At 64.9% G+C, this 55,390-nt stretch carries 56 protein-coding genes (2 of these 56 cut by a window edge); 32 read left to right on the forward strand and 24 right to left on the reverse strand.

Annotation, left to right across the window (positions count from 1 at the left end):
- The 4 genes in view from CK228_RS02415 to CK228_RS02430 are tightly spaced (at most 52 nt apart) and all read right to left on the reverse strand, a layout consistent with a single transcriptional unit that may run on beyond the window.
- Positions 1-333 carry the start of a PIG-L family deacetylase gene (locus tag CK228_RS02415; RefSeq protein WP_095786742.1) on the reverse strand. It extends 408 nt beyond the left edge of the window, so the window shows 333 of its 741 coding nt (coding positions 1-333); it begins with the start codon at positions 331-333; its stop codon lies beyond the left edge, outside the window.
- Entirely contained in the window at positions 330-1,187 is an 858-nt protein-coding gene (locus CK228_RS02420; protein WP_095786743.1) for a carbohydrate ABC transporter permease, read from the reverse strand. The genes CK228_RS02415 and CK228_RS02420 overlap by 4 nt, the downstream gene beginning before the upstream one ends.
- Positions 1,184-2,116 carry a sugar ABC transporter permease gene (locus tag CK228_RS02425; RefSeq protein ID WP_095786744.1) on the reverse strand — a complete coding sequence of 311 codons (933 nt, stop codon included), beginning with the start codon at positions 2,114-2,116 and terminating at the stop codon, positions 1,184-1,186. Before CK228_RS02425 ends, CK228_RS02420 begins: the two co-directional genes overlap by 4 nt.
- 52 nt (positions 2,117-2,168) lie before the next feature.
- The gene (locus tag CK228_RS02430; protein ID WP_095771220.1) at positions 2,169-3,440 is read right to left on the reverse strand and encodes an extracellular solute-binding protein; all 1,272 of its coding nucleotides are present in this window, start codon (positions 3,438-3,440) and stop codon (positions 2,169-2,171) included.
- Between the two features lie 317 nt (positions 3,441-3,757).
- On the opposite strand from CK228_RS02430, the gene CK228_RS02435 reads away from it, so the two are divergent.
- Genes CK228_RS02435 through CK228_RS02445 form a run of 3 tightly spaced genes read left to right on the forward strand, consistent with a single transcriptional unit; the run spans position 3,758 to position 6,800 of the window.
- On the forward strand, positions 3,758-5,050 hold the full coding sequence (locus tag CK228_RS02435; protein WP_095786745.1) for an extracellular solute-binding protein: 1,293 nt from the start codon (positions 3,758-3,760) through the stop codon (positions 5,048-5,050).
- Positions 5,050-5,940, forward strand: a complete 891-nt coding sequence (locus CK228_RS02440) for a sugar ABC transporter permease (protein ID WP_095786746.1) — start codon at positions 5,050-5,052, stop codon at positions 5,938-5,940. Before CK228_RS02435 ends, CK228_RS02440 begins: the two co-directional genes overlap by 1 nt.
- Positions 5,937-6,800, forward strand: coding sequence for a carbohydrate ABC transporter permease (locus CK228_RS02445; RefSeq protein ID WP_095786747.1), 864 nt, complete (start codon positions 5,937-5,939; stop codon positions 6,798-6,800). Before CK228_RS02440 ends, CK228_RS02445 begins: the two co-directional genes overlap by 4 nt.
- A 59-nt stretch (positions 6,801-6,859) precedes the next feature.
- Here the strand turns inward: CK228_RS02445 and pobA are convergent, their stop codons facing one another.
- The 6 genes from pobA to pcaD are packed head-to-tail and all read right to left on the reverse strand — an operon-like array spanning position 6,860 to position 11,696.
- Positions 6,860-8,032, reverse strand: coding sequence for a 4-hydroxybenzoate 3-monooxygenase (pobA, locus tag CK228_RS02450; protein ID WP_095786748.1), 1,173 nt, complete (start codon positions 8,030-8,032; stop codon positions 6,860-6,862).
- Positions 8,032-9,084, reverse strand: a complete 1,053-nt coding sequence (locus tag CK228_RS02455; protein WP_095786749.1) for a 3-carboxy-cis,cis-muconate cycloisomerase — start codon at positions 9,082-9,084, stop codon at positions 8,032-8,034. Before CK228_RS02455 ends, pobA begins: the two co-directional genes overlap by 1 nt.
- A gap of 19 nt (positions 9,085-9,103) precedes the next feature.
- Positions 9,104-9,718: a protocatechuate 3,4-dioxygenase subunit alpha gene (pcaG, locus tag CK228_RS02460; protein WP_095786750.1), complete on the reverse strand. Its 615-nt coding sequence runs from the start codon at positions 9,716-9,718 to the stop codon at positions 9,104-9,106.
- Positions 9,718-10,473, reverse strand: coding sequence for a protocatechuate 3,4-dioxygenase subunit beta (gene pcaH, locus CK228_RS02465; protein WP_095786751.1), 756 nt, complete (start codon positions 10,471-10,473; stop codon positions 9,718-9,720). The genes pcaG and pcaH overlap by 1 nt, the downstream gene beginning before the upstream one ends.
- Positions 10,463-10,870: a 4-carboxymuconolactone decarboxylase gene (pcaC, locus tag CK228_RS02470; protein ID WP_095771228.1), complete on the reverse strand. Its 408-nt coding sequence runs from the start codon at positions 10,868-10,870 to the stop codon at positions 10,463-10,465. Before pcaC ends, pcaH begins: the two co-directional genes overlap by 11 nt.
- Positions 10,863-11,696, reverse strand: coding sequence for a 3-oxoadipate enol-lactonase (pcaD, locus tag CK228_RS02475; RefSeq protein ID WP_179295780.1), 834 nt, complete (start codon positions 11,694-11,696; stop codon positions 10,863-10,865). The genes pcaC and pcaD overlap by 8 nt, the downstream gene beginning before the upstream one ends.
- 69 nt (positions 11,697-11,765) lie before the next feature.
- On the opposite strand from pcaD, the gene pcaQ reads away from it, so the two are divergent.
- The 8 genes from pcaQ (at position 11,766) to CK228_RS02515 (ending at position 19,849) form a co-directional block, all read left to right on the forward strand.
- Entirely contained in the window at positions 11,766-12,683 is a 918-nt protein-coding gene (gene pcaQ, locus CK228_RS02480; protein WP_095786752.1) for a pca operon transcription factor PcaQ, read from the forward strand.
- 140 nt (positions 12,684-12,823) lie between these two features.
- The gene (locus CK228_RS02485; RefSeq protein WP_095786753.1) at positions 12,824-14,140 is read left to right on the forward strand and encodes an ABC transporter substrate-binding protein; all 1,317 of its coding nucleotides are present in this window, start codon (positions 12,824-12,826) and stop codon (positions 14,138-14,140) included.
- A 15-nt stretch (positions 14,141-14,155) separates the two neighbouring features.
- Positions 14,156-14,899, forward strand: a complete 744-nt coding sequence (locus CK228_RS02490) for an ABC transporter ATP-binding protein (RefSeq protein WP_095786754.1) — start codon at positions 14,156-14,158, stop codon at positions 14,897-14,899.
- Positions 14,896-15,624 carry an ABC transporter ATP-binding protein gene (locus tag CK228_RS02495; protein ID WP_095786755.1) on the forward strand — a complete coding sequence of 243 codons (729 nt, stop codon included), beginning with the start codon at positions 14,896-14,898 and terminating at the stop codon, positions 15,622-15,624. The genes CK228_RS02490 and CK228_RS02495 overlap by 4 nt, the downstream gene beginning before the upstream one ends.
- Positions 15,621-16,517 (forward strand): branched-chain amino acid ABC transporter permease, encoded by an 897-nt coding sequence (locus CK228_RS02500; protein WP_095771232.1) that lies wholly within the window; start codon positions 15,621-15,623, stop codon positions 16,515-16,517. Before CK228_RS02495 ends, CK228_RS02500 begins: the two co-directional genes overlap by 4 nt.
- Positions 16,514-17,581 (forward strand): branched-chain amino acid ABC transporter permease, encoded by a 1,068-nt coding sequence (locus CK228_RS02505; RefSeq protein ID WP_095771233.1) that lies wholly within the window; start codon positions 16,514-16,516, stop codon positions 17,579-17,581. The genes CK228_RS02500 and CK228_RS02505 overlap by 4 nt, the downstream gene beginning before the upstream one ends.
- Before the next feature lie 2 nt (positions 17,582-17,583).
- Positions 17,584-18,369 (forward strand): coniferyl-alcohol dehydrogenase, encoded by a 786-nt coding sequence (locus CK228_RS02510; protein ID WP_095771451.1) that lies wholly within the window; start codon positions 17,584-17,586, stop codon positions 18,367-18,369.
- Between the two features lie 34 nt (positions 18,370-18,403).
- Entirely contained in the window at positions 18,404-19,849 is a 1,446-nt protein-coding gene (locus CK228_RS02515; RefSeq protein ID WP_095786756.1) for an aldehyde dehydrogenase, read from the forward strand.
- On the opposite strand, the gene CK228_RS02520 is transcribed toward CK228_RS02515, so the two are convergent.
- Positions 19,794-20,807 carry an aldose 1-epimerase gene (locus CK228_RS02520; RefSeq protein WP_245437945.1) on the reverse strand — a complete coding sequence of 338 codons (1,014 nt, stop codon included), beginning with the start codon at positions 20,805-20,807 and terminating at the stop codon, positions 19,794-19,796. The two genes, CK228_RS02515 and CK228_RS02520, sit on opposite strands and share 56 nt — an antisense overlap.
- Before the next feature lie 109 nt (positions 20,808-20,916).
- Here CK228_RS02520 and CK228_RS02525 point away from each other — a divergent pair, with 109 nt between their 5' ends.
- The 8 genes from CK228_RS02525 to CK228_RS02560 all read left to right on the forward strand — a co-directional run bounded on the left by CK228_RS02525 (position 20,917) and on the right by CK228_RS02560 (position 29,128).
- Positions 20,917-21,660 carry a FadR/GntR family transcriptional regulator gene (locus CK228_RS02525; protein WP_095786757.1) on the forward strand — a complete coding sequence of 248 codons (744 nt, stop codon included), beginning with the start codon at positions 20,917-20,919 and terminating at the stop codon, positions 21,658-21,660.
- Positions 21,657-23,384: an IlvD/Edd family dehydratase gene (locus CK228_RS02530; RefSeq protein WP_095786758.1), complete on the forward strand. Its 1,728-nt coding sequence runs from the start codon at positions 21,657-21,659 to the stop codon at positions 23,382-23,384. Before CK228_RS02525 ends, CK228_RS02530 begins: the two co-directional genes overlap by 4 nt.
- Before the next feature lie 11 nt (positions 23,385-23,395).
- Entirely contained in the window at positions 23,396-24,172 is a 777-nt protein-coding gene (locus CK228_RS02535; protein ID WP_095786759.1) for an SDR family oxidoreductase, read from the forward strand.
- A gap of 32 nt (positions 24,173-24,204) precedes the next feature.
- Complete coding sequence (gene araD1, locus CK228_RS02540; RefSeq protein WP_095786760.1) at positions 24,205-25,203, forward strand: AraD1 family protein; 999 nt, start codon at positions 24,205-24,207, stop codon at positions 25,201-25,203.
- 52 nt (positions 25,204-25,255) lie between these two features.
- Positions 25,256-26,281 (forward strand): ABC transporter substrate-binding protein, encoded by a 1,026-nt coding sequence (locus CK228_RS02545; protein WP_095786761.1) that lies wholly within the window; start codon positions 25,256-25,258, stop codon positions 26,279-26,281.
- A gap of 77 nt (positions 26,282-26,358) precedes the next feature.
- Entirely contained in the window at positions 26,359-27,462 is a 1,104-nt protein-coding gene (locus CK228_RS02550; RefSeq protein ID WP_095786762.1) for an ABC transporter ATP-binding protein, read from the forward strand.
- Positions 27,459-28,331 (forward strand): ABC transporter permease, encoded by an 873-nt coding sequence (locus CK228_RS02555; RefSeq protein ID WP_095786763.1) that lies wholly within the window; start codon positions 27,459-27,461, stop codon positions 28,329-28,331. Before CK228_RS02550 ends, CK228_RS02555 begins: the two co-directional genes overlap by 4 nt.
- Positions 28,328-29,128 (forward strand): ABC transporter permease, encoded by an 801-nt coding sequence (locus CK228_RS02560; protein ID WP_095786764.1) that lies wholly within the window; start codon positions 28,328-28,330, stop codon positions 29,126-29,128. The genes CK228_RS02555 and CK228_RS02560 overlap by 4 nt, the downstream gene beginning before the upstream one ends.
- 25 nt (positions 29,129-29,153) lie before the next feature.
- On the opposite strand, the gene CK228_RS02565 is transcribed toward CK228_RS02560, so the two are convergent.
- The 7 genes from CK228_RS02565 to CK228_RS02595 form a co-directional block, all read right to left on the reverse strand.
- A complete protein-coding gene (locus tag CK228_RS02565; RefSeq protein WP_095786765.1) occupies positions 29,154-30,557 on the reverse strand; it encodes an FAD-binding oxidoreductase in 1,404 nt (467 codons plus the stop codon).
- Positions 30,558-30,770: 213 nt separating this feature from the next.
- Positions 30,771-32,030 carry an ABC transporter substrate-binding protein gene (locus tag CK228_RS02570; protein WP_095786766.1) on the reverse strand — a complete coding sequence of 420 codons (1,260 nt, stop codon included), beginning with the start codon at positions 32,028-32,030 and terminating at the stop codon, positions 30,771-30,773.
- Between the two features lie 48 nt (positions 32,031-32,078).
- Positions 32,079-32,510: a DUF4440 domain-containing protein gene (locus CK228_RS02575; RefSeq protein WP_095786767.1), complete on the reverse strand. Its 432-nt coding sequence runs from the start codon at positions 32,508-32,510 to the stop codon at positions 32,079-32,081.
- Entirely contained in the window at positions 32,507-33,562 is a 1,056-nt protein-coding gene (locus tag CK228_RS02580; RefSeq protein ID WP_095771245.1) for an aldo/keto reductase, read from the reverse strand. The genes CK228_RS02575 and CK228_RS02580 overlap by 4 nt, the downstream gene beginning before the upstream one ends.
- Positions 33,559-33,912, reverse strand: a complete 354-nt coding sequence (locus CK228_RS02585) for a TIGR04076 family protein (protein ID WP_095786768.1) — start codon at positions 33,910-33,912, stop codon at positions 33,559-33,561. The genes CK228_RS02580 and CK228_RS02585 overlap by 4 nt, the downstream gene beginning before the upstream one ends.
- 1 nt (position 33,913) lies before the next feature.
- The gene (locus tag CK228_RS02590) at positions 33,914-34,402 is read right to left on the reverse strand and encodes a DUF3830 family protein (protein WP_095786769.1); all 489 of its coding nucleotides are present in this window, start codon (positions 34,400-34,402) and stop codon (positions 33,914-33,916) included.
- Positions 34,399-35,133, reverse strand: a complete 735-nt coding sequence (locus tag CK228_RS02595; protein WP_095771452.1) for a GntR family transcriptional regulator — start codon at positions 35,131-35,133, stop codon at positions 34,399-34,401. Before CK228_RS02595 ends, CK228_RS02590 begins: the two co-directional genes overlap by 4 nt.
- A 124-nt stretch (positions 35,134-35,257) precedes the next feature.
- Here CK228_RS02595 and CK228_RS02600 point away from each other — a divergent pair, with 124 nt between their 5' ends.
- Genes CK228_RS02600 through CK228_RS02620 form a run of 5 tightly spaced genes read left to right on the forward strand, consistent with a single transcriptional unit; the run spans position 35,258 to position 39,990 of the window.
- The gene (locus CK228_RS02600) at positions 35,258-36,058 is read left to right on the forward strand and encodes an ABC transporter ATP-binding protein (protein WP_095786770.1); all 801 of its coding nucleotides are present in this window, start codon (positions 35,258-35,260) and stop codon (positions 36,056-36,058) included.
- Positions 36,055-36,804: an ABC transporter ATP-binding protein gene (locus CK228_RS02605; RefSeq protein ID WP_095771249.1), complete on the forward strand. Its 750-nt coding sequence runs from the start codon at positions 36,055-36,057 to the stop codon at positions 36,802-36,804. The genes CK228_RS02600 and CK228_RS02605 overlap by 4 nt, the downstream gene beginning before the upstream one ends.
- Positions 36,801-37,709, forward strand: a complete 909-nt coding sequence (locus CK228_RS02610; protein ID WP_095786771.1) for a branched-chain amino acid ABC transporter permease — start codon at positions 36,801-36,803, stop codon at positions 37,707-37,709. The genes CK228_RS02605 and CK228_RS02610 overlap by 4 nt, the downstream gene beginning before the upstream one ends.
- Positions 37,706-38,689, forward strand: coding sequence for a branched-chain amino acid ABC transporter permease (locus CK228_RS02615; RefSeq protein ID WP_179295782.1), 984 nt, complete (start codon positions 37,706-37,708; stop codon positions 38,687-38,689). The genes CK228_RS02610 and CK228_RS02615 overlap by 4 nt, the downstream gene beginning before the upstream one ends.
- Complete coding sequence (locus tag CK228_RS02620) at positions 38,686-39,990, forward strand: FAD-dependent oxidoreductase (protein ID WP_095786772.1); 1,305 nt, start codon at positions 38,686-38,688, stop codon at positions 39,988-39,990. Before CK228_RS02615 ends, CK228_RS02620 begins: the two co-directional genes overlap by 4 nt.
- Before the next feature lie 21 nt (positions 39,991-40,011).
- On the opposite strand, the gene CK228_RS02625 is transcribed toward CK228_RS02620, so the two are convergent.
- The 4 genes from CK228_RS02625 to CK228_RS02640 are packed head-to-tail and all read right to left on the reverse strand — an operon-like array spanning position 40,012 to position 44,354.
- The gene (locus CK228_RS02625) at positions 40,012-40,668 is read right to left on the reverse strand and encodes a GntR family transcriptional regulator (RefSeq protein ID WP_095786773.1); all 657 of its coding nucleotides are present in this window, start codon (positions 40,666-40,668) and stop codon (positions 40,012-40,014) included.
- Positions 40,669-40,680: 12 nt separating this feature from the next.
- Positions 40,681-41,997, reverse strand: a complete 1,317-nt coding sequence (locus CK228_RS02630) for an aspartate aminotransferase family protein (RefSeq protein WP_179295783.1) — start codon at positions 41,995-41,997, stop codon at positions 40,681-40,683.
- Positions 41,998-43,056: a phosphotransferase gene (locus CK228_RS02635; protein ID WP_095786774.1), complete on the reverse strand. Its 1,059-nt coding sequence runs from the start codon at positions 43,054-43,056 to the stop codon at positions 41,998-42,000.
- Positions 43,053-44,354 (reverse strand): ArgE/DapE family deacylase, encoded by a 1,302-nt coding sequence (locus CK228_RS02640; protein WP_179295784.1) that lies wholly within the window; start codon positions 44,352-44,354, stop codon positions 43,053-43,055. Before CK228_RS02640 ends, CK228_RS02635 begins: the two co-directional genes overlap by 4 nt.
- Before the next feature lie 177 nt (positions 44,355-44,531).
- Between CK228_RS02640 and CK228_RS02645 the strand changes: the two genes are divergently transcribed.
- The 8 genes from CK228_RS02645 (at position 44,532) to CK228_RS02680 (ending at position 53,584) form a co-directional block, all read left to right on the forward strand.
- Complete coding sequence (locus CK228_RS02645; RefSeq protein WP_095786775.1) at positions 44,532-45,179, forward strand: GNAT family N-acetyltransferase; 648 nt, start codon at positions 44,532-44,534, stop codon at positions 45,177-45,179.
- Positions 45,176-47,890: a LuxR C-terminal-related transcriptional regulator gene (locus CK228_RS02650; RefSeq protein ID WP_095786908.1), complete on the forward strand. Its 2,715-nt coding sequence runs from the start codon at positions 45,176-45,178 to the stop codon at positions 47,888-47,890. Before CK228_RS02645 ends, CK228_RS02650 begins: the two co-directional genes overlap by 4 nt.
- Positions 47,891-47,973: 83 nt before the next feature.
- A complete protein-coding gene (locus CK228_RS02655) occupies positions 47,974-49,095 on the forward strand; it encodes a class II histone deacetylase (protein ID WP_095786776.1) in 1,122 nt (373 codons plus the stop codon).
- Entirely contained in the window at positions 49,040-49,957 is a 918-nt protein-coding gene (gene urtB / locus CK228_RS02660) for an urea ABC transporter permease subunit UrtB (protein ID WP_245437946.1), read from the forward strand. The genes CK228_RS02655 and urtB overlap by 56 nt, the downstream gene beginning before the upstream one ends.
- Positions 49,954-50,940: a branched-chain amino acid ABC transporter permease gene (locus CK228_RS02665; RefSeq protein ID WP_095786777.1), complete on the forward strand. Its 987-nt coding sequence runs from the start codon at positions 49,954-49,956 to the stop codon at positions 50,938-50,940. The genes urtB and CK228_RS02665 overlap by 4 nt, the downstream gene beginning before the upstream one ends.
- A complete protein-coding gene (locus tag CK228_RS02670) occupies positions 50,937-51,641 on the forward strand; it encodes an ATP-binding cassette domain-containing protein (protein WP_095786778.1) in 705 nt (234 codons plus the stop codon). The genes CK228_RS02665 and CK228_RS02670 overlap by 4 nt, the downstream gene beginning before the upstream one ends.
- Positions 51,642-51,643: 2 nt before the next feature.
- A complete protein-coding gene (locus CK228_RS02675) occupies positions 51,644-52,345 on the forward strand; it encodes an ABC transporter ATP-binding protein (RefSeq protein ID WP_095786779.1) in 702 nt (233 codons plus the stop codon).
- 69 nt (positions 52,346-52,414) lie between these two features.
- Positions 52,415-53,584, forward strand: a complete 1,170-nt coding sequence (locus CK228_RS02680; RefSeq protein ID WP_095786780.1) for a substrate-binding protein — start codon at positions 52,415-52,417, stop codon at positions 53,582-53,584.
- A 44-nt stretch (positions 53,585-53,628) separates the two neighbouring features.
- Here the strand turns inward: CK228_RS02680 and CK228_RS02685 are convergent, their stop codons facing one another.
- Both CK228_RS02685 and CK228_RS02690 read right to left on the reverse strand, forming a co-directional pair.
- A complete protein-coding gene (locus CK228_RS02685; RefSeq protein ID WP_095786781.1) occupies positions 53,629-55,275 on the reverse strand; it encodes an acetolactate synthase large subunit in 1,647 nt (548 codons plus the stop codon).
- A gap of 89 nt (positions 55,276-55,364) precedes the next feature.
- Positions 55,365-55,390, reverse strand: the final stretch of a protein-coding gene (locus CK228_RS02690) for a LysR family transcriptional regulator (RefSeq protein ID WP_095771261.1). Its footprint extends 877 nt past the window's final position; the window shows 26 of its 903 coding nt (coding positions 878-903); the start codon falls outside the window, past its right edge; the stop codon is at positions 55,365-55,367.

The following is a 55,390-nucleotide window of genomic DNA, read 5'->3' on the forward strand; positions in this document are numbered from 1 at the left end:
GACGATTTCGGGCCTCAGCTCGCGAATGACGTCGCACACTCCTAGCGCCGTCTCGTCGTTGGAAGGCAGGAAGGCATCGCGCAGGCCAAGGCTACGCGAGGTGACGCCAAGACGCGCGGCCGCCCTGCCCGCTTCTTCTTCCTTCTGCACGCAATAATGCTCGGGGATAAGGCAGGGGTGCCCCTGTTCGCCCATGCTCAAGTGCAGGAAGGTTACCGCGGCCCCGCGCTTGACGGCGGCCGCCGCCAGCGGCCCGGCGATCACCTCGGCATCGAAGGCATGCGCGCCGATCACCAGGATGGAGTGTGCGGCGTAGATCCTGTCCTCGATCATTTCATCCCTCCCCCGGCGCCGACGCCTTCGCGAATCTGGCGGGCGAGCAGACAATACATGATCAGGATGGGCGCCATGGAGATCGCCAGCGAGGCGAACACCAGGCCCCAATCGGTGCGAAACTGGCCGACGAACACGTTGATCGCCAGCGGCACGGTCTTGTGGCGATCGTCGAAGATGAAGATCAGCGGGAAGAAGAAATCGTTCCACACGGCGATTGCCGTGAAGATGGCGACGATCGACACCGCCGGCTTCACCATCGGCAGGATGATCTGGAACAGGATGCGGACCTCGCCGGCGCCATCCATGCGCGCCGCCTCGTCGAGTTCGGAGGGTAAGACGCGCATGAAATTGGCGAAGATGAAGACGGCGAAGGGAATGCGGATCGCCGAATAGACCAGGATCAATCCGGTCAGCGAATCCAGGAGGCCGAGATTGCGCATGAGCGTGAACAGCTCGACCGAGGCCAGCCGGATCGGCAGCATGATGCCGGACAGGAACAGGCCGAGCATGACGGCGTTCCAGCCGAGCCGGTAGCGGCTCAGCGGATAGGCGGCCATGGCCGAGACGACGATGGTGAGCACGACCGCGCCGCCGGTGACGATCAGGCTGTTGATGAAATTATGGCCCAGATCGGCGCGCGTCCAGGCGTTGACGAAATTGTCGAGAGCCCAGCTCCGCGGCAGGCCAAGCCGGTTGCCGTAGATCTCGGCCGTGGTCTTGAAGCAGGAGACGACGAGAATGTAGAGCGGCAACAGCACGGCCGCCGTCCACACGGCCAGCACCGTCCAGCCCGGCAGCCGCTCCAGCTGCCGCGAGAGCGCCGGCCTGCCTGAAATCGCCAGCGCGTTCATAGCTGCACCGTGCGGCGGTCGAAGAAGCGCAGCATCATCAGCGTGCCGAGGCTGAGGATGAGGAACAGCATGGTGCCCAGCGCCAAAGCGAGCCCGATATCGGTGATGCCGACAGCCCCCTCCGCGCCGAAGGCGAGCCGGTAGAAATAGGTTACCAGCGTGTCGGTCGAATAGCTCGGATTGCCCTGCACGCCCTGCATGACATAGACGATGTCGAACTGGTTGAAGGTGTTGATGAAGGACAGCGTCGTCAGCGTGCCGAGCGCCGGCATCAACAGCGGCAGCGCGATCGAGAACAGCATGCGCGCATTGCCGGCGCCGTCGAGCTTCGCCGCCTCGAAAATCTGGCCGGAAATCTGCCGCAGACCCGCCGTGTAGATCAGCACCGGCAGGCCCATCCAGTTCCAGGCGTCGACGGCGATCAGCATGCCAAGCGCCGTATGGCTGTTGCCGAGCACGGTGAGACTGCCCTGGTGCAGGTCGAGCCCGTTCAGCGCCCATTCGACGACGCCGCCCGGCGCCAAAAGCAGCCGCCAGAGCGCGCCGACGATGACCGGGCTCAGCACCGCCGGGAAGAAGAAGACCGACTGAAAGAAGGCGGTCCCTTTGTCGCGCAGGAACAGCAGCCAGGCAAACAAAAGCCCGATGCCGTTCTGGAAGGCCATGATGCCGAAGAACCAGGCGGTGTTGTGCCAGAGCGCGCCGTAGAGACGCGCGCCGCTGGGGAAAACAAACAGCCGCGAGAAATTCGACAGGCCGGCGAATTCCACCATGCGCAGCCCCTTCCAGACAAAGAAGCTGCCCCATAGCGACATCGCCAGGGGATAGAGGACGAACAGGGCATAGACCGCCAGCGCCGGCAGGATGAACAGCACGGCCATGCGCTGCTGCGTGCGCTTCAGGCTCCTTGTGCGGCGAAGGGTGGTCATGCGCTGTTTGTGTCCGGACGAGAGGCCGGCCGCGATGCGACGGGCCGGCTCCTTACTGTTTCGGCTTGAACCAGGTGGCGACGGCGGCCTGCATGTCGGCCGCCAGTTTCTCCGGCGCGATGTTGCCCTCGACCATGTCGATGATCTCCGACTGCAGCACCGAAGAGGCCGTCGGCGACTGCCAGCGAAAGCCGACCAGCGTCAGATAGGGCGTCGAGTTCTTCGACATCGCCATCATCTCGGCCAGCACCGGATCCTTCACCGTGACATCGGTGCGGGCCGGCGGCCAGCCGAGCTCGTCGGCGAACATCTGCGCGAATTCGGCCGAAGCCATGAAGCCCAGCACTTTGGTCGCGGCCTCCTTGTTTTGACTCTCCGAGACCAGACCATAGGAGCCGTCGGAGAAGGCTGAGGTGTAGAGCTTTGCCCCGGCATCGTCGGCCGGAAACGGGAAGATCGAGAATTTCAGCTTCGGGTTCTGCGCCTTGAAGCTGCCGTTCTCGAACGAGCCGCCGAGGAACATCGCCGCCTTGCCGCCAATGAACTGTTGCGTGGCGGTGGTGTAGTCGATGCCGGCGAAGCCATCAGGAAAATAAGGCTTCAGCTCGGCGAAGCGCTTCAGCGCCGCGACATAGCGCGGATCCTCGAAGGTCGCCTTGCCGGTCATCATCTCGTCGTAGAAGCCCGGGCCGTAGACGGTCGGGCCGATGACGCCGACGCCGATCTCAAGCTCCCAGGCCGAGCCGTTGGCGCCGCCGGTGGCGATCGGCGTGATGCCTGCGGCCTTAAGCTTCTCGCAGGCGGCGACGAAATCCTTGTAGGTCTTGGGGATTTCGATGCCCTGGGCGGCGAAGATATCCTGGTTATAGAAGACGCCCATCATCGGCACCGAATAGGGCACGCCATAGAGCTTGCCGTCGGTGCGGCCGCGCGCGCCGCCCAGCGCGGCGTCCGCCATGTTCTTCAATTCGGGCACGCTGTCGTCGAGCGCGTCGAGATAGCCGGCGTCGACGAAGGGCTGCAATTCACCGTAGGCCTTGAGCTGGGCGATGTCGGGCCCGCGGCCGCCGCGCAGGGCGGTGCTCAGCCGGTTCTGGTAATCGGCGTCCGGCGTGAACTGGATGTCGACCTTGATGCCGGGGTTCTTGGCCTCGAAGGCGTCGAAGATGCGGCGCATCGCGGCCTCGTCCTCGGTGCGCCAGCTCCACAGTGTCACCGTGCTGTCGGCCCTCGCCGGCAAGGTGATGAGGACGCCGGCGCAAGCGGCGGCAAGGCCGCCGATCAGGCCAAGGGCGGCGCGCCGGTGAAGTGAAAGCATGCTCATTGCCAGTCTCCCATTGTTTTCTGTCCTTGGCGTCCAGCGGCGCTGCGACGCCGCGAGAGAGTCATTGGCTCCAGCAAAGTCATTATAACGACATAGCAGCGTTCGCAAGAGGTCTGGCACATCTCCTGGATGGCTCCAGCGAGGAAAAACTGGCAACAAGATGCCATCAACATTTTGTTTTCAAACGATAAAACTATCGTAACCGACAAGGCGGAAGAATCTGAAACCGGTCAATACAAAGCTTTTTCGCCGACAGGCTCTTGCGTCACCGCCCGAACTTGTCATAACGTCATCGTGATCGATAGGGAGGATGAGGAATGTCGTTTGCCTGGACTTCGAAACTGGCGCTGGCCGCGGGCCTGGCCATCCTGCCTGCCACGGCATGGGCGCAGTCGGTCAACATCTCCTATTTGACGCACTGGTCGCCGGAGACGGTCGCGCTGCTGGAGGCTGCGGCCAAGGATTATGCCAAGGCCAATCCGGACGTCAGCGTCACCGTGCGCGCCGTTCCCTTTGGTGATCTCCTGACCACGCTGCGCTCGCAAGGCGGCGGCTCGGACGGGCCGACGATCGGCGGCATCTACGATCTGTGGCTGCCGGAACTCGCCCGCGACAAGCTGGTTGCGCCCGCGCCCGACGCGGTGGCCAGCGAGGTCAAGCGCGCGTGGCCGGCGGGCGTCACCAGCGCTGCCTCTGTCGGCGGCAAGCTCTATGGCATTCCCAACGAGATCGACGTCTATGCGCTGAACTACAACAAGGCGCTGTTCAAGCAGGCGGGTATCGCGGCACCACCCAAAACCTGGGACGAGTTCAAGGATGCGGCGAAGAAGCTGACCAACAAGGAGGCCGGCCAGCAAGGTTTCGGTATGATCAACAGCTGGGCGGCCGGCGTCGTCCATCCCTTCGCTTCGCTGCTCGTTTCCAACGGCGGCGAGCTGGTCAAGGACGGCAAGCCGGCGCTGGACAGCCCGCAGGCGGCACAGACCTTCCAGCTCTATGAGGACCTGATCAAGTCGAGCGCCAGCGTGCCGGCGATGGCGACGGCGGATGCCAACACCACGGGTCCGTTCCTCGACAATTTCGTCTCCGGCAAGACCGGCATGATCATCATGGCCAATTGGTGGGAGAGCGCGCTGAAGACCGGCATGGGCGATAAATTCGCGGACATCGCCACCGCGCCGATCCCGGTCGGCCCGAGCGGCGACAAGCCGCATTCGATCTCCTATTCCTGGATGACCGTGGTCAACGCCAATGCCGGCGCGGCCGAGCAAAAGGCGGCGTGGGAATTCCTGGCCTGGCTGAACAATCCGAAATCCGGCAAGAACGGCGCCTCGGCGATGTCCGACATCCTGATGTCGATGGGCATCCTGCCTTCGCGCCTGTCCGACATCGAGGCGCACAAGGACAAGCTCGGCTCGGAATTCCTCTCCGGCTATGTCGGCGTGCTGACCGATGCCAAGCCGTTCCCGGTGGTGCCGGGCGGGCAGGAATTCTCGGAATCCCTGCAGCAGACGCTCGAGGCGTTGCAGTATGGCCAGGTCTCGGCCAAGGATGCGCAGGCGACGGCACAGGCCGACGCCACCTCGATCCTGGAGCGCGCCGCCAAATAATGATCCAGAGGTACCGTGCCTCGGCGGGCATCATGCTTGCGCCCGCCGTGACGCTGATCGGCATCTTCATCCTGTTGCCGATGCTGCTCACCGTCTGGCTGTCCTTTCAGGACTGGTCGACGCAGACGCCGTTTTCCAGCGCCAGCTTCATCGGCCTCGACAATTTCCGCGAGATCTTTGGGGCCTCCTCGGTCGGGCGTGATTTCAAGGGCGCGCTCACCAACACCGCCATCTACACCGCGCTCTCCGTCATCCTCATCCTGCCGCTGTCGGTGGCCTTCGGCCTGATGGTCTACCAGCATGACGTCGCCGGCGGCACGGCGCTGCGGACGGTGCTGTTTTCCACCTACATGGTGCCGATGATCGCGGTGGCGCTGGTGTGGTCGAAGCTCTATTCGCCGAGCGAGGGACCGCTCAACCAGATGCTCGGCCTCATCGGCATTGGCCCACAGCCCTTTCTGTCGTCGCCGCGCTCGGCGCTGGTCTCGATCGTCTTGCTCAATGTCTGGCAGCAGGTCGGCTATTTCACCGTGCTGGCGATCGCGGGCCTCACACAGATCCCGGACAGCCTCTACGAGGCGGCCAAGCTCGACGGCGCCAATCGCTTGGAGCAGTTCCGCTTCATCACACTGCCGCTGATGCGGCGCACGCTTTTGTTCAGCGCCGTCATCGCCATCATCAACGCCGTGCAGGTGTTCGAGCCGGTAGCGCTGATCACGCAGGGTGGGCCGGTCGGCTCGACCAATGTGCTCACCTACCACATCCGCCGCGTCGGCATCGAACGCGCGCAAGGCGGACTGGGTTCGGCGATGGCGGTCATGCTGATGCTGTCGCTGATCGTCGTGGTCTGCGCGCTGTTTGCCCTCGCCAACCGGAAGGATCAGGAATGAGCGGGGGATCGTCGAGCCGGCTGTCACGCAAGCGCCCGTCCGGCCGCAAGGCGCTGCTGGCGACGCTGATGCTGCTGGTCGCCGTCGCCTCGGCTTTCCCGCTGGTGTGGATGGTGCTGTCGAGCCTCAAGACGCCGGCCGAGAGCATGCAGGTGCCGCCGGCGTGGATACCGCACACACCGAGCCTCGACGCCTATGAAAAAGTTTCCGGCGTGGTCAATGTCGGCCGCTCGATGTGGAACTCCCTGGTCATCGCCACGATCACCACCGCCGGCATCCTGAGCACCAGCATGATGGCCGGCTATGCCTTCGCCAAATACCACTTCCCCGCCAAATCGCTGCTGTTTTCGCTGCTGATCGCCACCATGTTCCTGCCGCCGATCGTGACGTTGATCCCGCTCTATCGCCTCGTCGGCTCGATCGGGCTCAATGCCAGCCTGGCCGGCATCATCGTGCCCAATCTGGCAAATGCCTTCGGCATCTTCCTGATGCGCCAGTTCATCGCTGGCGTGCCGGACGACCTCATCGACGCCGCGCGCATGGACGGCGCTTCGGAGTTGCTGATCCTGTTCAAGATCGTGGCGCCCAGCGTCGCGCCGGCGATCGCCGCACTCGCCCTTTTCGCCTTCATCTACCATTGGAACAGCTATCTCTGGCCGCTGACCGTGCTGCAGGGCAATGCCGACGCCTACCCGATCGTCATCAGCCTGAGCCGGCTCTTGAGCTACAATCGTGGCGCGGTGAATACCGGCCTGGTGATGGCCGGCGCGACACTGGCCGTGGTGCCGCCGCTCATCCTGTTCGTCCTGCTGCAGCGCTTCTTCGTCGATTCCATCGTCGGCTCGGCGATCAAGGGATAAAGCAAATCCAGGAAAAGCGTGGAGCGGCTTTCCGTCCGGATTGCGTCAAAGAAAGAGCTTCACCAAGGCAAGCCGACGTAGTTCTCGGCGAGCGCGGTCGACGCGGCCCGCGAGTGCACGAGATAGTCGAGTTCGGCTTCCTGGATGCGCTGACCGAAATCGCCTGTATCGGGGAAGCGGTGCAGCATGGTCGTCATCCACCAGGAAAAGCGCACCGCCTTCCACACCCGCGCCAGCGCCTTTTGCGAATAGGCCTCAATGCCGGCTTGCGACTTCTCCACGTAGAACTGGCGCAAACCGGCGAAGAGATAGCGTACATCGCTGGCGGCGAGGTTGAGACCCTTGGCACCAGTCGGCGGCACGATGTGGGCGGCATCGCCGACCAGGAACAGCCGGCCGAAACGCATCGGCTCGGCGACGAAGGAGCGCAGCGGCGCGATCGACTTTTCGAAGGATGGCCCGGTCGTGACGCTTGCCGCCGTCCGTTCCGGCAAGCGGCGGCGCAACTCGTCCCAGAAACGGTCGTCGGACCAGGCCTCGACATGGTCGTCCTGCGGGCACTGCACGTAGTAGCGGCTGCGATGCGTCGAACGCATCGAGCACAGCGCAAAACCCCGCTCGTGATTGGCGTAGACCAGTTCGTGATCGGCCGGCGGCACTTCGGCGAGCACGCCGAGCCAACCGAACGGATACTGCCGCTCGAAGGTTTTCAGCGCGCGCTCCGGCACCGATTTGCGGCTGACGCCGTGATAACCGTCACAGCCGGCGATGAAATCGCAATCGATGCGATGAGAGACGCTGTCCTTGTCGTAGGTGACGAACGGTGCGGCGCCATCGAAACCATGCAGCGCAACGTTGGCCGCCTCGTAGACCGTGGTCAGCCCGACCGCCTCGCGCTTGTCCATCAAATCATGCGTCACTTCGGTCTGGCCATAGACGGTGACATGCTTGCCGCCGGTGAGTGCGGCGAGATCGATGCGGTGCAGGCGCCCGTCGAAAGCCAGCGAAATGCCGGAATGCGGCAGGCCTTCGGCATGCAGCCTTGCGGCAACACCAGCCTCTTCCAGCAGTTCCACCGTGCCCTGTTCCAGCACCCCTGCCCGCACGCGGCCAAGCACATGCTCGCGGCTCGATCGTTCCAGAATGACCGTCTCGACGCCGATGCCGGCCAGAAGCTGGCCAAGCAGCAGGCCGGAGGGTCCCGAGCCGATAATGGCGACCTGCGTGCGCATCAGTGACCGAGGCTTTCGATCTGTCCGGCCAGTTCGGCGGCGAGCCGCAACGACGCGGCGCTGGCGACGACCATCTGTGGCAGCAACAGCCATTCCAGCATCCAGGCCGCGCCCGAGCGCTCCTGTTCATGCACCAGTGCCTGATGCATGCCGGAAAGCTGCATGGCGTTGAAGCGGGCCAGCGCCACCAGCGCCTCGGCCTTCACCGGGTTCTGCTTGTGCGGCATGGCCGACGAGCCGCCGCCGCCGGAGAGCGTGATGTCGATTCCGCCCTGCGCCATCAGCGCGATGTCCTGGCCGAACTTCCCAAGGCTGCCGGTCAGCAGCGACGCCAAGCCGGCGAAGTCGGCGAGCGCGTCGCGCTGGCTCTGCCATTGCGCTGCATCGGCAAGGCCGAGTTTTGCGGCAAGCGCGGCGCGCACCGCCGGCCCCTTGTCGCCGAGCTTTTCCAGCGTGCCGGCGGCGCCGCCGAATTGTACCACGAGCAGGCGAGTGGACTGTTCCGATAGCCTCTCCTGATGCCTTTGCAGCGGCGCCCGCCACGCCATGATGCGATCCGCCACTTTGACCGGGATCGCCGGCTGCATGCGGGTCATGCCGGCCAGTGCCCTGCCGCCAAAGCGCTCCTCAAGCGAGGTGAGGCGCAAAACGGTTTCGGTCAGCAGCAGACCGATATGCTCGACGATCGCTTTCAGCCGAAGCACCAGGCTCGTGTCGATGACGTCCTGGCTGGTCGCACCGAAATGCACCTTGTCACCATGCGGTTCACCGACCGCCACCCTGATCTGGCGCACCAGTTCCGGCACCATCACGCCGTCCTTGGCGACACCCGCCCTGAGCAAGGCGGTGTCCGGCCGGAACGTACCAAGTGCCGTCACAATCGCTGCCGCGGCTTCCCTGCCGATGATCCCGTTTCGGGCCTCCGCTTCCGCCAGCGCGCGCTCGAACGCCAGCGCCGCCTCGATTTCCGCCTCGACGGAAAAATGCCGCGATGCCTCCTCGTCACCGAGGAGTGCGGAGAGCAGCGGATGGTCGAAGGGCGATACGGTCATGTCTTGCTTCTCCTGACCATCAACTGTCGAAGAAGACCGTTTCCTTCTCCCCCTGGAGATGGACGTCGAAGACGTAAATGTCGCCCTGGCGCTCGGCGATCAGCGTCGGCACGCGGACGCGGTGCTCGATGCGCGCCAGGATCGGATCCTCGCCATTGGCCTTTTGCTCGTCGGAGAAATAGAGCCGTGTGTGCAGGCCGACATTAATGCCGCGCGCGACGATCCACAGTGTGACGTGCGGCGCCATCAGCCTTCCATCCCGGAACGGCACCCGGCCGGGCTTGATCGTCTCGAATGCACAGACGCCGGTTTCCATGTCGGTCGGGCACCGGCCCCAGCCGAAAAAGTTCGGATCGGCCGCGCCGCGCATCTCGGTCGGCGAATTGTAGAGCCCGTCCGCATCCGCCTGCCAGATCTCGATCAAGGCGTCCTTGAGCGGCGTGCCGGTGCCGTCGAGCACGCGGATTTTGAGACCGATGCGCTCGCCCTTGGTCTTGTCGCTGACCATGGTCGAGCCAAGATCGGTCGCATAGACGCCACTGATGCCGCAGAAGTTCGGCGTCAGCCCGATATAGACGTATGGTCCCGCGGTCTGCGAAGCGCTTTCCCTGAGCCGGTCGAGCGACTGGGCCATCAATTGCCCTCCAGCCGGTTTTCGAACAGCGACGAGCGGCGGCCGCGCAGCACGATGTCGAACTTGTAGGCGAGCGCATCCATCGGAATGGTCGCCTGCGTGTCGAGGATGGCCGTGAGCGCCTCGATGGCCGCCTTGTCGGCGATGCCGCGCACGATCGGGCACTTCCAGATCAGCGGGTCACCCTGGAAATACATCTGCGTGATCAGCCGCTGCGCGAAGCCGTGGCCGAAAACCGAGAAATGGATGTGCGCCGGGCGCCAGTCATTGGGACCATTCGGCCAGGGATAGGGCCCGGGCTTGACGGTGCGGAAGGCATAGCCACCATCCTCGGCTGTAATGGTGCGGCCGCAGCCACCGAAATTCGGGTCGAGCGGCGCCAGATAGCCGTCCTTCTTGTGGCGGTAGCGGCCGCCGGCATTGGCCTGCCAGAATTCGATGAGCACGCCGGGAACGCCAACGCCTCGCTCATCGAGCACACGCCCATGGACGATGATGCGTTCGCCGATGGCGCTCTCGCCCGGCCTGGCGAAATTATGGATCAGGTCGTTGTCGATCTCACCCAGCATGGCGTGGCCGAAGACCGGTCCGGCTATTTCCGACAGCGTGTTGTCGAAGGACAAAAGCGCCTTTTGCGGCGAGCGCAGCACCGAACTCTTATAGCCCGGCGTCAGCGCCGGAGGATGCCATGTCCGGTCGCGCTGGAAGAAGGCGCCGGTCTCGGGCTTCCGGTTCGAGCCCGACTCAGCGGGCATTGTCGGCTCCGTCCATTTCCGAAAACACGTCCTTGGCTATTCTGAAGGCACGGTTGGCGGCCGGCACACCGGCATAGATGGCGACATGCAGGAACGCCTCGCAGATATCGTCGCGCGTCGCACCGGTGTTGGCGGTGGCGCGCACATGCAGGGCGACCTCCTCATCATGGCCGAGTGCCGCCAGCAGCGCCAGCGTGACGATCGAGCGCTCGCGTTTGCTGAGGCCCGGCCGGGCCCACACAGTCCCCCAGGCTGCCTCGGTGATCAGTTCCTGGAAGGGTTGATCGAAATCGGTGGCGGCGACCTCGGCCCGATCGACATGCCGATCGCCGAGCACCGCGCGCCGCACCGCGAGGCCAGTGCGATATCTGGCTGCGTTGCCGGGGACTTCATCCATGGTTTTCTGCTCCAGGGGCAAACGATGCGACAAAATCGCGGATCAGCGCGGTGAGCGCCTCAGGCTGTTCGACGCAGGGAATATGTCCAGCGTCGCGGATGATCTCGAAACGCGAACCGGGGATCAGAGCGGCCAGCGACCGGACGAGAGCGGGCGGCGTCGAGCCGTCCTGGTCACCGACGACGCAGAGCGTCGGTACCGCGATGCGGCGTGCTGCATCGGTAAAATCGGCGGCGCGGATGGCTGCGCAAGTCCCAACGTAACCGGCGACAGCCTGCCGGGTCATCATGTTCCAATAGCCGTCCAGTTCGGCCACCCGCGCGGTGTGGAAGGCGGGAGTGAACCATAGTTTGAGCACGCCATCGGCAATGGCCTGGATGCCCTTGCGTTCGACGACCGCGATGCGGGTGTTCCAGCTCTCATTGGTGCCGATCTTGTGGGCCGTGTCGCACAGGATCATGGCCTCGACGATCCCGGGGCGCCTGGCGTAGAGCCCTTGTGCGATCATGCCGCCGACCGAAAGGCCGCACAGCACGACCTTCTTCAAGCCGAAATGATCGATGAGCCCCGAGAGATCGTCGACATGATCGTCGATCGACTTGATCTCGCCGATGTCGGACAGCCCGTGGCCGCGCTTGTCATAGACCAGCAAGGACATTTCCCCATCGAGCGCCGAGACAATATCGTCCCAGATGCGGAAGTCGGTGCCGAGCGAATTGATGAATATGATCGCGCGCGCATTGTCGGTGGCCTTGAGGTGGCGATGGTGCAGCGTGATGCCGCCGATGGTGACGAATGACACGATTTCGATCCTCCACCTCCACATTGCACAAGGCATTTGGTTCGGTAAAATGATATTTTGCGCCATTTCATTAACTCGGGGGTTATCAAATCCATGGCCGAGAGCCGCATCCGCTTTCGTCATCTGCAGGCCTTCCTGGAGGTCGCGCGGCAGGGCAGCGTTGCCCGCGCCGCCGATTTCCTGCATGTCAGCGCCCCGGCGGTGACCAAGACGTTGCGTGAGCTGGAAGAGGCGCTCGGTGTCGCCGTTGTCGAGCGTGACGGGCGCGGTATCCGGGTCACAAGGCTTGGCGAGATCTTCCTCAGCCATGCCGGTTCGGCGATCACGGCGTTGAAACGCGGCGTCGATTCGGTTCGCCAGGACGACGCCATCAACCGGCATCCGATCCGCATCGGCGCGCTGCCGACCGTGTCGGCGAAGGTCATGCCCAAGGCCATGAGCCTGTTCCTTGGGGAAAATACCGGCGCGGCGATCAAGATCGTCACCGGCGAAAACGCGGTGCTTCTTGAGCAATTGCGCACCGGCGCGCTCGATCTTGTCGTCGGTCGGCTGGCAGCGCCCGAAAACATGACCGGCTTCTTCTTCGAGCATCTCTATTCCGAACAGGTGCTGTTCGTGGTGCGGGCCGGACATCCGCTGCTCGAACCGGGAGCGGATATCTTCGCCAGGCTCGATGAATTCCCGGTGCTGATGCCGACCCGGGAATCCGTCATCCGCCCCTTCGTCGATCGCCTGTTCATCACCAACGGCATGACCGCGCCGGCGACCGAGATCGAAACCGTCTCGGATTCGTTTGGCCGCTCCTTCATGCGGCAGAGCAATGCGGTGTGGATCATTTCGGCCGGCGTGGTTGCGAACGAGATCGCCAGCGGCGCCTTCGTCGCCCTGCCGGTCGACACCGAGGAAACCAAGGGACCGGTCGGCCTGACGATGCGCACCGATACGGCGCCATCGCCGGCCTTCACCATCCTGCTGCAGACCATTCGCGAGGCGGCAAGGCCGGGCAAGTGAGGCGTCGGATCATTTGGACCGCTCCGTCTTTGCCGGAAATCTCCTAACCCAGAGGTTAATGAAACACCGCAAAATATCATTTTACCGAACCAAAACGCTGGTGCACTGTGCCGATGGAGGAGCCACAGAGGGAGGAACGTATGACCCATTCTATCGGCAGCAAATCCAGCATTAGCGACATTTCGCGACGCCAGTTCATCGCCACCTCGATCGCCGGCGGCGCCGCGCTCGCGCTCGGCGGCAAGAGCGCTTTCGCCCAGGCGGGCGAAACGCTCAAGGTCGGCTTCGTCAGCCCGCGCACCGGGCCGCTGGCCGGCTTCGGCCAGACCGACGGCTATGTGCTCGACCTTGCCCGCAAGGCGCTCGCCGGCGGCCTTGAGATCGGCGGCAAGAAGTACAGCGTTGAAATCCTCGACCAGGACACGCAGTCCGATCCCTCCCGCGCCGGCCAGCTCGCCAAGGACCTGATCAACAACCAGGCCATCGACCTGATGCTCGCGGTGTCGACGCCCGAGGTGATCAACCCGGTGGCCGATGCCTGCGAGGCCGCAGGGGTGCCCTGCCTGTCGACCGTCATGCCGTGGGAGGCCTGGTATTTCGGCCGTGGCGCGAAGCCCGGCGCGCCCTCGCCGTTCAAATGGACCTATCATTTCGGCTTCGGCGTCGGCGAGTTCTTCAAGACCTATATTTCGCAATGGAACCTGATCGAGACCAACAAGAAGGTCGGCGTCATGTATCCCAACGACGCCGACGGCAACGCCATCCGCGCCAATCTGGCGCCGCTCCTGGCCAAGCAAGGTTTTACGATCGTCGATCCCGGCGCCTACGAGACCGGCACCACCGACTATTCCTCGCAGATCGCGCTGTTCAAGCAGGAAGGCGTCGAGATCTTCAACTCCTTCCCGATCCCGCCTGACTTCGCCGCCTTCTGGCGCCAGGCGGCACAGCAGGGGCTGATCAAGCAGATCAAGATCGCCCAGGTCGCCAAGACCGGCCTGTTCCCGTCCGACATCGAGGCGCTCGGCGACCTCGGCATGAAGATTTCGAGCGCCGCCTATTGGCACAAGGCCTTCCCCTACAAGTCGCCGCTGACCGGCGTTTCGGGCACCGAGCTCGCCGACGGCTACGAGGCAGCGAGCGGCAAGCAGTGGACGCAGCAGCTCGGCGCCTCGATGTCGCTGCTGGACGCCGGCTTCGAAGCGCTGAAGGCCAGCACCGACGCCAAGGACAAGGCGGCGGTGGCCAAGGCGCTGAGCACGCTGAAGACCGAGACTATGATCGGCAAGGTCGATTTCACCAGCGGCCCTGTCGCCAATGTCTCGCCCGGCCCGATCATCGGCACGCAGTGGGTGGCCGCCAAGGAAGGCAGCAAATTCCCGCTCGACTATGTGGTGACCGAAAACGCCACCGATCCGAAGGTGCCTGTCGAAGCCAAGCTCCAGCCTTACAACGGCTGATGGACCGCAGACGAGGTGGTGACCCATCCGCAACAACAGGCTGTTCTCGTTGCCGCCGGCATCCACAAGCGCTTCGGTGCGCTTGTGGTGCTGGATGCGGTCGATTTCGCCATGGCGGCCGACGAGGCGGTCGGCATTGTCGGGCCGAACGGCGCCGGCAAGACGACGCTGCTCAGCGTGCTTTCCGGCGCCTTTCCGCCGAGTGCGGGCACGGTCAGGTTCAAAGGCGATGACGTGACGTCCTTGCCGGCGACGCAACGTTGCCGGCTCGGGCTGGTGCGCACGCATCAGGTGCCCAAACCATTCAGCGGCATGACCACTTTCGAGAATGTCTTCGTCGCGGCCTCGCACGGCGCCGGGCTCGGGCGGGACGAGGCCTATGAGGAGGCGCTCGGCTCGCTGAAGCTGTGCGGCATGCTTGATATTGCCAACCGCCGCGCCGAGACGCTCGGACTGCTCGACCGCAAGCGGCTGGAACTGGCGCGCGCGCTGGCGGCAAGGCCCACGCTGCTGCTGCTCGACGAGATCGGGGGCGGCCTGACCGACGGCGAAGCCGGTGAGCTCGTCGGCACGATCAAGGAATTGCGCCGCCGCAAGATCGGCATCGTCTGGATCGAGCACATCGTCCACATCCTGCTGCAAGTGGCCGAACGGCTGATCTGCATGGATGCGGGAAAAATCATCGCCGACGGCGAGCCGCAAGCCGTCATGGCCGATCCGGAGGTCGTGCGCGCCTATCTCGGCGGAGGCCCGAAATGAGCCTGCTGTCGGTTGAGGATCTCGTTGTCCGCCACGGCCTGCTGCAGGCGGTGCGCGGCGTCAGCTTCCGCATCGAACGCGGCGAGACGCTGGCGCTGGTCGGTGCCAACGGCGCCGGCAAGACGACGCTGCTCAGGGCAATTGCCGGCGCGCACCAGCCGGCGGCCGGCCGCGTGCTGCTGGACGGCGCCGATCTTACCAACGTGCCGTCGCACAAGCGCGTCGGCATGGGCATCGCGCTGGTGCCTGAAGGGCGAAAACTCTTCGTGCAGATGACGGTCGAGGAGAACCTTCTGCTCGGCAGAACCGCCGGCCGGCCGGGCGAGTGGAGCGTCGACAGGGTGCTCGACATGTTTCCCAATCTGAAGCCGCGCCGCCATGCCAAGACGGGCCACCTCTCAGGCGGCGAGCAGCAGGCGACGGCGATCGGCCGGGCGCTGATGAGCAACCCGGAAGTGCTTTTGCTCGACGAGGTTTCGCTCGGCCTGTCGCCGCTGATCGTCGACCGTGTCTACGCGGCCCTTCAGGGGCTGATGGCTTCCGGCACGACGATCATCCTGGTCGAGCAGGACCTCAGCCGCGCGCTGTCGGTCTCCGACAGGGTGATCTGCATGCTCGAAGGGCGCGTGGCGCTCGAAGGGCCGAGCAAGGCGGTGTCGCGCGACGAGGTGACGAAAGCCTATTTCGGCCTGCACCGGAAAAGTCCCGGGAGCGTTCCGGCATGAGCAACCAGATCATCCAGGGCATCCTGCTCGGCGGCTACTACGCGCTGATCGCCTGTGGCCTGTCCTTCATGTTCTCGGTGATGCGCATCATCAACCTCGCCCATGGCAGCCTTGCCGTGTTCGCGGCCTTTGCGCTGTGGTGGCTCGCCTCGCGGTTCCATATCCCGCCCTTTGTCGGCCTGCTGATCGTGCTGCCGCTGATGGCGGCGATCGGCTGGGCGCTGCAGCGTTTCCTGCTCGAACGCAGCGCGCGTGGCGGTGCGCTGCTGCCGATCCTGACCACGTTTGGGCTGGCGATCGTCATCGACAACATGCTGTTCGAGCAGTTCGGCGCCGACACGCGTTCGCTGGCGCCCTATATCGGCAGCCTGTCCTATGATTCCTGGGAATGGCCAGGCAACATCTATGTCGGCAAGCTCGCCGTGATCATGTTCGCCACCGCCGTGATCCTGCTGGGCGGGCTGCAGCTGTTCCTCACCCGCACCCGGCTTGGCCGCTCGATCCGCGCCACCTCGGAAGACCCCGATACGGCAGGCCTGGTCGGCGTCGATGCGCGTCGCGCCAATGCCATCGCCGCTTCCATCGCCATGGTCACGGTCGGCCTTGCCGGCGCCTTTCTGGGCATGCGCGCCACCTTCGATCCCTATGCCGGCGCGCCGCAACTGCTGTTCGCTTTCGAAGCCGCTGTGATCGGCGGCGCCGGTTCGCTGTGGGGAACGCTGGTCGGCGGCATCGTGCTGGCGCTTGCGCAGACAGTCGGCGCGCAAGTGCATCCGCAAGGCTTTCTGATCGGCGGCCATGCCGTGTTCCTCGTCGTGCTGTTCGTGCGGCTGTCCACGTCGGGCCTTGGCCTGCGCGGCCTGCTGCGCCTGCCTTCGCGGAGCGCGTCATGAGCGCCGTTTCGTCCTCGCCGATCATCGAGCGCGGCACGACGACGTCGCGGATCGCGGCGATTGCGGTCGCTGTCATCATCGCGCTGCTCGCCATCGCGCCGCAGTTCCTCTCGGCGGGCGCGGTCGACCGCATGACGGCATTGTTCATCTATGTGATCCTGGCGGCGATGTGGAACGCACTGGCCGGATTCGGCGGCCTGGTTTCCGTCGGCCAGCAGGTGTTCTTCGGGCTCGGCGCCTATTTCGCCATCCGGCTGGCCGATGCCGGCCTCAACCCTTTCGCCTCGCTTTTCGTATCGGCGATCGTTGTCGGCGTTGTCTCCTGGCCGCTGTCGTTGTTCATGCTGCGGCTGAGGAATGGCGAGTTCGCCATCGGTATGTGGGTGATCGCGGCGCTGACGCATCTCCTGGTCAATCTCGACCGGCTGGTGCAAGGCGAAACCGGTACGTCGCTGATCTCGCTCAACGTCTACGATGCCGGCACCAGACGGGTGGCAATCTACTGGCTGGCGCTGGCCTCGATGACCGCCCTGCTCGGCATCCTGTTCGGCCTGCTGCGCGGCAGCACGGGTGCCGCCATCCGCGCCATCCGCGACAATGAGGATGCCGCCGCCTCGGTCGGCGTGCGCGTCACCGGCACCAAGCGGCTTTTGTTCGTGCTTGCCGCCTTCGGCATCGGCGTTGCCGGTGCGCTGTGGCTGGCGACCTCCATCACCTTCCAGCCGAAAACCTACTTCAACGTCCAATGGACCGCCTACATGATCTTCATGGTGCTGGTCGGCGGCATCGGAACGTTCGAGGGCGCCATCCTTGGCGCGCTGGTGTTCTTCCTCATCGAGACCTGGTTCGGCGGCACCGGGGTCTGGTACCTCGTCGGCCTCGGCGCCACCGCCGTGCTGTTCTCGCTGTTCTTGCCGCGCGGCCTGTGGGGGACGATCGAGGGGCGCTTCGGCTTGCGCCTGCTCCCGGTCGGCTACCGCGTCAGGCTTCCGGGAAATGCTCCGGCCGATGACGGCAGCGCCCCCTCGCCGGAGCGAACCACACTTGATCAGGAGAAGGCATGACCATGCTTTTCGGCAAGACGATCCTCATCACCGGCGTTGCCTCCGGCATCGGCGCTCGCACGGCGGAACTCGCCGGCCAGCTTGGCGCGGACGTGATCGGCGTCGATGTACGCGAGCCGGCGGCAGCGGTGGGCAGTTTCGTCAAGGCCGATATCTCGTCGAAGGCCGGCGTCGATGAGCTGGTCGCGCGCCTGCCACAGCGCATCGATGCGCTCTGCAACGTCGCCGGCCTCTCCGGCAACACCGGCGCGGTGTCGACGCTGGCCGTCAACTTCTTCGGGCTGCGGGCGCTTTCGGAAGGGCTCGCGCCCAGACTTCGCGAAGGCGGCGCCATCGTCAATGTCGCCTCGATCGCCGGCTACGGCTGGCGCGCCAATCTCAACCGAGCGGCCTCGATGGTCGGCATCGAGGGTTTCCCGGATGTCGCCAAGGTGGTCGCCGATCATGCGGTCAGGAACGAGGAAGGCTATCCCGTCTCGAAGGAACTGCTCCTGCTGTGGACCTTTCGCGCGGCGCACCAGGATCTGTTCAAACGCCGTGGCATCCGCGTCAATGCAGTGAGCCCGGGACCGGTCGAGACGCCGATCCTGAAACAGTTCCGCACCGTGCTTGGCGATGCCCGGGTCGACAGCGACATTGCCAGGGTCGGACGGGCCGGCACATCGGGCGATATAGCGCCTGTCGTGCTGTTCCTATGCTCGGACGGCGCGCGCTGGGTCAACGGCGCCAACGTGCCGGTCGACGGCGGCCTCGAAGCATCGATCAACGCCGAAGTGCTCGGCTTCTAACCGCGAAGCTCCAGACGGAGCGAGGGAGACAATCATGGATATCGGACTTCTGATCGACGGCGACAAAAGGGATGCGTCCGGCGCGGCCGCCTACGAGCGCATGGACCCGTTCACCGGCAAACTGGCAACGCGCGCTGCCGCTGCCAGCGTTGCCGACGCCAATGCTGCCGTGGAAGCCGCGGCCGCTGCCTTTACGACGTGGTCGAAGACCGGGCCGGGCGAGCGCCGCGCCTTGCTGTCCAAGGCGGCCGACGTCATGGCCTCCAAGGTCGGCGAATTCACCAAATTGATGATGGAAGAGACCGGGGCTACCGGCCCCTGGGCCGGTTTCAACGTGATGCTGGCGGCCAACATGCTGCGCGAGGCGGCGGCGATGACGACGCAGATTTCGGGCGAGATCATCCCTTCCGACAAGCCGGACACGATCGCCATGGCGATCCGCCAACCCGCCGGCGTGTGCCTCGGCATCGCGCCGTGGAATGCGCCGGTCATCCTCGGTACCCGTGCCATCGCCATGCCGATCGCCTGCGGCAACACGGTGGTGCTGAAGGCCTCCGAAATGTGCCCCGGCACACACCGGTTGATCGGTCAGGTGCTGGTCGAGGCCGGCCTGCCCAAGGGCGTCATCAATGTCGTCACCAACGACCCCAAGGATGCCGCTGCGATCGTCGAGGCGCTGGTCGCGCATCCCTCGGTCAAGCGCGTCAACTTCACCGGCTCGACCAAGGTCGGGCGCATCATCGCCGAGCTTGCCGGGCGGCATCTGAAGCCGGCGCTGCTCGAACTCGGCGGCAAGGCGCCGCTGCTGGTTCTTGACGACGCCGACATCGACGCAGCGGTCAATGCGGCAACCTTCGGCGCCTTCATGCATCAGGGCCAGATCTGCATGTCGACCGAGCGGCTGATCGTCGATGAGAGGATCGCCGACGAATTCGTTTCCAAGCTGGCCGCCCGCGCGTCGAGCCTGCCGGCCGGCGATCCGCGTGGCCATGTCGTGCTGGGCTCGCTGATCAGCAGCCAGGCGGCCGACAAGATGGAGGAGCTTGTCGCCGATGCCGTCGCCAAGGGCGCCAAGCTTGCCGCCGGCGGCAAGCGTGCTGGTACCGTTGTCGAGGCAACGCTGCTCGACCATGTGACGCCTGCCATGCGCGTCTATGCCGAAGAGTCCTTCGGGCCGGTCAAGCCGGTGATCCGGGTGAAGGGCGAGGACGAGGCGGTGCATGTCGCCAACGACACGGAATACGGCCTGTCGTCGGCGGTGTTCAGCCGCGACATCAAGCGTGCCATGGCGGTCGCCGCGCGCATCGAGGCGGGCATCTGCCACATTAACGGGCCGACCGTCGGCGACGAGGCGCAGATGCCGTTCGGCGGCGTCAAGGGCTCGGGCTATGGCCGCTTCGGCGGCAAGGCCTCGATCGCCGAATTCACCGATTTGCGCTGGGTGACGATCGAGGACCCCGGCCAGCACTATCCGTTCTGAGCCGGCCTCGTCTCGCTGTCGGCAATACGGACCAAACGGCCAGGGACGGCGTGAAGCGAACGCTGGCGGATCGCATCAGACCGGGGGCCAGTACGATGCAGCCAGTGTCGATGCCGCCGCCCGTGCGGTTGAAGGCATCGGTGATGTTGCTGACCGGCTCGGCGCAAAAGAACGGCTCGCCGGGCGGCGTGTAGAGAACAAGGAAATCGAGCGGCGCCTCGGCCTCGATGTCCAGTCGCCGTCCGTGTTCGGGCCAGGAGATCCGGGCGCGGCGCGCCCATCCGGTGAAAACCGTGTCGAAGTCCACTTCCGATACGTCGAAACCGATGGACGGGTCGGCTCCTGCCGGCGGCAGGACATGCCGGACGGGCAGGACCTCCGTGTCCGTCTCCCACATGCCTGACACCGGCGCCTGGACATGCGCCCACGGCGTCGACGGGAAATAGGGATGGAGGCCGAAGCCAACCGGCATCGGTGCGTCCGACAGGTTGCGTACCTTGATGGTCACGCAAAGCCTGCCGTCAGCCAGCGTTATCTCTTGCTCGGCTTCATAGCTCCACGGCCAGGAATCGGCGGCGTGGCGATAGCGCAGGACGATCGTGCCGGCTTCATGCCTGACGACCACCCAGGGCCGGCGCCAGCCATGACCATGCTCACGATGAGGATCGTCGGCAGTCGTCGGAAGCCGGATGGTGCGTCCCGCGAACTCGAACCGGCCGCCCCTTATGCGATTGGAATAGGGAACGAGCGGGAAGCAGGCCATGGCGCCGGCATCGCGGCTACGGATCGCCGCTGGATCGGCCGGGCGCAGCCAATCCACCACGGCGCCATCTTGCCACCATCGATACGACGCCAGCGCACCGCCGGCGGCCGGAGCAATGTCGACTGTTGCGATGCCATCGCTGACCGAGACCAGTTCCGTGTGCTGCGCGGCAATGGCAGCGAGATTCTTTGTCATCGGCGCTCCCCCGTCCCTTGACTCCAATCGCCACGGCGATAAGACATATCATATGAATAGTATGAAGAATAAGAAATCTTTTAACACGGCACGGACGTCGCGGGTTGCCATGGCGGTTTCCAGCGGCTCCACCGCATTGCACGCGACCGTCGTCGAGCAGATCGGCCTGCGCATCGTGCAGGGCGACTTCCTGCCCGGCGAGGCGCTGCCCAATGCCGACGATTCCAGCGAGATGCTGGGGGTCAGCCGCACGGTGCTGCGCGAGGCGATCAAGGTTCTGGCGGGCAAGGGGCTGGTCGAATCGCGACCGAAGACCGGCACGCGGGTGCGCCCACGCTCCGACTGGAATTTCCTTGATCCGGACGTGCTGTCATGGCGCTACACCGGCGGTGTCAGCGCCGACGATGTGCGGGCGCTGTTCGAACTGCGCCGCGCCATCGAACCGATGTCGGCAGCACTTGCCGCCCAGCGCGCCACGCCGGCACAGATTGCCGAGATCCAGGCGGCACTCGCCGAAATGGAAGCGGTGAGCGACGATGGCGACCGCTTCGCCAAACCCGATCTGGTGTTCCACCAGACCATCCTGCGCATGACCGGCAATGAGCTGATCGGCTCGCTGGCGGCACTGGTCGAAACCGCGCTGGTGATGAGCTTTCGCCTCTCCAACGACAATCCGGAAGGCCAACGCCATTCCTTGCCGCTGCATCGCGAGGTGGCCGAGAAGATCGCCGCCGGCGACGCCGCCGGTGCGCAGAAGGCACTGCTGGTTCTCATCGACAATGCCGAGGACGACGTGCGCCGCAGCGTCGAGAACCGCAACAGACGCCGCCAGGATCGGGGCCAGCAATCGTGACCGACACCAAACGCAAACTGCGGTCCGAAGCCTGGTTCGGCGGTGAAGGCAAGAACGCCTTCATGCACCGCAGCTGGATGAAGAATCAGGGCATCCCGGCCGACGCCTTCGACGGCCGCCCGGTGATCGGCATCTGCAACACATGGTCGGAGCTGACGCCGTGCAATGCGCATCTGCGGGCGCTGGCCGATCACGTCAAACGCGGCGTCTACGAGGCCGGCGGTCTGCCGCTCGAGTTCCCTGTCATGTCGCTGGGCGAAAGCAACATGCGTCCCACAGCCATGCTGTTTCGCAATCTGGTCAGCATGGATGTCGAGGAATCCATTCGCGGTAACCCCATCGACGGCGTCATCCTGCTGGTGGGCTGCGACAAGACCACCCCGGCGCTCTTGATGGGGGCCGCCTCGTGCAATCTACCGACCATCACCGTTTCCGGCGGGCCGATGCTCAACGGCAAGTTCCGTGGGCAGGATATCGGCTCGGGTACCCATGTCTGGAAATTCGCCGAGGAAGTGAAGGCCGGCCGCATGCCGGTCGCCGACTTCCTCGCCGCAGAACAGGGCCAGAGCCGGTCGGCCGGCAGTTGCATGACCATGGGCACGGCCTCGACCATGGCCAGCATGGTGGAAGCACTCGGCATCGGCATGCCGGACAACGCCGCGATCCCGGCCGTGGATTCGCGCCGTGGCGTGCTCGCGCAGATGGCCGGACGCCAGATCGTCGATCTGGTCCGCAGGGACGTGAAGATTTCGGACATTCTCACGAAGCAAGCGTTCGAGAACGCCATTCGCGTCAATGGCGCGATCGGCGGCTCGACCAATGCGGTGCTGCATCTGATCGCCATCGCCAACCGGATCGGTGTCGATCTCAGCCTCGAAGACTGGGACCGCCTTGGCCGCGACGTTCCAACCATTGTCGACCTGATGCCGTCGGGCCGGTTCCTTATGGAAGATTTCTACTATGCCGGGGGGCTGGCTGCGGTCATGGCGTCGCTTGATGAAGTGGGGCTTCTTCATCGCGACGTCATGACCGTCAGCGACAAGACGATCGGCGCGTTGATCGACGGCGCGCCCAACTACAACCGCGAGGTTATCCGGCCGCTGAGCGAGCCATTGACCGAGCAAGGCGGCATCTCGATCCTGCGCGGCAATCTGGCGCCCAATGGCGCGGTCATCAAGCCGTCGGCGGCAACGCCGGAACTGATGCAGCATCGCGGCAAGGCGGTCGTGTTCGAGAACATCGAGCATTACTACGCCCGCATCGACGATCCGGAGCTGGATATCGACGCCTCCTCGGTGATGGTGCTGAAGAATTGCGGGCCGCGCGGCTATCCCGGCATGGCCGAGGTCGCCAACATGCCGCTGCCGGCGAAGCTGCTCAGGCAGGGCGTCTCCGACATGGTGCGCATCTCGGATGCACGCATGAGCGGCACGGCCTACGGCACGGTGGTGCTGCATGTCGCGCCGGAGGCCGCGGCCGGTGGCGCGCTGGCCTTGGTGCGCGACGGCGATCTCATCGAGCTCGATGTCGCCGGCCGCCGGCTTGAACTGCTGGTATCGGACGAGGAGCTAGCGATCCGCCGCCGCGACTGGAAGCCGCCGGAGCCGCCTGAAGGCGGCTATCAGAGCCTCTATGTCGAGCGCGTGCTGCAGGCCGACAAGGGCTGCGACTTCGACTTTCTCGTCGGCCGGCGCGATGCCGGCATCCCCCGGCATTCCCATTAGAGAGGCGCGCCATGACGGATGAAATCGGCTACGCCATCTACCCAAGCCTCAAGGGCCGCAGCGTCTTCATAACCGGCGGCGGCAGCGGCATCGGCGAAAGCCTGGTGCGCCATTTCTGCGCGCAAGGCAGCCGCGTCGCCTTCGTCGATCTGGCGGAGGAGCCTTCGAGGCATCTGGTCGAGGCGATCGCGGCCGAAGGACACCCAGCGCCGCTGTTTATTCCGTGCGATCTGCGCGATGTCGAGCAGCTACAGGCGGCAACCGCGCAGGCGATGCGGCACAATGGCCCGATCCAGGTGCTGTGCAATAATGCCGGCAACGATGACCGCCATCAGACCAAGGACGTGACGGTGGCCTATTGGGACGACCGCATGGCGGTCAACCTGCGCCACCAGTTCTTCGCCGCGCAGGCGGTGCGACCGCAGATGAGCGCGCAGGGGGGTGGCTCGATCATCAATTTCGGCTCCATCAGCTGGATGGTCGGCGATCCCGATTGTCCGGCCTATGTCACCGCGAAAGCCGCCGTCTACGGCATGACGCGGGCGCTGGCCCGCGAACTCGGCCCCGAGCGCATCCGCGTCAACTGCATGGTGCCGGGCTGGGTGATGACCGAGCGCCAGATGCGCCTGTGGCTCAATCCGGCCGGTGAACGCCAGATCGCCGAAAGGCAGTGCCTGCCCGACCGGCTGCAGCCCGCCGACATCGCGCGCATGGCGCTGTTCCTCGCCGCCGACGACAGCCGCATGTGCACGAGCCAGCAGTTCATCGTCGATGCGGGCTGGGTGTGACCGACACGGCTCCAAGGGAAGAAGGGTATTTCATGCGTCTTGTTCAGTACAGAATGCCGGATGGCAGCAGGCGGGTCGGCCGCGTCTCCGAAGACGGCAATCACCTGCACCCGCTCGACAAGACCGGCAGCGTGCTGGAGCTTGCCGAAGCGGCGATCGCCGAGGACATGTCCGTCGCGTCGCTGGTCGAGAAGCTCACGAGCGCTGCAACGATCGACTACGACGAGCTGTTGCGCGATGGCCGCGTGCTGGCTCCCGTCGATCATCCGGAACCGGCGCGCTTCCTGGTAACCGGAACCGGCCTGACTCATACCGGTAGTGCCGCCGCGCGCAACCAGATGCATGTTCTGACCCATGGCGACGGTGCCGAGGAATCCGATTCCTTGAAAATCTTCCGCATGGGGCTGGAGGGCGGCAAGCCTGGCGCCGGCAAGATCGGCATCCAGCCCGAGTGGTTCTTCAAGGGCGTCGGCACCTGCGTTGTGCCGCCCGGCGCGCCGCTGCCGATGCCGGCATTCGCGAAAGCCGGCGCGGAGGAAGCCGAGATCGTCGGGCTTTATCTCAATGGGCCGGACGGCCATCCCTATCGCATCGGCTATGCGCTCGGAAACGAATATTCCGACCACGTGACGGAGGGCGAGAACTACCTATACCTCGCGCATTCGAAGCTTCGCTCCTGTTCGATCGGGCCCGAGCTGCTGATCGGCGACCTGCCCGAAGAAGTCCGGGGCCATTCCCGCATCCTGCGCGACGGCACTGTCATCTGGGAACAGGAGTTCCTGTCGGGCGAGGCGCACATGTCGCACTCGATCGCCAATCTCGAGCACTTCCATTTCCGCTACCCGATGCACCGAAGGGCGGGCGACCTGCACGCCTATTTCTTCGGCGCGGCGGTGATGAGCTACGCCTCCGGGATCAAGACGGCCTCCGGCGACGAGTATGAAATCCAGGCACAGGCATTCGGCAAGCCACTGCGCAACCGGATGGTGTCGGTGCCGGACGAGGGACCGGTCACCGTCACCCAGCTGTGACGGCAGAGGCCCGGAAATTACGGTCCACCAGAACGACAATGGGAGATTAAAAATGGGACTGAAGAAAGCGTTTCTAAAACTAGCGACAATCGGGCTCGGCATCGGCCTGATGACATCGGCGGCCTTGGGCGCGAACCTTCGGGTGTTGGCCTGGGACGGCTATGCCGACCCGGACTGGGTGAAGGATTTCACCGCGGCAACCGGCATCGGCGTCGATGTCGTCTTCATCGGCAGCGATGACGAGATCTGGGCCAAGATCAAGGGCAGCGAAGGCCAGGATTTCGATGTCTTTGCCGTCAACACCGCCCAGCTGCAGCGCTACATCAAGGCGGACCTGGTGTCTCCGATAGACATCACCAAGCTGCCCAACCAGAAGGAGGTGCTGCCGCGCTTTCGCGATCTGTCCAAGGTCAGCGGCGACACCAAGGACGGCAAGGTGTTCGGCATCCCGTTCTGCTTCGATTCCATCGGGCTGATCTACGACACCGACAAGGTCAAGCCGGCACCGACCTCGATGTCGGTGCTGTGGGATCCGGCCTACAAGGGCAAGGTCCTGGCCTACGACAATGGCGAGCACAATTTCTCGTTCACCGCGCTGACGTTCGGTTACAAGGATCCGTTCAACCTCGACGCGGAGCAGATGGCGGCGGTCAAGGCCAAGCTGGTCGAGCTCAAGCGCAATGTGCTGAGTTTCTACACCACCGCCGACGAGGCGCAGCAGATCTACCAGAACAATGACGTTGCCCTGATCTGGGCCAATTACGGCCAGCAGCAGGTCAAGGCGCTGCAGAAGATCGGAGCCCATGTAGCCTACGTCAATCCGAGTGAAGGCGCTCTGGCCTGGCTCGACAATTGGGTGATCTCCAAGGGTGTGCGCGACAATGCGGCGGCCGAGAAGTGGATCGACTTCATGCTGACGAAGAAGGTCAGCGGCGAGCTTTCCGAGCGCACCGGTTTCGGCAACACCGTGGTCGAGTCAAGCAGCGCCGGCAGCAACGACAAGCTGGTCTGGCTGAACAATGTCGAGGACCCTCTGAAGCGGTCGGACATGTGGAACGAGATCAAGGCGACGCCCTGATCCTTTCCGCGGCCCGATCCAGAATGACCCGGCGGTCCGGACGTTCCGGACCGCCGCAGCGTATGCGAGACTGTACCATGAACCAGAACACCGACCTGCTGACGCTGCGGTCCGTCTCGAAATCCTACGGCACGGTTCCCGTGCTGCACGACATCGACCTGTCTATCCCGGATGGCGAGTTCCTGACCGTTCTTGGACCGTCGGGCTCGGGCAAGACCACGGTCCTGCGGCTGATCGGCGGGCTGGAGCCGCTGACCGCGGGCGAGATCCGCCTCGACGGCCAGGACATCAGCCGCATGCCGATCAACAAGCGACCGTTCAACACCGTGTTCCAGGACTATGCGCTGTTTCCGCATATGACCGTTTCTGGCAATGTGGGCTATGGTCTCTCGGTGCGCCATCTCCAGCGCAAGGAGATTGCACGCCGTGTCGCGGAAGCCCTCGATCTCGTGCAACTCGGACGTTTCGCCGACCGCTTTCCGGCACAGCTTTCCGGCGGCCAGCGCCAGCGCGTCGCGCTCGCCCGAGCGCTGATCTGCCAGCCGCGCCTGATCCTGCTTGACGAGCCGCTCGCCGCGCTCGACCTCGAACTGCGCCGGCAGATGCAGGAATTCCTGAAATCCATCCAGCGCGAGATCAAGACCACCTTCCTTTTCGTCACGCATGACCAGGAAGAAGCGATCGGCATGGCCGACCGGATCTGCGTCATGCAGGCCGGCCATATCCGCCAGCTCGGCACGCCGCACGAGCTTTACTACAAGCCGAATTGCGAGTTCGTGGCGCGCTTCTTCGGCGAGAACAATCTGGTGGCCGGAAAGCTCGGCCCCGTCCAGGGCGAGCAGCGGCCGATCGAGACCGCACTTGGGCGGCTGATCTGTTCGATCAGCGACCAGCCGCATCTGAAGGCCGCACCAGACGGCGCGAGCGCCTTCGCGGCGTTCCGACCCGAGGCCTTGCATCTCGCCGACGCCACGGACGCCGACAACCGCTTTTCCGGCACCATCTCCGATCTGGCCTTTGCCGGATCGTCCACCGTCGCCACGATCACGGCGGGCGCGGACACTGCCGCGCAGCGGCTGCGGCTGCGAACCCCAAGCCGGATCGACGGCAGCGCGCTGAGATCCGGCGAGACGGTTTCGCTTTCGTTTGCGCCGCATGAAGGCCATCTGGTGCTGGCATGAGCGCGGCCGTCACGACACAGCCCGAGGAAAGGCGTTTGTCGCTGCTGGTGACCGTGCTGGCTTTCGCTCTGCCGGTGATCTTCGTCCTGGTGCCGCTGGCGATCTTCCTGGTCTACAGTTTCTTCAGCGTCGACCAGGGCACGATCGTCTACGCGCCGACGCTCGGCAACTATGTCAGGTTCTTTACCGACCCGATCTTCCTGCCGGTGTTCTGGAACACCATCGTGCTGTGCGTGTCGGTGGCCGTCATCTCCATCCTGCTCGCCTATCCCGCTGCCTATTTCCTGACGACGCTGAGAGGGCGGTGGCGCTATGCCCTGCTGATGCTGCTTCTGGTGCCGCTGCTGATGAGCTACGTCATCAAGATCTACGCGATCCGCAGCATCCTCGGCCTCAACGGCTTCCTCAACAAGGCGCTGGTGGCAATCGGCATCCTGCAGCAGCCGTCGACGCTTTTCGTGTTCAACATGAACGCCATCCTGTTGACGCTGAGCCTGCTTTTGATCCCCTTCGCAATCTTGCCTATCTTCCTGTCGCTGGAGCGGATACCGCAGACCTTGCTGCGTGCTTCCGACGATCTTGGCGCGAGCAGCTTGCAGACGTTCCTGCGCATCACCCTGCCGCTCAGCCTGCCCGGCGTCGCCTCGGCGGCGAGCTTCGTCTTCGTGCTGGCGATCGGCGATTTCCTGACGCCGCAGATGGTCGGCGGGATCAGCGGCTTCACTTTCGGCCGCATCCTCTACAGCCAGTTCGGCACGGCCTATAACTGGCCGTTCGGCGCCGCACTGTCGGTAGCGCTGGCGATCGTGGTGATCTGCGCAATCCTCATCGGCGAACGGTTCGGGCGCAGACGGGGGACGTCGGTATGAACGCCCTGCCCCGCCCCTCCACCATCTTCTTGGCCGCGATCACAACGCTGGTCGCGATGCTGCTCTACAGCCCGCTATTGGTGCCGATCGTGTCGTCGTTCTTCGCCATCTCGCACGGCGATGTCGACTGGTCGTCACCCACCCTCTCGACCTACCGGGCTCTGGCCGGGAATCACGACATCCTGGCTGCCTTGCGCACCACGCTGATCGTCGGCCTGTGCACCGTCGTGCTCGCGGTGGTCAGCGGAACGTTGCTGGCACTCTATTATCACGGCCGTCGCTCGGGGCGCGCGATCCTGCAGTTCATCATCTTCCTGCCGTTCCTGATGCCGCCGATCATCAGCGGCCTGGCGCTGCTGATCTTCTTCCGCGAGATCGGCCTCGAACGTTCGCTGCTGACGGTCGTCATCGGCCATACGGTCTTCGTGCTGGCGATCGTCTATCGCACCGTGCTGATGCGGCTGCAGTCGATGAGCCGCACGCTGGTCGAAGCGTCCTACGATCTCGGCGCCACCGGCTGGCAGACCTTCTGGCGCATCATCCTGCCGAACCTGTCGAGCGCCATGGTCGGCGGCGCCATCCTGGCCTTCGCGCTGTCGTTCGACGAAACCATGATCACCATCCTGGTCACCGGCACGCAGAGCACGTTGCCGGTCAGGCTGTGGGCGATGATGCGGCTTGGCTTCTCACCCGACATCAATGCACTGGTGGCGCTGATCCTGATGTTCACCGTGCTGCTCTGCATCCTCGCCGCCCGTTTCCTGATCCCCAGGCAGATGGCGACGGAGCGGAGCTGAGCGCTGGCTTACAGGGCGATGCTTGTCATCGGGGAACGGCAGTTGGATCGAGGTCGAAGACACGCCCCCGATTGAGGATGTTCTTCGGGTCGAGCGCCGTCTTCAGCCGCCGCATCGTGGCGATTTCGGCGTCGCTGCGCACCAGATGCAGCCACTGTTTCTTGTCGAGGCCGATGCCATGTTCGGCCGAAACGCTACCTCCCGCCGCCGCCACACCGCGATAGACGATGCCGTAGGCGGCCGCCGGATCCGCCGTCAGCACCTGGTAATGCAGATTGCCGTCGCCGAGATGACCGAAGACATAGATGTCGGCGCTGGGATCGACGGCATGGATGGCCGCGTCGGCTTCTTGCAGGAACGCGCCCATGCGCGCCAGCGGGATGCTGATGTCGACGCCGATCAGGCCTTTGATCGAAAACAGCACGCGATTGGCGTCCTCCCGCACGTCCCAGAGCGCCCGGAATTCGCGCGGCGACTGCGAGACGACGACATCGTCGACCACGCCGTCCTCGACCGCCTGCATCAGGACCTCGGCGAAGCGCTCGCCGTCGCGCTCGGGCTCGCTGCCCTGGATTTCGGCCAACACATAGACCGGAGAGCCCACAGGCAACGGCGCCGGCATGGCCATGCTGGCAGCCATGACGTCATAGAGCGGTGCGAAATTCACCTCATAGGCAGACAATAACGGGCCGAGCCTTTGCCGCAGCAGCCCGAGCAAGGCGATCGCCGCATCGAGCGAAGCGAGCGCGCAGAAGGCGTTCACCTCGGAGGCCGGCTTGGGGTGCAGCCGGAGCGCGGCGCGGGTGACGACACCGAGCGTCCCTTCCGCGCCGATGAAGAACTGGCCGAGGTCATAGCCGGAATTGTCCTTGGGCAGGCCCTTGAGCGAGGACAGCACGCTGCCATCGGCCAGCACGGCCTCCAGCCCGAGCACCTGCGCGCGGTACATGCCATAACGCAGCACGCGGATGCCGCCGGCATTGGTGGCGATGTTGCCGCCGACCGTCGCCGAGCCGCGCGCGCCGATATCGACACCGAACATCAGCCCGGCACCGTCGGCCGCCTCCTGCACCGCCTGCAGCGTCGCGCCCGCTTCGGCGACGATGCTGGCGGCTTGAGCGTCCGGCGCGGCTAGGCCGCTCATGCGTTCCAGCGACAGCACGATCTCGCCGGGCTGGACGCGCGTGCCGCCAGCCAGCCCGGTGCGTCCGCCCTGGACGACGACCGGCTGGCCGAGAGCGTTGCAGCCAGCGAGCGCTGCCGCGACACCGACGGTATCGCGCGGACGCAGCACGACTTCGGGCAGGACGCCAAGCTTGCCGTCGGGATCGTCGCGATAGCGCTGGTCGACATCGGCGCCGGCAAGCACGCCGCCCGCGCCCAGCCGATCGCCAAGGGCGGAGAGAAGCCGTTGCGTTTCAGGTGACATCGGACTCAGGCGCCGGCGTGGCGAAGCGCGTCGTCTGCGTCCCGCGACCGGATGGGCCGATGAGTATTTCCGTCCGACACGCTTGCCATCCTTCAACTGCAGCCGGCCGATCCTATTCGGGATCGCCTGCCGTGCAAGCGATATCGCCTGCCCTGAGCGACACCGGCATCAATCACGGTAAGACGCGATTGATGCCGACGCCACTGTGTCTGCCTACTGAAGCTTGGCCTGCAGCGTGTTGACGTCGTCGGTGGTCATTTCGCCGTCGGTGGTCACCTTGCCGTCGATGATCTTCCACAGCCGGAACGGGCCGGTGATGTCGCCGAATTTGTCGAAGGCGACCGGACCGATGACGCCTTCGTAGCGGATCGGCTTGCCGTCCTTGATCAGGCCGAGCGCCTTGGCGAACTCCTCCTTGCCGGCGAAGATCGGCGTGCCGGCCGGATCGACCGCCTTGTACATGGCGTCCTTGATCTTGGCCGGATCCTCCGAGCCGGCAATGGCGATAGCCAGCCCGACGATGGCGCCGGCATCATAGGAACGATCGGCCGCCGGGTTGGAGGGTTCGATGCCGGAGAATGCCTTGTAATTCTTGGTGAAGTACTCGGTCGATGCGGTCGGGCTGGTTCCCGACGACGTGCCGTAGGCGTCCTTCAGATAATCGGCGCCGACGGACTCTATGAAGTCAGGACTGTTCATGCCGTCATTGAGCAGGAATTTCTGCACGCCGCCTTGCGAAATCCAGGTGCGGGCAACAGTCGCGCCGTCGACCGGCGTGCTGACCAGATAGAGGCCGTCCGGCTCGCCCGCCATCGCCGCAGTCACCTCCGAGGCATAGCTCGACTGCTTCTCGTTGTAGGGCGTGTCGGAGACGATGGTGCCGCCGAGCGCTTTGTAGGCGCGCGCGAATTCGGCCACCATGTTGACGCCGAAATCGTTGTTGACGTGGATGATCGACAGTTTCTTGAAGCCCTTGTCGATGGCGTATTTGGCGGCAGCCACGCCTTGCAGCGCATCGGACGTGATGGTGCGGAAGAAGATGCCGTTGGTCTTGCCGTCGCGGCCAAGCGCGGTCAGCGTCGGCGAGGACGACGCCGGCGAGACCTGGACGATCTTGGCAGGTGCTGTAACAGAGGTCAGGATCGGGATCGACACCGACGAGATGATGCCGCCGATGATGACCGGCACCTTCTTGACCTGGACCAGCTGGGTCGCGGCGTCGACGGCGATGTTGCCCTGGCTCTGGCTGTCGCGCGTATCGGTCACCAGATCGCAGCCGCGCACGCCGCCGGCTTCGTTGATGTCGCGAAAAGCCATTTCGACCGACTTGGCGCCGGCCTGGCCGTATTCGCCGGCCGGACCGGTCAGTTCCATGACGAGGCCGACGGTGATCTTGCAATCGGCGGCCTGCGCTGCGCCCGCCATCGTGACGAGAGCAAGCGCGGTGGTGAGTTGGAGTATCGTCTTTCTCATTGTTGTTCCCCTTTCGTTACTCGACACTAATTGATCTCTGGAGCCTGTTCAGCGTTCCGGCACCTGCAGCCAGGTTTCATGCAGGTGTCGCCATTCGACGCCGTTGGGCGCCGATGAACTGGGGGTGAAGACAGCGCTCGACTGACGGCGGCTGTGCTTGCCGCCGCGCAACTGCGCCTCGACGTAAAGGACGACGATGGAGTCCTCGGTTTGCCAACCGGGCCTGATATCCTCGATCGAAATGGCAAACCCGTCGTCGCACGTGGCGCGGCTTGAGCGGACATGATCAATCACAGCGTCACGGTCGAGGATCTCGCCGCTCGGTGCGATCATGGTCAGGCCTTCGCCCATGACGTCTTCGAAGCGCGAGAAATCCACCGTGTTCGCACGCGCGGCGACGAACCATTCAACGAAGAAGCGATGCAGGCCGACGACCTCGGCGCTGGCCCGCGAAAACAGCGTCGAGTTGCTGGCGCTCATGTGCGGCCTGCGTTCAAATTGTAGTGCATGATCGAGCCGTGGCGGCCGTGACGGTCGCGCTCCAGCGCGTAGACATCGCCAAGGGGACCTTGGCCCTGCGCGATCACAGCCGCGATCTTCGCCCGGTCATCGGCGTCGAGCGGGACGTCCATGATGCCAGCATTGGCGAGCGCATGCGCCTGATTGCGGGCGCCGACGATGACGGCGGCGACTCGCGGCTGATCCAGCACCCAGGCGCTGGCGATGGTGGCGATGTCGACGCCGTGGCGGTCGCCGACGGCCTTCAATGCCTGGAGCAGCTGCTGGAACAGGTCCCAGCCGCCGAAATCGTCGATGATCAGCTTGTATTTGACCAGCGAGCGGTTTTCGAGCGGCGTGCTGGGTTCGGCGACCCCAAGCCATTTGTCACTGAGGAAGCCGCCGGCTACCGAACCATAGCAGAGGAAGCTGACGCCATTTGTCTTCGCAAGCGCTGCGAGATTGTGCGCAGGCCGCTGATCGAGTACCGAATATTGCAGTTGCTGGCTGACCAGCGGAATGCCGGCGGCGAGGATTTCGGCCAGCCGAGGCGTGTCGAAATTGGTGGTGCCGAGATTGCGCACCTTGCCCTCGCGCCGAAGCTCGTCGAGCCAGCCCATCGCCTCGACATAGCGAGGCTGGTCATAGTCCCACCAGTGAAACTGGACGAGATCGAGCCGCTCGGTCTTCAGCCTGCGCAGCGACTGCTCGACGATGCCCCTGATATAGTCGCGGCTGATCGTTGCCAGCCGTTCCAGGTCGGGCACCAGCTTGGTATGCACCTTCATTCTTGCGGCAACGTCGAGGCCGCGCTCACTGGCCAGCCGCAGGCGCGCGGCGCCGATCAGTTCCTCGACGCCGGTGTAGATATCGGCGCAATCATAGGTCCAGATGCCAGCATCGAAGGTGGCGATCAGGTCGGTCACCGCCTGTTGTCGGTCGATGGCGCCATGGCCGCCGGCAAGCTGCCAGCCGCCGCGAATGACACGCGAGATGGTGTAGCCGGGGCCGAGTTCGAAAGTCTTGGCGGTCATCCCTTGTCATTCTCCTTAGGCAGCGGCACGGCCGTCGTCTCGGCATGGCTGAACCGCCGTTTGCCGGTCCTGATGATTCGTAGCCGGCTGGCGCAATTGGGATCGGGACAGGCGATCTCGGCGTCCGATGTCATCCAGTCATTGGCATCGGTCGGGCGCTGCTTTGCCGCCAGCAGCGGCAGCACGGCGGCGAGCGAATAGATCGAGAAGCCCTGCCCTGCCGGCATCGACAGCATTTCGCCCTTGAGTTCAAAATAATCACCCGCCTTGGCGCCACAATAGATCGGCTTGCCCTGCGGGATGACCGCCTCGACGCGAAGGTCGAAGAGCTCGAAACTGTCGTCGGCCATGTCAGGCCTCCACCAGGCTGAAGGTGACGTCGCAGGCGCCGTTGCGGCGGATGACGCCACATGAGGCGGCGAATTGGTCGCGCTCTTCGGCGCGTAGCTGCGCCACCACGCTGCCGGCCAGCCAGCCGATCGGGAACAGAAGCCGCGCGCCCTGTCCGTAGTAGAGGCCGATGTCGAAAATGGCATCGGGGTTGCCGCCCCACATGCGCGGCGGCACGTAGGACAGCACGATGTCTCCGGGCTGCGGCGTCAGCGTCGCGTTCTCCGCCGGCAAGGGCCTGGCATAGGGCTGGCCATCGAGATCATCTGATGGAATCGGGCAGGAGATTTCCGGTCCCGTCCACATCGCATGGATGCCGGGGACGACACGTGGCGTGGCGAGGTACGCCTGGAGAAAGGCGGCGTTTTCCGGCGCCTTTTCGGGCCGCAGCAGCGCCGTCACGGAAAGCTGCGAGCGCGGTTCGGTGATCCTGATGGCCGGCTTGTTCATGTCTGGCCTCTCGCGGCGGCGGATTGAAGCTTGTCGCGCAGGAAGGCAAAGGGCCGGCTGATATCGGCCACCAGCGCCTCGCGCGCCGCTTGCGCATCCTGCTTGGCGAGCGCCGCGACGATGCGGCGGTGATAGTGCGCGGTGTCGACCTCACCGGCGTCGGAAAAGGCATAGATGGCGACGCGGATGCAGGGGCCCGATTGCAGCCACAGGCTTTCGATCATCGGGATCAGCACGGCCGAGCCGCAGCAGCGGTAGATCTCGAAATGGAAGCTCTGGTTGAGCGTCGCTTCGCGGTCGATATCCTTCTTGTGCTTCAGGGCCCGCATCTCGTCCCACTCGCCGAGCATGGCTTCAATCGAAGCGATCTGGCGCGGGTTCATGCGCGTGGCGGCAAGCGCGATCGCCTCGCCTTCGATGAGTGAACGGGCGCGCAAAAGGTCGTCGATACGCTCCAGCGTGATCGGCGGCACGCGCACCGAGCGGTTGGGCAGCGCCTCCAGCGCCTTTTCCGTGATCAGCCGGCCGAGCGCTTCGCGCACCGGCATGGTCGAGGTGACCAGCGCATCGGCAAGGCCGCGGATGGTCAGTACTTGGTTCGGCTCGAACAGGCCGCCGATCAAAGCGCGGCGCAATTCGGAATAGACGCGATCCTGCACGGTCTCGCGGCCGACCGGCGTAAGCTGGGCTGCGATTGTTTCGTTGGTTCGCTCGATGGCAGCCTTCTGCATCCCGGCTTTTGCCCCGTTTTTCGGCTTGCGGATGAAATTAAAGCCGAATAGCGTGATCAAAGCAAGTGTGATCACAAATCAAAAATCAGGAGACGGCGATGATCGTCTTCGGCCAGAGGGTTTGATGAGCGAGGCAAGCGAACGGCAGGGGAAGGACACCCGTGCGCCGGTTCTGACGGCAAGGCATGTCGTCAGGCGGTTCGGCGGCCTCGTCGCCGTCAACGACGTCTCGTTTGAGGTCAAGGCAGGCGAAATCCTTGGCCTGATCGGGCCGAACGGCGCCGGCAAGACGACCATGTTCGACCTGCTGGCCGGCAGTATCCTGCCTTCCAGCGGCGACATCCTTATCAACGGCGCGAGCGTCTCGGGCGAAGCCGCGCATCTGCGCATCGGCCGTGGGCTTGGCCGCACCTTCCAGATCCCCCGCCCGCTGCCCAATCTGACGCTGATCGAAAACATCATGCTGGCGGCACAAGGTCAGGCCGGCGAGAAATTACTCGCAAACTTCGTCACGCCATGGCGGGTGGCGGCACAGGAAAAGGTGGCCAGGGCAAAGGCGCTCGACCTGTTGGAGCTGGTGACCCTCACCCATCTGGCGCATGAGCCGGCGCGCGTGCTGTCCGGCGGCCAGCGCAAGCTGCTCGAACTTGCTCGTGTCATGATGGCCGACCCGGCGATCATCCTGCTCGACGAGCCGGCAGCCGGCGTCAACGCGACGCTGCTGGAAGTCATCATCGACCGCATCCGCGACATCAATGCGCGCGGCATCACCTTCCTTTTGATCGAACACAACATCGACATGGTGACGCGGCTCTGCCACCGCGTGCTGGTCATGGCGAGCGGCCAGTTGCTGAGCGAAGGCACCGCGGAACAGGTCGCCCGCGACCCGCGTGTCATCGAAGCCTATCTCGGAGGCACGGCATGAGCGAGACCGTCCTCGATGTCCACGATCTCGAAGCCGGCTATGAGCCTGGCTTGCCGATCGTGCGCGGCGCCTCGATCACTGTCGGAAAGGGCGAGATCGTCGTCGTCCTCGGCCCCAACGGCGCCGGCAAATCCAGCTTCATCAAGGCGATCGCCGGCCTCGTCCCGATCACCGCCGGCACGGTGTTTTTGGACGGCAAGGACATCACGGCCGCGCCCGCCCATACCATGGTGCGGCTTGGCCTGGCCTTCGTGCCGCAGACCGAGAATATCTTTCCGCTGATGTCGGTCGAGGACAATCTGAAAGTCGCCTGCGGCATCCTCGAGCGACGTGAAATCCCTGCGCGTATCGACGAGATGTATGCCGCCTTCCCGGATCTCGTGCGCCAGCGCCGCACCGCCGCGGGCAATCTGTCGGGCGGACAGCGTCAAATGCTTGCGGTCGCCCGCGCCCTGATCGTGCATCCCAAGGTGCTGGTTCTCGACGAGCCGTCGGCCGGCCTGTCGCCGAAATTCGTGTCGATGGTGTTCGAGATGCTGGCCGGCATCCGCAAATCCGGCGTCACCATCCTGCTGGTCGAACAAAATGCCAAGGCAGCACTGGCCATCGGCGACCGCGCCTATGTGCTGGTCGAGGGCAAGGACCGGCACGAGGGCGTCGCTTCCGAGCTGTGGAACGACCCGGTCGTCGCCGAACTCTATCTCGGCCAGCGCCCTGCTCGTGCCGGCAAGGGAGGCGCGGCATGAGCCTGCAATTTGTCGTCGACGGATTGCTGACCGGCTCGATGATCGGGCTCGGCGCCATCGGCGTGACGCTGACCTATTCGATCCTGCGCTTCTCCAATTTTGCCCATGGCGACTTCATGGCCTGGGGCACCTATGCGACGCTCGCCGTCGTCAGCGCCATTGGCGCCACCTTTGGCAAGATGGCACCCATCGCGCCGCTGTCCTTCGGCTGGCCGCTCCTGGTTGCCCTGGTCGTCGGCATGGCCTTTACCGCCTTGCTGGCGCTGCTGCTCGACAAGGTGCTGTTTTCGCGGCTGCACTCGCAGGGCCAGGCCATCATCGTGGTGATGGCGAGCTTCGGCGCCTCGATGGCGCTGAGGAGCCTGCTCGAATTCACCTTCACCTCGCGGCCGACCTATTTCAGCCGGGCGATCCAGATCGCCATGCCGGTCGGCTTCGGCATACGCATAACCCCCGACCAGATCGCGCTTCTGCTGCTGACCGCCGTGCTGGTGCTCGGTGTGCATCTTTTGATGACGCGCACGCAGACCGGCCGCGCCATGCAGGCACTGAGCCAGAACGCGGCGCTGGCCCGCATCCTCGGCATCGACGTCGCCAGCGTCGTGCGCGTCACCTGGGTCATCGGCGGAGCGCTTGCCTGCGTCGCCGGCGTGATGATCGGCATTCTGGTGCAGATCCGTCCGTTCATGGGCTTCGACATGCTGCTGCCGATGTTCGCCGCCGCAATCCTCGGCGGCATCGGCAGCATTCCGGGCGCGGTGCTCGGCGGGCTGATCATCGGGCTCGCCGAGGCCGCCGCAGTGCAGCTGATCGGTGCCGAATGGCGCGCCGCCGTGTCCTTCATCATCCTGATGGCTGTCTTGTTCGTGCGGCCGATCGGCCTTTTCGGAGTTCGGGAAAGATGATCGATATCATCGGTTACGGCGCCTTCTTCCTGACCACCGCGCTGATCTTTTCGCTGGTCACGCTGGGGCTCAATCTGCAGTGGGGGTTGACCGGCCTGTTCAATGTCGGCCTCGCCGGTTTCGTCGCCATCGGCGCCTACACCTCGGCCTTGCTGACCACACCGGATGATGCCGCGCGGTTGGGCGGCTTCGGCCTGCCGATCCTTGTCGGCTGGGTTGGCGCCATGGTCGTCGGCGGCATTGCCGCTGCCCTGACCGGCATGGCGACACTGCGGCTCAGGTCCGACTATCTGGCGATCACCACTTTCGGCGTCGCCGTCGTCGTGCAACTGGTCGCGCTCAATGCGCAGAAGCTGACGGGCGGGCCGTTCGGCATCGGCTTCATCCCGCGCCCGTTCGGCAGCCTCGCCGAGACGCCGCTGCTGTTCAACCTGTCCAACCTCGCCGTCGTCTGCGCGGTCACGCTCATCGCCTATCTCGCCCTGGAGCATCTGTCGCGCAGCCCCTGGGGACGCGTGCTGAAGGCGTTGCGTGAGGATGAGCGGGCGGCGATCTCGCTGGGCAAGAGCGCGCGCTTCTACCGCGTCCAGGCCTTTGCCGTCGGCGGCGCGATCATGGCCCTGGCCGGCGCGCTGCAGGCGCATTTCACCGGCTTCATCGCGCCGGACAATTATTTGCCGATCCTGACCTTCCAGGTCTGGGTGATGCTGATCGTCGGCGGTTCCGGCAGCAATCTCGGCGCTGTCATTGGCAGCATTCTGGTCTGGGGGATATGGGCGGGGTCGGGTACATTGACCAGTGCGCTGTTTGCGCCCGAGCAGCAGGCGCGTGCGGCCTCACTGCAGATCGTCGCCATCGGCGTCATGCTCTGCGTCATCCTGCTGATCCGGCCGAACGGGCTGTTCGGCGACAGGCCGCGTCGCCCGCGCTTCGGGAAGCGAGCAAAAGCGGCGGCGATCAAGAGCAGTTTCGGCTCATGACCGCTGCGATCGGGCAGGAAGCGCACGGCGCCTCACTCTGGCACGCCGTCAGCCGCAATCGCCGGGAACGGCCGGCGCTGAGAGGCGGGCTGGATGTCGATCTGGCCATCGTCGGCGGTGGATTTTCCGGCCTGTCGACGGCGCTGCACGCCGCCGAAAAAGGCATCTCGGTCGCCGTCCTCGAAGCCGAAATCATCGCCTGCGGCGCGACCGGCCGGAATGCCGGTTTTGTCGTGCCGAACTTCGCCAAGATGGACCCGGACAGCATCCTTGCGCATCTCGGCCCCGAGCGCGGTGAACGCCTGATCGACCTTGCCGCCGGCAGTTCGGACCTGGTCTTCAGCCTGATCAAACGGCACGGTATTGACTGCGACGCGGTGCAGAACGGATGGATCCAGCCGGCACATTCGCCTGCAGCGTTCGAGAGGGTCAAATCCCGCGCCGGGCAATGGGCACGGCGCGACCGGCCTGCGGTCACGTTGGATCGTCAGGACGTCGAGGCGCTGACGGGCGCGCGCGGTTATGTCGGCGGCTGGATGGACCGTTCGGGTGGTGTGCTCAATCCCGTCGCCTACGCGAACGGACTGGCCGATGCGGCGCAGAAGGCTGGCGCCAAGATCTTCGAGCGCACGTCGGTCAGTTCGGTCGATCGCGCGGCCGATGGCTGGTCGCTGAAAACGCCATCGGGCTCGGTGCGTGCCGGCAAGGTGCTGATCGCCACCAACGCCTATGGCGGACCGCTCAATCCGCTGCTGCAACGTAGCTATTTTCCGTTGAAGATTTTCCAGATCGCGACCGAGCCTTTGCCGCGCGAGGTGCGGACGCGTCTGCTTCCTGGCGGGCAAGGCGCCGGCGACACCAGGCGCAATCTCTTCACCTTCCGCTTCGACGCCGAAAACCGGCTGATCAGCGGCGGCATGCATATTCTGAGCGCCGGCGCCGACACACGTGTGCCGCAGACAATCTGGCGGCGGCTGGCCAGGCATCTCGACCTGCCGGACCTGCCGCCGCTTGCCTGTGGCTGGTCGGGAATGGCCGCGGTCGAACCGGATTTCCTGCCGCACCTCCTGGATCTCGGGCCAGGGCTGATCGCCGGCCGCGCCTGCAACGGTCGCGGTATCGCCATGACGACGGCGATGGGCAAGGCGCTGGCCGACTGGGCCGCCGGGACCGAAGCGCGCGACTTGCCGCTGCCATTCGCGCCGCCGGCGCCGATCCCCTTCCACGCGCTGCTGCGGCACGCGCCCAACGCGCTGCTCGGCTGGAGCATGCTGCGCGACCGGCTGGACGAGACAGCGTAGGCAGCTCCAGCCGCCGTCCGATCAGGCCGTCGTGCGAAGATTTTCAGAGAGAACCGCGGCCGCCAGGGCGATGTCCTGTTCAAGGGAGACCCGGACAGCAGGGCCATCGCGCTGCTCCAACGCAGCAACAATCCTGCGATGCGCGTCGTTCGACTGCGGAATATATCGCTCGGCCTGCATCAGAAGCTTGAGATAAGGCCCGACCCGGCCCCAGAGGTCGCGGATCATGTTCAACAGGATCGGCGCGCCGGCATGCTGGTAGATGGCGAAGTGAAACGCCTCGTTCAGCGCGAGATAGGCGCTGGCGTCGCCGGCCTCGATGGCGCGCTGCATGCCGGCGAGCGTCGCCTGTATCTCGACCAGCCCGCTATCGCTCATCCGCGTGGCGGCCATCTCACCCGCCAACCCCTCGACGGCGATGCGGATATGGGTCAATTCCTCGAAGGCCGGGGCCGACAGCAAGGGCACGATAACAGAGCGGTTGTTCTGCATTTCGAGCAGCCGCTCGGCGACCAGTCTTTGCAGCGCCTCGCGGATCGGCGTCGTCGAGATGCCGAAGGTCTCGGCAAGCTTGCGGATGACCAGCGTCTGGCCCGGGCTGAAACCGCCTGAAATCAATTCCTGCTTGAGCGCGCCATAGGCGCGGTCGTTGAGGGTTTGATGTTCGAGCTTCAGCATGCGCGGTCCAGATCACCAATTCGACAAAGCGCGGTCGAGCGTCTCGGCCAACTGCTCGGCATTGTCCCTGGCAAAGGGCAGAGGCGGCCTGATCTTCAGCACATTGCCGCGCGGACCGCAGGACGAGATCAGCACGCCATCCTCGCGCATGGCTTCGACGACAGAAGATGTCTTGCTGGCGGCCAGCGCCGCGTCGCCATCCGCCGTCAGTTCGACGCCGAAATAGAGACCGTTGTGCCTGACGTCACCGACCATGCCGTGACGGCCCTGCAGAGCGCGCAGCAGGTCAGCCGTATAGGCGCCGACATTGCGCGCGTTCTCGATCAGCCCCTCGCCTTCGATCACGTCCAGAACCGCGATGCCGACGGCGGCCGCGACCGGATTGCCGCCGAAGGTGTTGAAATAACCGGTATTGGAGCCGAAGGATGAGACAAGCCGCGGCCGCACCAGCACCGCGCCCATCGGATGGCCGTCGCCGATCGGCTTGCCCATGGTGACGATGTCGGGCTCGAGGCCATAATTGGCAAAACCCCACATGCCCTGGCCAAGGCGGCCGAAACCGGACTGGACCTCATCGGCGATGACGATGCCGCCGGCCTTCCTGACGTGATCCGCCGCCTCGCGCATGACCGCCGCGTCGGGGAAGAAAATGCCGTCGCTGGAAAAGGCCGAGTCGAGCAGCAGCGCCGCCGGACGGATATTCTGCGCACGCATGTCATCGATGGCGGCTGCGACATTCTTGGCGAAGTCCTTCGCGGCGCGGCCGTGGTCGCGGAACGTGTCCGGCGCCGCCACGGTCCGGTGGTGCAGGGGCACGCCCTTCGCGCCGACCGCCGCCGGCGACAGCTGCGCGGTGGCGATCGTGGCGCCGTGATAGGCGAAATCGGTGATGATGACGCCGGTGCCACCGCTCGAATGCTGCGCGATGCGGATGGCGAGGTCGTTGGCCTCGCTGCCGGTGCAGGTGAACATGGCATGGCCCAGATGGGCCGGAACCGTGCCGAGCAGTTTTTCCGCGTAATCGAGGATGATCTCGCTCAAGTAGCGGGTATGGGTGTTGAGCGTGGCGGCCTGTCCCGACAGTGCCTCGACGACGCGGGGATGGCAGTGCCCGACCGAGGCGACATTGTTGTAGGCGTCGAGGAATTTGCGGCCTCTCGCATCGTAGAGCCAGACGCCGCTGCCGCGCACCAGATGGATCGGGTTGCGGTAGAAGGCGCGATAGGTCGGCCCAAGCAGCCTGGCGCGGCGTTCGAGCAGAGCGCGATCGCCTGCCGAAGCGTCGGCGTCGTCAAGGACGTTCGTGGGTGAGGACTGGGACACGGGCATCTACTCCGGATTGGAATGGTCGAGAAAATAACGGCGGGCCTCATCCGATGACAGCCCATCGAGCCGTTCGAGCGAGGTCCAGACCTCGGCGATGAGGCGCAGCACATAGGCGCGCTTGGCCGGAAACCGTTCCGCCTGCCAACTGGCGATGTTGGCAATGAGCGCAAGGCGGGCACGGACCAGATCGAAAAGGATGCCGATTTCTTCAGCCTCGAGCGGCTGCACGGATTGATAGCCGGCGACGAAGCGCGCGGCCGGCGCCAGCGGATGACCTTCAGCTGGCCAGCGGTAGACGGCGCCGATGGCGAGATCGCAGATCAGCGGGGAATGGATCATGTCGCCGAAATCGAGGATGCCGCTCACCACCTCCGGCCGCGAGGCGTCCATCACCACATTGTAGGAGTTCATGTCGTTGTGGACGATCTGGGCGCGCAGGCTCGGAATGACCGGCGCCGCACGCGCCTCGAAGGCATCGATGACGCGCTCGACCATGGCGCGGTGGCCGGCGTCGGCGATAAACGCCAGCATCGGCCGCGTCTTGGCGACCTTGCGGATGTCCCAGAGCAGGTCGCTGCCGGCGGCCGGATGGAAGAAGCCGCGCAGAGCCCGGCCAAGCCGGGCGAGGAAAATGCCGAGATTGCGATCCTGCGCCGCCGACGTAGGCGAGCGCGACAGCAACTGGCCGGGCAGATAGGTGACCAGCCGGATGATGCGCGGCGCCGATCCGCCGACGCTGACCGTGAACTGCGCTTCGCCCTCGAGGCTCTTGCGCACCAAAGGGACCGGCAAGGTCGGGTCGACCCCCAGGATGTGGTCGAGAGCCTTGTTCTGGAAATCGGTGAAGCCGGCCTCCTCCGCCGGATGGGAAATCTTGAGGACGAACTCGCCCTCGCCGTCGGTATGGATGTGGAAATTGTGGTCGCGTTCGCCGGGCAACGGACGCGCACTGCCGGCGAGGCCGTAGTGCCGGCGCAAGATGGCAAGCGCGTCGGCAATCGAAACGTCAGGCGCATCCTCGGCCAGCGTTTCGCCAAAGCCGTCTGGCACGGCCGCATTCATGAGCTTACCTCCGGATCGATCGGCTCGAGACCGCACCAGTCGGCGATGAACAGCGCAATGGTCTGGGTGACCTTGCGCACCGAATCCAGATCAACGGCCTCGTCATAGCCATGCGGCATGCGGCAGATCGGGCCGTAGACGATCGCCGGCGTGTCGGCATAGAGGCCGAAGAAGCGCGCATCCGTCGTCGCCGAGGTGACATGCTCCGTCAGCGGCTCGCCCCAGACGGCGGTATGGCTGCGGCGCAGCACGGCTTCCATCTCGTCGGCACCTTCCAGCACATAGCCCTCGGCCATGAAGCCATTGTAGCTCATCTTGGGCGGGCGATTGGCCAGGAAGGGATCGGCACGGGCCGCATCGGCGATGCAGGTTTCGAGCTCGGCCCTGGCGTCTTCGAGCTTCTGGCCGGGATAGGTGGCGACCCGCATCTCGAAGACACAGCGCGCCGGCACGCTCGATGTCCATTCGCCGCCTTCGATCTTCCCGAGGTTGAAGCGGATCGGATGCGGGTGATCGCAGAAATGCTTGTCATCGACCTTGCGCGCATTCCAGACGATTTCGAGCTGCTTCAGCGCCTGGATGATGAGAAAGGCCTTCTCGATGGCATTGGCGCCGGCCGAGAAAGCGCCGGAAGCGTGCTGCGGATCGCCATCGACCTCGACCCTGAACCAGATCGGCCCGACCTGCGCCCGCATCAAGCGCGGTTCCAAGGGCTCGGGAATGAAGGCGGCGTCAGCGCGGTAGCCGCGTTGCAGGCAGGCGAGGGCGCCATTGCCGGTGCACTCCTCCTCGACCACCGACTGGAGGTAAACATTGGCGGCCGGCTGGCAGCCGAGGCTGCGCAAGGCGGCGAGCGCGTAGAGACAGGCCGACAGGCCGGCCTTCATGTCGCCGGCGCCGCGGCCATGCATCCAGCCATCCTCGATCGCCGGATCGTAGGGGTCGCGCACCCAGCGGTCGAGCGGCCCCGTCGGCACCACATCGATATGGCCGTTGAGGATCAGCGAACGGCCGGTGGCGTTTCTCGGCGTGTGGGTGGCGACGACATTGAAGGCATCGTCATAGGAGACCGCTACCGGCGAAAACCCCGGAAGGTCGCGGATCGCGTCGACATCGACACGCCACATGTCGACGGCATAGCCATCTGCCTCATAGGCGGCCGCCATGAAGGATTGCGCGGCGCGCTCCTCGCCGCGCTGGGAAGGAAAGCGCACGAGTTCCGCCAGGAACGCGACTTGCCGCGCGAAGCCGTCGTCGACCGCGCGCAAAATGGCTTCGTCGGCAATTCGCTCAGGCATGATATTCCGCTTTCCCGTGAATGGTGTATCATATCTCATATGCCATTTCCTGGAAAGGCAAGGAGACAGGTCGGGCCAAAACTATGGCCCAACCCGGGAATCTCTTGGCAGGCGGGCGCAGAGTTGGCATCAGCTTCTTGCATGCCAGTAAAGCTGCATGGCGAAGATCGAGGACAGATGCAGGTCACCGAAGGCGCATTGCCGGATGAAATCACCGATCTCACGTCAGGCTACCGGCGCGTGCCGGCCGGCAAGATCGTCAATGCGGTGACATGGATGGAAGCGCGGGCGCCGGTACCAGGTCTCGCCCAGCCCCTGGCCATGACCCGGATCTCCAAGCCCGACAGCGCCGCCTACCGCGCGATCTTCCTCGTGATCGGCGCTCCCTGGCTGTGGGATCGCGCCGCCGAAATGTCGGATGCCGAAGTATCAGCGCATTTCGCCGATCCGCGCCAGCATCTCTACTATGGCCATGATGACAGCGGCGGCCATGTCGGCATGGTCGAATTCCGCATGGCCGACGGCAACGAGATCGAGATCACCTATTTCGGCCTGTTCCCCGGCTTGACCGGCCGCGGCCTTGGCAAACGGCTGATGGCCGGCGCGCTCGACCAGGCATGGCGCCTCGGCCCCGGCCGCATCTGGCTGCACACCAGCAGCATCGACCATCACAGCGTCATCGGTTTCTACCGGGCTTGCGGGTTTGAGCCCTATGCGGCCGGCTTCGAAATCACCGACGATCCCCGGATCAAGGGAACCTTGCCGCGCGATGCCGCCCCGCAAATCCCGTTGATCGAAACGGAATGGGTGCCCGGCGCCAGATGAGACCGTCTTCGCAACCCGCCGGCCTGTCATCGTCTCACCATCGCCGGTGGGTGCGGCGCGAGAGCATCCTGTCGAGGCTGGAGCGGCATGTCGACACGCGCATCGTGCTGTTCGCCGCGCCCGCCGGCTTCGGCAAGTCGACGACGATGGCGCAATGGGCGGCTGAGGTCGCGCGCCACGGCCGGTTGACGGCATGGTTGTCCTGCGAGGCGACGGACAATGACGAAGGCGCCTTCCTGTCGCATCTGGTGGGGGCGCTGCGCCACCTGGTCCAGAATCCTGCCGAGCTCGACCTCGCCTTCCAGTCGAGCCCGATTCCGCAACTCGATGTGGTGCTCGCGGCGCTGGTGGCGGGTTTTGCGGCGCGCGACGCCGAAATCACCCTGTTCTTCGACGACTACCATGTCGTCGAAGCGCCAGCGGTCAAACGGTTCATGGAACGCCTGACGCGGCAGGCGCCCACCAACGTCGCCTTCATCATCGGTTCGCGCAACCTGCCCGACCTGCAGCTCGGCAAGCTCAGGGTGCTTGGCGACGTTTTCGAAATCGGCCCGGACGACCTGCGTTTTGCTTCGTCCGAAGCCGAAGCCTTCTTCAACGACAAATTGGGTCTCAGCGTCAGCAGCGGCACGGTCGAGACCCTGTGCTCGCGGACCGAGGGTTGGGCCGCCGGCCTGCAACTTGCCTCGCTGTCGCTCAGCGCCGCGCATGCACCGGAAACCGTCATCGGCAATTTCACCGGCGCCAACCGCAACGTCGCCGATTTCCTGATGGGCGAAGTCTTCCTGGGGCTACCGCCGGCCCTGGCGAAGTTCCTGCTCCACAGTTCGATCTTCGAGCGCTTCAGCGCCGAAGCGTGCCGGGCGGTCCTGCGGGCGGCGGATGCCGAGGCCGATATCACCGAGATCGAGACCCGCAATCTTTTCCTGGTGCCGCTCGATGAGGAGCGGCGCTGGTTCCGCTATCATCATCTGTTCCATGACTTCCTCAGCCGCGAAATGGAGAGGCGCGAACCGGAGATGATCGCACCGCTGCACCTGGCCGCCGCCGAATGGTTCGGCGAACGCAAGATGCTGACCGAGGCGATCGGGCATGCGCTCGCCGCCGGCGACCACGCGCGCGCGGCGGTGTTCGTCGAGAACAACGCGCTCGAGCTCATCGCCCAGTGCCAGTTGCTTTACGTGCGCCAATTGCTGGCGCTGCTGCCGAGGAAACTGGTCGACCAGCGCATCCGCCTGCAGCTCGTGGTGCTGTGGCTGGCGGTGCACAGCAGCCAGCCCGAGATCGCCCAGCAGACGCTCGCCAGTGCGCGCAAGCTGGTTGAGACCGGGCCGGCCGACAGCAAGGATCCGGGTACGCTGACCGGCACCACGATCGAGGCCGAAATCGCCGTCCTCGATGCCGCCGTCCACAGCACGCTGGAGCGGTTCGAAGCCGCGCGCGACACCGCATTGGCCGCCCTGCGCATCATCGCGCCCGATGCCTGGTTCATGGAAGGGGCGACGGCCAATGTCATCGGCTACAATCTCTACGCATTGGGCGACCTCGAGGGGGCGCGGGCGGCGGTGGACGCGGCGCGCAAGGCGCATGAGCGAAGCGGCAGCCTGCTCGGCGTCACCATCGCAAATTGCTACATGGCGGTCATCGAACGCTCGGCTGGCTGTCTGCCCGCCGCCGAAAAATTGCTGCGCAACACGATCATCGAGGCCAGGACGCGCATTGGCGCGAATTCCTATGCCGAGGCGCTGGCCGGAACGCTGCTGGCCGAACTCGCCTACGAGACCAACGCATCCGGCGAGGCACTGACGCTGGTCGAGAATCTCGGGCCGCTGATCGAGGGTGCGGCGGTCATCGTCTATCCCCTGGCCAGCGTGCCGACCTATGCCCGCGTCCTGCAGTTGACCGGTCGCGGCGACGCGGCACTCGACATGCTGGAACGCGTCTACCAGCGCGTGCGTGGCTCCGTCTACCGCCGCCTCGCTTCGGTGCTGGTGCATGATCGCATCCGGCTGCTGATTGACCAGAATCGCATCGCCGAGGCACGCACCCTGCTCGACGAGCATCGCCGCGAAAGCGCGGAAGCCGCCCCCACCGTCGCCAACGAATTCGAGTTCTTCGCCGAAGGCCGGCTACTGACGGCGGAAAAATCCTCCGCGGCGGCCGCGGCGCTTTTCGACGCGCTGCTGGAGCGGACGAAAAGCAGCGGCCGCATGCGCCGCCACATACTGGCGCTGATCCTGCGCGCCAAGAGCGCCGGCCATGACCAGCGCGAGGCCGACCGTTATCTCCTCGAAGCGCTGCGCCTTGCCCGGCCTTCCGGCTTCATCCGCTCCTTCGTCGACGAAGGCAGGCCTGTGGTCGAAGCATTGATGCGGCTGCGGGCGGCGCAAGCAAAGACCGACCCGTCCGTGTCGGCCTATGCGACGCGCATCATTGACGCCGCGCAGGCCATGCCCGTGGCGACACGAAAGTTGGCCGCCCCTGCAGCCGAGAAGGAACAGCTCACCCAGCGCGAATCCGAGCTGCTGCGTTGCCTGTCGGAAGGCATGTCCAACCGCGATATCGCGGTTGCGCTGTCGGTCAGCGAAACGACGGTGAAATGGCATTTGAAGAACATTTTCGGCAAGCTCTCGGTCTCGAACCGTGTCCAGGCCGTGCGTGCCGCACAGGCGGCGGCAAACCTCCGCCCCCCTCCGAAAGGAGGGGCATAGATACCAGGCACAACCCCTCTTTCGGGTCGGGTCGTGGCATCGTTAGCCTGCTAGCGTCGTCCGGACTTTAAAGGACGCTGCTCATGGCGACAGGTTACGTTTTTCACGAACAACTGATGTGGCATGACACTGGCCCCAGCGCCGACATGATGCCTCCCGGCCGTTTCGTGGAACCCGGCCGGCACCTGGAATCGCCGGGGTCGAAGCGTCGGCTGAACAACCTCATCCAGGTCAGCGGCCTGGCGCGCCACCTGGTGCCGATCCTTGCCGAGCCGGTGACGGTCGAGGATCTGCTGCGCGTGCACACGCAGCGCCATGTCGACGACATCAGGATGCTCAGCGAACGCGGTTCCGGCTTCGCCGGCCCGCAGGCGCCGATCGGCCTCAACAGTTTCGACATCGCCCTGCTCTCCGCCGGCACCACCTATGCCGCGATGCGCGCGGTGCTGACCGGCCGTGTCGACAACGCCTATGCGCTGGCGCGGCCGCCGGGGCATCATGCCGAGCCCGACCAGGCAATGGGCAACTGCCTGTTCTCCAACATCGGTGTTGCCGTGCGCCGGTTGCAGCATGAAGGCCTGCTCGGCCGCGCGGCGATAGTCGACTGGGACGTGCATCACGGCAACGGCACCGAGACGGTGTTTTATTCCGATCCGTCGGTGCTGACCATTTCCCTGCACCAGGACAATCTCTATCCGACCGGGCGCGGCGCGCTGGCCGACAATGGCAAGGGCGAAGGCGAAGGCTACAACATCAACATACCGCTGCCGGCCGGCAGCGGCACCGGCGCCTACGAAGCGACCTTCGACCGCGTCGTCGCTCCGGCGCTGCGCGCCTACAAGCCGGATCTCGTCATTGTTGCCTCCGGCTTCGATGCGTCGGGCTTCGATCCGCTCGGCCGCATGATGCTCAACAGCGAGTGCTTCCGGCGCCTCGCCGCGCGCATGGTGGCGCTGGCGGCCGAGACTTCCAACGGACGGCTGATGATGACCCATGAAGGCGGCTATTCCGAGGGCTATGTGCCGTTCTGCGGCCATGCCGTCATCGAAACGCTCGCCAATCACCGCACCGAAGTGGTCGATCCGCTGTCGGACCATATCGACGAATGGGCCGGGCAGGACTTGCAGCCGCATCAGGCCGCGGTGATCGATGCGGCCGAAGGCCTGCTCGCCGGGCTGCGCCAACGCCTCGCAAGTGCTGCCTGACACGATGGATTTTGTCGTCACCACGCTCCTCAACGCACTGACGCTGATCAGCATCCTGATGCTGGTCGGGCTCGGGCTGGCGATCAGCTTCGGCCTGATGAACGTGACCAATCTGGCGCATGGCGAATTCGTCACCGTCGGCGCCTTCGCGGTCTATTTTGTCCAGAGCGTCGGCGGCTCGTTCTGGCTGGGGCTGCTTGCTGCCCCGATCGCCGGCGCGGTGGTCGGCTGCATCCTGGAGTTCGCCATCATCCGCCATCTCTATTCGCGGCCGGTCTCGACCGTGCTCGCCACCTGGGGCGTCAGCCTGATCCTGCAGCAGGGGCTGGAACTGACCTTCGGTCTCGGCGCCAAGCCGGTTACGCCGCCGATCGAGGGCACGCTCGACTTGTTCTTCACCGTCTATCCCGCCTATCGGCTAATCCTGATCGCCATAGCCATGCTGACCTTGCTCGGTGTCGTGCTGCTCATCAGCCGGACGTCGTTCGGCCTCGACATCCGCACCGTCATCCAGAACCGCGAAATGGCCGAAGGCGTCGGCATCAACACGCGGCGCACCTACGCCATCGCCTTCACCTTCGGCGCGGCCATCGCCGGGCTCGCCGGCGGGCTGGTCGCGCCGCTGGCGATCGTGCTGCCGCAGATGGGAGTGAACTATCTCGCCAACGCCTTCTTCGTCGTGATTGTCGGTGGCGTCGGCTCGATCGGCGGTCTCGTTGCCGGAAGTGTTTTCGTCGGCGGGCTGACGAGTGTGCTCAACTACCAGATCTCGCCATCGCTGGCACAGGCGATCGTGCTGCTGGCGGCCATCGTCGCCGTGCGGCTGCGGCCCAACGGCCTGTTCAACGGAGCGTCGCGATGATCGCGCGCGACCGCAACTGGCTGGTGATCTTCGCCGTCTGCGTGACGCTCGCGATTGTCTATCCTTTCTTCGCCGACGGCTACCAGCTGACGGTGATCCGCGACGCGCTGATCTTCGGCCTGTTCGCGGCGAGCCTCGACTTCTTCTGGGGCCGCACGGGCATTCTGTGTTTCGGCCATGCCGCCTTCTTCGGCATTGGCGGCTACATCATGGCGCTCACCACCCTCAACGACGCCATCCCCTTGGGCAGCGTGCTCGGCATCCTGGGCGCGATTGCGGGTGCTGCCTTCGTCGCCGCCATTATCGGCCACTTCCTGTTCTTCGGCGGCATCCGCGGCAGCTACTTCACCATCGTGACGCTGGCCATGGGCGTCATCTGCCAGCAGGCCGCGGTCTCCTGGAGCTCGGTCACCGGCGGTGACAGCGGGCTGATCGGCATCCCGCCGATCGCGTTCGATCTCGGCGGGCTGCATGTCGATCTCAGCCAGGACCTGCCCTCCTACATCTTCGTTGCGGCGATCGTCGCGGTGGTTGTACTGGCGCTGTGGTCGATCAGCCGTGGTCGCTGGGGCATGGTGCTCACCGCCATCCAGGACAATGAAGTCCGGGCGGCCGCCCTTGGCCACAATGCGCCGCTAAGGCTGCTCGCCACCTTCGTCCTGTCCGCTGCGATCGCTGGGCTTGCCGGCGCGCTCTATGTCTGCATGGCCGGGCTGGTGGCGCCCGATTTGTCCGGGCTGCTGCTGTCGACGGAAGTGATCGTCTGGGTGGCGGTTGGCGGGCGCGGCACGCTGCTTGGCCCGGTGCTGGGCGCCATCGCCATCCAGCGCGCGCAGCAGACGATCAGCAGCTTCAACCCGAGTCTGTGGCCCCTGCTGCTCGGCTGCGTCTTCGTCATCATCGTCTTCGTGCTGCCGGACGGCATCCTGTCGATCTATGCGCGGCTGAAGGGCCTGTTCAACGGCAGGAGGCCGGCGCAATGAGCGACGTGCTGCTTCAGGCCGAGAACGTCGGCATCCGCTTTGGCGGGCTGCAGGCGCTGGAAGCGTTGAACCTGACGGTGCGCGACAAAGAGCTCTGCTGCATCATCGGGCCGAATGGCGCCGGCAAGAGCACCTTCCTCAACCTTTTGACCGGCACGCTTCGCCCGACCAGCGGCAGCGTGCGCTTTCTCGGCCATGACATCGCCGGCCTGCCGCTGCACCGGATCGCCCGGCTCGGGATCGCCCGAAAATTCCAGATCCCGTCGGTCTTTCCGAGCCTCTCGGTCGAGGACAACCTCAAGGTCGCACGGTGGGGGGCCTCTTCACCGGTGCGTCCGGTCGGTGAGCTGCTGGACCTGGTCGCGCTTGGTAACCGCGCGGCCACGCTGGCCGGCGAACTGGCGCACGGCCAGAAGCAATGGCTGGAGATCGGCATGGCGCTGGCGATCGAACCAAGGCTGCTGCTGCTCGACGAGCCGACCGCCGGCATGACGCCGCAGGAAACGCTGGCTACCGCCGAGATGCTGCTGCGGCTAAAGGGCGAGTTCTCGATCGTCGCGGTCGAGCACGACATCCGCTTCGTGCGGGCACTGAACTGCGAGACGCTGGTGCTGCACCAGGGACGCCGGCTGCGCAGCGGTCCTTTCCACGACATCGAGACCGACGAAATGGTCCGCGATGTCTATCTGGGGAGGCGCTGACCATGCTGCGGACACTCGCGGTCTCGGCCGGCTACGGCCTGCTGCCTGTGCTGAACGGCATCGATCTCAGCGTGGCACCGGGTGAAGTCGTCGGCCTGCTTGGCCGCAATGGCGCCGGCAAGACGACGCTGCTGCGCGTCATCGCCGGCAGCCTGAAGGCGAGCGGCGGCGCCGTGGTTCTCGGCGATCAGGAGCTTACCAACGCGGCGGCCTTCCGCCGGGCGCGGGCGGGCATAGCGCATGTGCCGCAGGGCCGCGGCATCTTCAACCAGCTGACCGTGCGGCAGAATTTGGAGGTCGGCACGCGCGCAGCCAGGGACCGTGGCGACGGCGGCATTCCTGACGACACCTTCGGCTATTTTCCGATCCTGCGCGAACGCGAGGCGCAAATCGCCGGCACGCTGTCGGGTGGCCAACAGCAGATGCTGGCGATCGGCCGCGCGTTGTGCGGCCTGCCTTCGGTGCTGCTGCTCGACGAGCCGTCGGAAGGCATTCAGCCGAACATCGTGCAGTCGATCGCCGAACTGGTGCCGCGCATCGCCCGCGAGCGCGGCATCGCGATCGTTCTGGTCGAGCAGAATCTCGATCTCGTTCTCAAGGCGGCGGACCGCTGCCTGGTGATGGAAAAGGGCAGGATCGTGCACGAGGGCACGCCGGCGGCGTTCGCCGACGAGAGCCTGCTGAAGGACCTGTTGGCCCTATGAGGCGCGCCTGGACCTGCTGACTTTGTAAGGCGTGCATGGGGCGCGCCCGGACTGGAAGGGAACATAACAATGATAAGCAGAAGAACGATCCTGAAATCCGGCGGCGCTGCCGCCGCCTTCGCCATGGTCGGCGCGCCGTCGATCCTGCGCGCCGCCGACACCGTCAAGGTCGGCCTGTCGATCCCGATCACCGGGCTGCAGGCGATCCTCGGCGAGACGCTGCTCAATTGCTACAAGCTCGCCGCCGCCGAACTCAACGCCGCCAACGGCATTGGCGGCCGCCAGATCGAACTGTTCATCGAGGACAACCAGACCACGACCAAGGGCTCGATCGACAAGGCGCGCAAGCTCATCAACGAGGACAAGGTCGATGTCGTCATGGGCACGATCATCTCGCCCGAGCGCAGCGCGACGCTGTCGGTGACCTCCAAAGCCAAGAAGCTGTTCTTCTACCCGACCAATTTCGAGGGTGGCGAATGCAATCGCTACTTCGTCGCCACCGGGCCGATCCCGATGCAGCAGGTCGACCCGATGATGCCATGGGTGGCCGAGAATCTCGGCAAGACGATCTACATCATGGCTTCCGACTATGCCTGGCCGCAGAAGATGACGGAGGCGATCACGGCAGCTTACGAGAAGACCGGCGGCAAGATCATCGGCGCCGACTACTATCCGTTCGGCACCACGGATTTCGGCCCGGCCTTCCAGAAGATCAAGTCGCTGAAGCCCGATGTCGTCTGGTCGATGGTGGTCGGCAACGATGCCGTCACGCAGCTCAAGCAGTATCGTTCTTTCGACATCAAGCAGCCGCTGATCGCGCCGCTCGACGAGGTTTTCAACAAGGACGCGCTGCCGCCAGGCGTCGCCGCCGGCACCTATGCGCCGCAGCCTTACTGGATGGCACTCGACAATCCGGTCAACAAGAAGTTCATCGCAAGCTTCCGCGAAAAGTTCGGCCAGGAGAAGATGGTGAACGGCATCGGCGAGGCCGGCTATAACGGCCTGCATCTCTATGCGCTGGCCGCCGAGAAGGCCGGGTCACTCAGGGATGACGATGTGCTCAAGGCATTGCCGACCATCGAGTTCGACGCCCCGCAAGGCAAGATCCGCGTCGATGTCTCGAACAACCACACGCTCTGCCATTCCTATGTCGGCAAGGCGGCGGCGGACGGCATCAGCTACGAGATCGCCAAGGATTTCGGCACCATCACGCCGGTGACGCCTTACTGCAAGGTGTAGGATCTTACACTCAAGCGGCCCTGACGGCGGCTTTACCGCTGCCGTCAGGGCGTCCGCGGCGCCGGCAGCCGCTCGCGCAATTCGTCGACCAGCACCCTGGTGTTTTCGGAATAGTCGATGGGCACGACGACGAGATGCACGCCGCCGCCGGTGAAGGCCCGTTCCAGCGCCGGCCGCAAATCGGCGATCTCCGTAACCCTGGTTCCCTTGGCGCCATAGGCCTCGGCGTATTTGACGAAATCGGGATTGCCGAAGGTCATGCCGAAATCCGGGAATTCGTCGACCGCCTGCTTCCAGCGGATCATGCCATAGGCATGGTCCTCCAGCAGCAGGATGACCAGGTTGAGCTTCAGCCTGACGGCGGTCTCCAGTTCCTGGCTGTTCATCATGAAGCCGCCGTCGCCGCAAATGGCCATGACACGGCGCCGGGGATAAAGCAGTGATGCCATCATCGCCGACGGCAGGCCGGCGCCCATCGTGGCCAGCGCATTGTCGAGCAGCAGCGTGTTTGCCATGCGCGTGCGGTAGTTGCGTGCGAACCAGATCTTGTACATGCCGTTGTCGAGGGCGAGGACCCCGTCCGCCGGCATCACGGCGCGCACATCATGCACGATGCGCTGCGGCGTGAAGCGGTCTTCGGTGGCGCGCGCGGCGATGCGGCTCAGAATGCCTTCCCTGAGCGGCAGCAAGGCCTGCGCGTTGGGGATCTTGCCCTCGATGCGGTCCGCCAGCAGCGCCAGCGACGGGCCAAGATCGCCAACGATCTCGGCCTGCGGGAAATAGACCTGCTCGACATCGGCCGAGTGATAGCCGACATGGATCACCTTCGGTCCGTTGGCGCCCATGATGAAGGGCGGTTTCTCCACCGTGTCGTGGCCGATGGTGATGATCAGATCGGCCTGTTCGATGGCCTCGTGCACATAGTCGCGCTCCGACAGTGCCGCCGTTCCCATGTAGAGTTCGGTGCCGCCGGGCACCGTGCCCTTGCCCATCTGCGTGGTGAAATAAGGTATTTGCGTGCGCAGCACGAACTGGGCGACATCTGGGGTCACACGCGGACGCGACGCCGCCGCGCCGAACATCAGCAGTGGACGCTTGGCCTCCAAGATCATGCGGGCGGCGCGATCGAGCGCGTCCGCGCTGGCCAACGGCAGTTCGACCGGGTGCGTCGGCACCAGCGCCATCGGCTCGCACTCGGCCGCCGCAATGTCTTCCGGCAGTTCCAGATGCACCGGGCCGGGCCGCTCTTCCTGGGCAACGCGGAAGGCCTCTCGCACCAGCGAGGGGATCATCTTGGGCGAGACGATCTGGCGCGACAGCTTGGTAAGCGGCTTCATCGCCGCGACGATGTCGACGATCTGGAAGCGCGCCTGCCGCGATGACAAGATGCCCTTCTGGCCGGTGATCATGATCATCGGCATCGCGCCGAGCAGCGCATAGGCCGCGCCGGTCGTCAGATTGAGTGCGCCAGGGCCAAGCGTGGTGATGCACACGCCTGCCTTGCCGGTGAGCCTGCCATAGGTGGCGGCCATGAAAGCAGCCGCCTGCTCATGCCGGGTCAGGATCAACTGGATCGACGAGCGGCGGATCGATTCGACGATGTCGAGATTCTCCTCGCCCGGAATGCCGAAAATCCGGTCGACCCCTTCATTCTCGAGAGCCGCCACGAACAGATCCGAACCTTTGGTCATGAACCGCCTCTCCTGCAATGCACACGTTCCGCCTTCATATGGCATTGGAAAGCGGCACCTCAAAAAGCGCAAGCCTGCTCTGTTGGCGATCAGCCCATCAGTTTCGGCAGGGCGG

The sequence above is a fragment of the Mesorhizobium sp. WSM4312 genome (assembly GCF_002294875.1).
Lineage (GTDB): Bacteria > Pseudomonadota > Alphaproteobacteria > Rhizobiales > Rhizobiaceae > Mesorhizobium.

Excerpts from the sequence above, each read along its gene's own strand:
- CK228_RS02550 (WP_095786762.1), top strand. The coding sequence starts at position 26,359 with ATGAACCAGAACACCGACCTGCTGACGCTGCGGTCCGTCTCGAAATCC.
- CK228_RS02420 (WP_095786743.1), bottom strand. The coding sequence starts at position 1,187 with ATGAACGCGCTGGCGATTTCAGGCAGGCCGGCGCTCTCGCGGCAGCTG.
- pobA (WP_095786748.1), bottom strand. The coding sequence starts at position 8,032 with ATGCGCACGCAGGTCGCCATTATCGGCTCGGGACCCTCCGGCCTGCTG.
- CK228_RS02570 (WP_095786766.1), bottom strand. The coding sequence starts at position 32,030 with ATGAGAAAGACGATACTCCAACTCACCACCGCGCTTGCTCTCGTCACG.
- CK228_RS02515 (WP_095786756.1), top strand. The coding sequence starts at position 18,404 with ATGGATATCGGACTTCTGATCGACGGCGACAAAAGGGATGCGTCCGGC.
- CK228_RS02435 (WP_095786745.1), top strand. The coding sequence starts at position 3,758 with ATGTCGTTTGCCTGGACTTCGAAACTGGCGCTGGCCGCGGGCCTGGCC.
- CK228_RS02640 (WP_179295784.1), bottom strand. The coding sequence starts at position 44,354 with ATGCCTGAGCGAATTGCCGACGAAGCCATTTTGCGCGCGGTCGACGAC.
- urtB (WP_245437946.1), top strand. The coding sequence starts at position 49,040 with ATGCGGCCGAAGGCCTGCTCGCCGGGCTGCGCCAACGCCTCGCAAGTG.
- CK228_RS02600 (WP_095786770.1), top strand. The coding sequence starts at position 35,258 with ATGAGCGAGGCAAGCGAACGGCAGGGGAAGGACACCCGTGCGCCGGTT.
- CK228_RS02680 (WP_095786780.1), top strand. The coding sequence starts at position 52,415 with ATGATAAGCAGAAGAACGATCCTGAAATCCGGCGGCGCTGCCGCCGCC.
- CK228_RS02590 (WP_095786769.1), bottom strand. The coding sequence starts at position 34,402 with ATGAACAAGCCGGCCATCAGGATCACCGAACCGCGCTCGCAGCTTTCC.
- CK228_RS02620 (WP_095786772.1), top strand. The coding sequence starts at position 38,686 with ATGACCGCTGCGATCGGGCAGGAAGCGCACGGCGCCTCACTCTGGCAC.
- CK228_RS02575 (WP_095786767.1), bottom strand. The coding sequence starts at position 32,510 with ATGAGCGCCAGCAACTCGACGCTGTTTTCGCGGGCCAGCGCCGAGGTC.
- CK228_RS02615 (WP_179295782.1), top strand. The coding sequence starts at position 37,706 with ATGATCGATATCATCGGTTACGGCGCCTTCTTCCTGACCACCGCGCTG.
- CK228_RS02655 (WP_095786776.1), top strand. The coding sequence starts at position 47,974 with ATGGCGACAGGTTACGTTTTTCACGAACAACTGATGTGGCATGACACT.
- CK228_RS02670 (WP_095786778.1), top strand. The coding sequence starts at position 50,937 with ATGAGCGACGTGCTGCTTCAGGCCGAGAACGTCGGCATCCGCTTTGGC.
- CK228_RS02625 (WP_095786773.1), bottom strand. The coding sequence starts at position 40,668 with ATGCTGAAGCTCGAACATCAAACCCTCAACGACCGCGCCTATGGCGCG.
- CK228_RS02510 (WP_095771451.1), top strand. The coding sequence starts at position 17,584 with ATGCTTTTCGGCAAGACGATCCTCATCACCGGCGTTGCCTCCGGCATC.
- araD1 (WP_095786760.1), top strand. The coding sequence starts at position 24,205 with ATGCGTCTTGTTCAGTACAGAATGCCGGATGGCAGCAGGCGGGTCGGC.
- CK228_RS02565 (WP_095786765.1), bottom strand. The coding sequence starts at position 30,557 with ATGTCACCTGAAACGCAACGGCTTCTCTCCGCCCTTGGCGATCGGCTG.
- CK228_RS02635 (WP_095786774.1), bottom strand. The coding sequence starts at position 43,056 with ATGAATGCGGCCGTGCCAGACGGCTTTGGCGAAACGCTGGCCGAGGAT.
- CK228_RS02520 (WP_245437945.1), bottom strand. The coding sequence starts at position 20,807 with ATGACAAAGAATCTCGCTGCCATTGCCGCGCAGCACACGGAACTGGTC.
- CK228_RS02430 (WP_095771220.1), bottom strand. The coding sequence starts at position 3,440 with ATGAGCATGCTTTCACTTCACCGGCGCGCCGCCCTTGGCCTGATCGGC.
- CK228_RS02605 (WP_095771249.1), top strand. The coding sequence starts at position 36,055 with ATGAGCGAGACCGTCCTCGATGTCCACGATCTCGAAGCCGGCTATGAG.
- CK228_RS02425 (WP_095786744.1), bottom strand. The coding sequence starts at position 2,116 with ATGACCACCCTTCGCCGCACAAGGAGCCTGAAGCGCACGCAGCAGCGC.
- pcaD (WP_179295780.1), bottom strand. The coding sequence starts at position 11,696 with ATGTGGAGGTGGAGGATCGAAATCGTGTCATTCGTCACCATCGGCGGC.
- CK228_RS02545 (WP_095786761.1), top strand. The coding sequence starts at position 25,256 with ATGGGACTGAAGAAAGCGTTTCTAAAACTAGCGACAATCGGGCTCGGC.
- CK228_RS02535 (WP_095786759.1), top strand. The coding sequence starts at position 23,396 with ATGACGGATGAAATCGGCTACGCCATCTACCCAAGCCTCAAGGGCCGC.
- pcaG (WP_095786750.1), bottom strand. The coding sequence starts at position 9,718 with ATGGCCCAGTCGCTCGACCGGCTCAGGGAAAGCGCTTCGCAGACCGCG.
- pcaC (WP_095771228.1), bottom strand. The coding sequence starts at position 10,870 with ATGGATGAAGTCCCCGGCAACGCAGCCAGATATCGCACTGGCCTCGCG.
- CK228_RS02610 (WP_095786771.1), top strand. The coding sequence starts at position 36,801 with ATGAGCCTGCAATTTGTCGTCGACGGATTGCTGACCGGCTCGATGATC.
- CK228_RS02685 (WP_095786781.1), bottom strand. The coding sequence starts at position 55,275 with ATGACCAAAGGTTCGGATCTGTTCGTGGCGGCTCTCGAGAATGAAGGG.
- CK228_RS02555 (WP_095786763.1), top strand. The coding sequence starts at position 27,459 with ATGAGCGCGGCCGTCACGACACAGCCCGAGGAAAGGCGTTTGTCGCTG.
- CK228_RS02505 (WP_095771233.1), top strand. The coding sequence starts at position 16,514 with ATGAGCGCCGTTTCGTCCTCGCCGATCATCGAGCGCGGCACGACGACG.
- CK228_RS02485 (WP_095786753.1), top strand. The coding sequence starts at position 12,824 with ATGACCCATTCTATCGGCAGCAAATCCAGCATTAGCGACATTTCGCGA.
- CK228_RS02645 (WP_095786775.1), top strand. The coding sequence starts at position 44,532 with ATGCAGGTCACCGAAGGCGCATTGCCGGATGAAATCACCGATCTCACG.
- CK228_RS02630 (WP_179295783.1), bottom strand. The coding sequence starts at position 41,997 with ATGCCCGTGTCCCAGTCCTCACCCACGAACGTCCTTGACGACGCCGAC.
- CK228_RS02500 (WP_095771232.1), top strand. The coding sequence starts at position 15,621 with ATGAGCAACCAGATCATCCAGGGCATCCTGCTCGGCGGCTACTACGCG.
- CK228_RS02585 (WP_095786768.1), bottom strand. The coding sequence starts at position 33,912 with ATGGCCGACGACAGTTTCGAGCTCTTCGACCTTCGCGTCGAGGCGGTC.
- CK228_RS02455 (WP_095786749.1), bottom strand. The coding sequence starts at position 9,084 with ATGACCGTATCGCCCTTCGACCATCCGCTGCTCTCCGCACTCCTCGGT.
- pcaQ (WP_095786752.1), top strand. The coding sequence starts at position 11,766 with ATGGCCGAGAGCCGCATCCGCTTTCGTCATCTGCAGGCCTTCCTGGAG.
- CK228_RS02595 (WP_095771452.1), bottom strand. The coding sequence starts at position 35,133 with ATGCAGAAGGCTGCCATCGAGCGAACCAACGAAACAATCGCAGCCCAG.
- CK228_RS02495 (WP_095786755.1), top strand. The coding sequence starts at position 14,896 with ATGAGCCTGCTGTCGGTTGAGGATCTCGTTGTCCGCCACGGCCTGCTG.
- CK228_RS02650 (WP_095786908.1), top strand. The coding sequence starts at position 45,176 with ATGAGACCGTCTTCGCAACCCGCCGGCCTGTCATCGTCTCACCATCGC.
- CK228_RS02445 (WP_095786747.1), top strand. The coding sequence starts at position 5,937 with ATGAGCGGGGGATCGTCGAGCCGGCTGTCACGCAAGCGCCCGTCCGGC.
- CK228_RS02525 (WP_095786757.1), top strand. The coding sequence starts at position 20,917 with ATGGCGGTTTCCAGCGGCTCCACCGCATTGCACGCGACCGTCGTCGAG.
- pcaH (WP_095786751.1), bottom strand. The coding sequence starts at position 10,473 with ATGCCCGCTGAGTCGGGCTCGAACCGGAAGCCCGAGACCGGCGCCTTC.
- CK228_RS02440 (WP_095786746.1), top strand. The coding sequence starts at position 5,050 with ATGATCCAGAGGTACCGTGCCTCGGCGGGCATCATGCTTGCGCCCGCC.
- CK228_RS02580 (WP_095771245.1), bottom strand. The coding sequence starts at position 33,562 with ATGACCGCCAAGACTTTCGAACTCGGCCCCGGCTACACCATCTCGCGT.
- CK228_RS02560 (WP_095786764.1), top strand. The coding sequence starts at position 28,328 with ATGAACGCCCTGCCCCGCCCCTCCACCATCTTCTTGGCCGCGATCACA.
- CK228_RS02675 (WP_095786779.1), top strand. The coding sequence starts at position 51,644 with ATGCTGCGGACACTCGCGGTCTCGGCCGGCTACGGCCTGCTGCCTGTG.
- CK228_RS02665 (WP_095786777.1), top strand. The coding sequence starts at position 49,954 with ATGATCGCGCGCGACCGCAACTGGCTGGTGATCTTCGCCGTCTGCGTG.